Source organism: Streptomyces sp. NPDC004609 (assembly GCF_042873655.1).
GTDB lineage: Bacteria > Actinomycetota > Actinomycetes > Streptomycetales > Streptomycetaceae > Streptomyces.
The window spans coordinates 1-56,004 of record NZ_JBIALS010000030.1 but is presented as its reverse complement, the minus strand read 5'-3'; the positions used below and the strand labels follow the sequence as shown (position 1 = coordinate 56,004).

Annotated in this window: 50 protein-coding genes and 5 pseudogenes (1 of these 55 only partly in view); 34 read left to right on the top strand and 21 right to left on the bottom strand. The window is 71.0% G+C overall.

Annotation, left to right across the window (positions count from 1 at the left end; genetic code table 11):
- Positions 1–1,207, top strand: partial view of an NAD(P)/FAD-dependent oxidoreductase gene (locus tag ACFYT4_RS26400; protein WP_389273914.1) — the 3' portion only. Its footprint begins 59 nt before the window's first position; 1,207 of the gene's 1,266 nt are visible here — the last part of the coding sequence; the start codon falls outside the window, past its left edge; the stop codon is at positions 1,205–1,207.
- 457 nt (positions 1,208–1,664) lie between these two features.
- On the opposite strand, the gene ACFYT4_RS26395 is transcribed toward ACFYT4_RS26400, so the two are convergent.
- Positions 1,665–2,504 carry a hypothetical protein gene (locus ACFYT4_RS26395; protein WP_389273911.1) on the bottom strand — a complete coding sequence of 280 codons (840 nt, stop codon included), beginning with the start codon at positions 2,502–2,504 and terminating at the stop codon, positions 1,665–1,667.
- Between the two features lie 92 nt (positions 2,505–2,596).
- Here ACFYT4_RS26395 and ACFYT4_RS26390 point away from each other — a divergent pair, with 92 nt between their 5' ends.
- Entirely contained in the window at positions 2,597–3,427 is an 831-nt protein-coding gene (locus ACFYT4_RS26390; RefSeq protein WP_389273908.1) for an SDR family oxidoreductase, read from the top strand.
- Positions 3,428–3,552: 125 nt separating this feature from the next.
- Here ACFYT4_RS26390 and ACFYT4_RS26385 read toward each other — a convergent pair whose 3' ends face one another.
- From ACFYT4_RS26385 to ACFYT4_RS26375, 3 genes and pseudogenes are all read right to left on the bottom strand, one after another.
- Positions 3,553–4,497, bottom strand: a complete 945-nt coding sequence (locus tag ACFYT4_RS26385) for a PDR/VanB family oxidoreductase (RefSeq protein ID WP_389274027.1) — start codon at positions 4,495–4,497, stop codon at positions 3,553–3,555.
- Positions 4,498–4,662: 165 nt separating this feature from the next.
- Positions 4,663–5,190, bottom strand: a pseudogene (locus ACFYT4_RS26380) (cytochrome P450); the annotation flags it as partial.
- 702 nt (positions 5,191–5,892) lie between these two features.
- Entirely contained in the window at positions 5,893–6,975 is a 1,083-nt protein-coding gene (locus ACFYT4_RS26375; protein WP_389273905.1) for an NAD(P)-dependent alcohol dehydrogenase, read from the bottom strand.
- A 73-nt stretch (positions 6,976–7,048) separates the two neighbouring features.
- On the opposite strand from ACFYT4_RS26375, the gene ACFYT4_RS26370 reads away from it, so the two are divergent.
- From ACFYT4_RS26370 to ACFYT4_RS26335, 8 genes are all read left to right on the top strand, one after another.
- Positions 7,049–8,497 carry an aldehyde dehydrogenase family protein gene (locus ACFYT4_RS26370; protein WP_389273902.1) on the top strand — a complete coding sequence of 483 codons (1,449 nt, stop codon included), beginning with the start codon at positions 7,049–7,051 and terminating at the stop codon, positions 8,495–8,497.
- Positions 8,498–9,439: 942 nt separating this feature from the next.
- Positions 9,440–10,066 carry a helix-turn-helix domain-containing protein gene (locus ACFYT4_RS26365; protein ID WP_389273899.1) on the top strand — a complete coding sequence of 209 codons (627 nt, stop codon included), beginning with the start codon at positions 9,440–9,442 and terminating at the stop codon, positions 10,064–10,066.
- Entirely contained in the window at positions 9,958–10,386 is a 429-nt protein-coding gene (locus tag ACFYT4_RS26360; protein ID WP_389273896.1) for an alcohol dehydrogenase catalytic domain-containing protein, read from the top strand. Before ACFYT4_RS26365 ends, ACFYT4_RS26360 begins: the two co-directional genes overlap by 109 nt.
- Before the next feature lie 13 nt (positions 10,387–10,399).
- Positions 10,400–10,744, top strand: a complete 345-nt coding sequence (locus ACFYT4_RS26355) for a flavin reductase (RefSeq protein ID WP_389273893.1) — start codon at positions 10,400–10,402, stop codon at positions 10,742–10,744.
- Positions 10,745–11,067: 323 nt separating this feature from the next.
- Positions 11,068–12,156, top strand: a complete 1,089-nt coding sequence (locus tag ACFYT4_RS26350; RefSeq protein ID WP_389273890.1) for a BMP family ABC transporter substrate-binding protein — start codon at positions 11,068–11,070, stop codon at positions 12,154–12,156.
- Between the two features lie 30 nt (positions 12,157–12,186).
- Positions 12,187–13,743, top strand: coding sequence for an ABC transporter ATP-binding protein (locus ACFYT4_RS26345; protein WP_389273887.1), 1,557 nt, complete (start codon positions 12,187–12,189; stop codon positions 13,741–13,743).
- Positions 13,740–14,918 (top strand): ABC transporter permease, encoded by a 1,179-nt coding sequence (locus ACFYT4_RS26340; protein ID WP_389273884.1) that lies wholly within the window; start codon positions 13,740–13,742, stop codon positions 14,916–14,918. The genes ACFYT4_RS26345 and ACFYT4_RS26340 overlap by 4 nt, the downstream gene beginning before the upstream one ends.
- Positions 14,915–15,829, top strand: a complete 915-nt coding sequence (locus ACFYT4_RS26335; RefSeq protein ID WP_389273881.1) for an ABC transporter permease — start codon at positions 14,915–14,917, stop codon at positions 15,827–15,829. The genes ACFYT4_RS26340 and ACFYT4_RS26335 overlap by 4 nt, the downstream gene beginning before the upstream one ends.
- A 509-nt stretch (positions 15,830–16,338) precedes the next feature.
- Here ACFYT4_RS26335 and ACFYT4_RS26330 read toward each other — a convergent pair.
- From ACFYT4_RS26330 to ACFYT4_RS26305, 6 genes are all read right to left on the bottom strand, one after another.
- The gene (locus ACFYT4_RS26330; RefSeq protein WP_389273878.1) at positions 16,339–17,016 is read right to left on the bottom strand and encodes a GNAT family N-acetyltransferase; all 678 of its coding nucleotides are present in this window, start codon (positions 17,014–17,016) and stop codon (positions 16,339–16,341) included.
- A gap of 759 nt (positions 17,017–17,775) precedes the next feature.
- Positions 17,776–18,090 (bottom strand): ferredoxin, encoded by a 315-nt coding sequence (gene fdxA, locus ACFYT4_RS26325; protein WP_389274024.1) that lies wholly within the window; start codon positions 18,088–18,090, stop codon positions 17,776–17,778.
- Between the two features lie 299 nt (positions 18,091–18,389).
- On the bottom strand, positions 18,390–18,857 hold the full coding sequence (locus ACFYT4_RS26320; protein WP_389273875.1) for a VOC family protein: 468 nt from the start codon (positions 18,855–18,857) through the stop codon (positions 18,390–18,392).
- 71 nt (positions 18,858–18,928) lie between these two features.
- Positions 18,929–20,332 carry an amidohydrolase family protein gene (locus ACFYT4_RS26315; RefSeq protein WP_389273872.1) on the bottom strand — a complete coding sequence of 468 codons (1,404 nt, stop codon included), beginning with the start codon at positions 20,330–20,332 and terminating at the stop codon, positions 18,929–18,931.
- Positions 20,329–21,420: a class I SAM-dependent methyltransferase gene (locus tag ACFYT4_RS26310; RefSeq protein ID WP_389273869.1), complete on the bottom strand. Its 1,092-nt coding sequence runs from the start codon at positions 21,418–21,420 to the stop codon at positions 20,329–20,331. The genes ACFYT4_RS26315 and ACFYT4_RS26310 overlap by 4 nt, the downstream gene beginning before the upstream one ends.
- Positions 21,417–22,469, bottom strand: a complete 1,053-nt coding sequence (locus tag ACFYT4_RS26305) for a zinc-binding dehydrogenase (RefSeq protein ID WP_389273866.1) — start codon at positions 22,467–22,469, stop codon at positions 21,417–21,419. The genes ACFYT4_RS26310 and ACFYT4_RS26305 overlap by 4 nt, the downstream gene beginning before the upstream one ends.
- Before the next feature lie 178 nt (positions 22,470–22,647).
- Here ACFYT4_RS26305 and ACFYT4_RS26300 point away from each other — a divergent pair.
- From ACFYT4_RS26300 to ACFYT4_RS26280, 5 genes and pseudogenes are all read left to right on the top strand, one after another.
- Positions 22,648–23,185: pseudogene (locus ACFYT4_RS26300) on the top strand (transposase); the annotation flags it as partial.
- A gap of 264 nt (positions 23,186–23,449) precedes the next feature.
- Entirely contained in the window at positions 23,450–24,310 is an 861-nt protein-coding gene (locus tag ACFYT4_RS26295; RefSeq protein WP_389273863.1) for a fumarylacetoacetate hydrolase family protein, read from the top strand.
- Positions 24,311–24,337: 27 nt separating this feature from the next.
- The gene (locus ACFYT4_RS26290; protein ID WP_389273860.1) at positions 24,338–25,501 is read left to right on the top strand and encodes an amidohydrolase family protein; all 1,164 of its coding nucleotides are present in this window, start codon (positions 24,338–24,340) and stop codon (positions 25,499–25,501) included.
- A gap of 28 nt (positions 25,502–25,529) precedes the next feature.
- A complete protein-coding gene (locus tag ACFYT4_RS26285) occupies positions 25,530–26,303 on the top strand; it encodes an aldolase/citrate lyase family protein (RefSeq protein WP_389273857.1) in 774 nt (257 codons plus the stop codon).
- Positions 26,300–26,656, top strand: coding sequence for a cupin domain-containing protein (locus ACFYT4_RS26280; protein ID WP_389273854.1), 357 nt, complete (start codon positions 26,300–26,302; stop codon positions 26,654–26,656). The genes ACFYT4_RS26285 and ACFYT4_RS26280 overlap by 4 nt, the downstream gene beginning before the upstream one ends.
- 395 nt (positions 26,657–27,051) lie before the next feature.
- Here ACFYT4_RS26280 and ACFYT4_RS26275 read toward each other — a convergent pair whose 3' ends face one another.
- From ACFYT4_RS26275 to fdxA (ACFYT4_RS26265), 3 genes are all read right to left on the bottom strand, one after another.
- The gene (locus tag ACFYT4_RS26275; protein ID WP_389273851.1) at positions 27,052–27,849 is read right to left on the bottom strand and encodes an IclR family transcriptional regulator; all 798 of its coding nucleotides are present in this window, start codon (positions 27,847–27,849) and stop codon (positions 27,052–27,054) included.
- A 194-nt stretch (positions 27,850–28,043) separates the two neighbouring features.
- A complete protein-coding gene (locus ACFYT4_RS26270; protein ID WP_389273849.1) occupies positions 28,044–29,045 on the bottom strand; it encodes an NAD(P)/FAD-dependent oxidoreductase in 1,002 nt (333 codons plus the stop codon).
- Complete coding sequence (fdxA, locus tag ACFYT4_RS26265; protein ID WP_389273846.1) at positions 29,042–29,374, bottom strand: ferredoxin; 333 nt, start codon at positions 29,372–29,374, stop codon at positions 29,042–29,044. The genes ACFYT4_RS26270 and fdxA (ACFYT4_RS26265) overlap by 4 nt, the downstream gene beginning before the upstream one ends.
- A 188-nt stretch (positions 29,375–29,562) precedes the next feature.
- On the opposite strand from fdxA (ACFYT4_RS26265), the gene ACFYT4_RS26260 reads away from it, so the two are divergent.
- The 5 genes and pseudogenes from ACFYT4_RS26260 to ACFYT4_RS26240 all read left to right on the top strand — a co-directional run.
- A complete protein-coding gene (locus ACFYT4_RS26260) occupies positions 29,563–30,915 on the top strand; it encodes an SRPBCC family protein (RefSeq protein WP_389273843.1) in 1,353 nt (450 codons plus the stop codon).
- Positions 30,912–31,436: an aromatic-ring-hydroxylating dioxygenase subunit beta gene (locus ACFYT4_RS26255; protein ID WP_389273840.1), complete on the top strand. Its 525-nt coding sequence runs from the start codon at positions 30,912–30,914 to the stop codon at positions 31,434–31,436. Before ACFYT4_RS26260 ends, ACFYT4_RS26255 begins: the two co-directional genes overlap by 4 nt.
- A 21-nt stretch (positions 31,437–31,457) precedes the next feature.
- Positions 31,458–32,669: a Dabb family protein gene (locus ACFYT4_RS26250; protein ID WP_389273837.1), complete on the top strand. Its 1,212-nt coding sequence runs from the start codon at positions 31,458–31,460 to the stop codon at positions 32,667–32,669.
- Positions 32,666–33,829, top strand: coding sequence for a hypothetical protein (locus tag ACFYT4_RS26245; RefSeq protein ID WP_389273834.1), 1,164 nt, complete (start codon positions 32,666–32,668; stop codon positions 33,827–33,829). The genes ACFYT4_RS26250 and ACFYT4_RS26245 overlap by 4 nt, the downstream gene beginning before the upstream one ends.
- A 206-nt stretch (positions 33,830–34,035) precedes the next feature.
- Positions 34,036–34,137: pseudogene (locus tag ACFYT4_RS26240) on the top strand (IS5/IS1182 family transposase); the annotation flags it as partial.
- Positions 34,138–35,060: 923 nt separating this feature from the next.
- On the opposite strand, the gene ACFYT4_RS26235 reads toward ACFYT4_RS26240, so the two are convergent.
- The gene (locus ACFYT4_RS26235; RefSeq protein ID WP_389273831.1) at positions 35,061–36,335 is read right to left on the bottom strand and encodes a nitrous oxide reductase family maturation protein NosD; all 1,275 of its coding nucleotides are present in this window, start codon (positions 36,333–36,335) and stop codon (positions 35,061–35,063) included.
- A gap of 541 nt (positions 36,336–36,876) precedes the next feature.
- Between ACFYT4_RS26235 and ACFYT4_RS26230 the strand changes: the two genes are divergently transcribed.
- A complete protein-coding gene (locus ACFYT4_RS26230) occupies positions 36,877–37,728 on the top strand; it encodes a cation-translocating P-type ATPase C-terminal domain-containing protein (protein ID WP_389273828.1) in 852 nt (283 codons plus the stop codon).
- Here the strand turns inward: ACFYT4_RS26230 and ACFYT4_RS26225 are convergent.
- The 3 genes from ACFYT4_RS26225 to ACFYT4_RS26215 all read right to left on the bottom strand — a co-directional run bounded on the left by ACFYT4_RS26225 (position 37,662) and on the right by ACFYT4_RS26215 (position 40,996).
- On the bottom strand, positions 37,662–38,384 hold the full coding sequence (locus ACFYT4_RS26225) for a polysaccharide deacetylase family protein (RefSeq protein WP_389273825.1): 723 nt from the start codon (positions 38,382–38,384) through the stop codon (positions 37,662–37,664). The genes ACFYT4_RS26230 and ACFYT4_RS26225 overlap by 67 nt on opposite strands.
- A 560-nt stretch (positions 38,385–38,944) precedes the next feature.
- The gene (locus ACFYT4_RS26220) at positions 38,945–39,196 is read right to left on the bottom strand and encodes a hypothetical protein (protein WP_389273822.1); all 252 of its coding nucleotides are present in this window, start codon (positions 39,194–39,196) and stop codon (positions 38,945–38,947) included.
- 327 nt (positions 39,197–39,523) lie between these two features.
- Positions 39,524–40,996 (bottom strand): DHA2 family efflux MFS transporter permease subunit, encoded by a 1,473-nt coding sequence (locus tag ACFYT4_RS26215; protein WP_389273819.1) that lies wholly within the window; start codon positions 40,994–40,996, stop codon positions 39,524–39,526.
- Between the two features lie 77 nt (positions 40,997–41,073).
- On the opposite strand from ACFYT4_RS26215, the gene ACFYT4_RS26210 reads away from it, so the two are divergent.
- Positions 41,074–41,751, top strand: a complete 678-nt coding sequence (locus ACFYT4_RS26210; protein WP_389273816.1) for a TetR/AcrR family transcriptional regulator — start codon at positions 41,074–41,076, stop codon at positions 41,749–41,751.
- Between the two features lie 16 nt (positions 41,752–41,767).
- Here the strand turns inward: ACFYT4_RS26210 and ACFYT4_RS26205 are convergent, their stop codons facing one another.
- Together ACFYT4_RS26205 and ACFYT4_RS26200 are read right to left on the bottom strand one after the other, a co-directional pair.
- Positions 41,768–42,016, bottom strand: a complete 249-nt coding sequence (locus ACFYT4_RS26205; protein WP_389273813.1) for a helix-turn-helix transcriptional regulator — start codon at positions 42,014–42,016, stop codon at positions 41,768–41,770.
- 310 nt (positions 42,017–42,326) lie between these two features.
- Positions 42,327–42,938, bottom strand: a complete 612-nt coding sequence (locus ACFYT4_RS26200) for a hypothetical protein (RefSeq protein WP_389274032.1) — start codon at positions 42,936–42,938, stop codon at positions 42,327–42,329.
- An 18-nt stretch (positions 42,939–42,956) separates the two neighbouring features.
- On the opposite strand from ACFYT4_RS26200, the pseudogene ACFYT4_RS26195 reads away from it, so the two are divergent.
- Positions 42,957–43,115 (top strand): annotated as a pseudogene (locus tag ACFYT4_RS26195) (IS5/IS1182 family transposase); the annotation flags it as partial.
- A gap of 37 nt (positions 43,116–43,152) precedes the next feature.
- On the opposite strand, the gene ACFYT4_RS26190 reads toward ACFYT4_RS26195, so the two are convergent.
- Entirely contained in the window at positions 43,153–43,575 is a 423-nt protein-coding gene (locus ACFYT4_RS26190; protein ID WP_389273810.1) for a hypothetical protein, read from the bottom strand.
- Between the two features lie 703 nt (positions 43,576–44,278).
- Positions 44,279–44,946, bottom strand: a pseudogene (locus ACFYT4_RS26185) (ATP-binding cassette domain-containing protein); the annotation flags it as partial.
- 203 nt (positions 44,947–45,149) lie between these two features.
- Here ACFYT4_RS26185 and ACFYT4_RS26180 point away from each other — a divergent pair.
- The 11 genes from ACFYT4_RS26180 to ACFYT4_RS26130 all read left to right on the top strand — a co-directional run bounded on the left by ACFYT4_RS26180 (position 45,150) and on the right by ACFYT4_RS26130 (position 55,904).
- Positions 45,150–45,425, top strand: coding sequence for an IclR family transcriptional regulator C-terminal domain-containing protein (locus ACFYT4_RS26180; protein ID WP_389273807.1), 276 nt, complete (start codon positions 45,150–45,152; stop codon positions 45,423–45,425).
- 137 nt (positions 45,426–45,562) lie between these two features.
- Entirely contained in the window at positions 45,563–46,120 is a 558-nt protein-coding gene (locus tag ACFYT4_RS26175; RefSeq protein WP_389273804.1) for a thiamine pyrophosphate-dependent enzyme, read from the top strand.
- Positions 46,113–47,063, top strand: coding sequence for an alpha-ketoacid dehydrogenase subunit beta (locus tag ACFYT4_RS26170; protein WP_389273801.1), 951 nt, complete (start codon positions 46,113–46,115; stop codon positions 47,061–47,063). Before ACFYT4_RS26175 ends, ACFYT4_RS26170 begins: the two co-directional genes overlap by 8 nt.
- 65 nt (positions 47,064–47,128) lie before the next feature.
- Positions 47,129–48,127, top strand: a complete 999-nt coding sequence (locus ACFYT4_RS26165) for an acetoacetate decarboxylase family protein (RefSeq protein ID WP_389273798.1) — start codon at positions 47,129–47,131, stop codon at positions 48,125–48,127.
- Between the two features lie 50 nt (positions 48,128–48,177).
- The gene (locus ACFYT4_RS26160; RefSeq protein ID WP_389273795.1) at positions 48,178–48,510 is read left to right on the top strand and encodes a hypothetical protein; all 333 of its coding nucleotides are present in this window, start codon (positions 48,178–48,180) and stop codon (positions 48,508–48,510) included.
- A gap of 359 nt (positions 48,511–48,869) precedes the next feature.
- The gene (locus ACFYT4_RS26155; RefSeq protein ID WP_389273792.1) at positions 48,870–50,384 is read left to right on the top strand and encodes an aldehyde dehydrogenase family protein; all 1,515 of its coding nucleotides are present in this window, start codon (positions 48,870–48,872) and stop codon (positions 50,382–50,384) included.
- Between the two features lie 151 nt (positions 50,385–50,535).
- A complete protein-coding gene (locus tag ACFYT4_RS26150; RefSeq protein ID WP_389273789.1) occupies positions 50,536–52,209 on the top strand; it encodes an ABC transporter substrate-binding protein in 1,674 nt (557 codons plus the stop codon).
- A complete protein-coding gene (locus ACFYT4_RS26145) occupies positions 52,206–53,147 on the top strand; it encodes an ABC transporter permease (RefSeq protein WP_389273786.1) in 942 nt (313 codons plus the stop codon). The genes ACFYT4_RS26150 and ACFYT4_RS26145 overlap by 4 nt, the downstream gene beginning before the upstream one ends.
- Positions 53,132–54,052, top strand: coding sequence for an ABC transporter permease (locus tag ACFYT4_RS26140; protein ID WP_389273783.1), 921 nt, complete (start codon positions 53,132–53,134; stop codon positions 54,050–54,052). The genes ACFYT4_RS26145 and ACFYT4_RS26140 overlap by 16 nt, the downstream gene beginning before the upstream one ends.
- The gene (locus tag ACFYT4_RS26135) at positions 54,049–55,047 is read left to right on the top strand and encodes an ABC transporter ATP-binding protein (protein WP_389273780.1); all 999 of its coding nucleotides are present in this window, start codon (positions 54,049–54,051) and stop codon (positions 55,045–55,047) included. Before ACFYT4_RS26140 ends, ACFYT4_RS26135 begins: the two co-directional genes overlap by 4 nt.
- Positions 55,044–55,904, top strand: a complete 861-nt coding sequence (locus ACFYT4_RS26130; protein ID WP_389273777.1) for an ABC transporter ATP-binding protein — start codon at positions 55,044–55,046, stop codon at positions 55,902–55,904. The genes ACFYT4_RS26135 and ACFYT4_RS26130 overlap by 4 nt, the downstream gene beginning before the upstream one ends.
- Positions 55,905–56,004 lie beyond the last annotated feature (100 nt).

Sequence of the window (56,004 nt, the reverse complement as noted above, 5' to 3'; positions counted from 1 at the left end):
CCTCGCGGGCCTGCGGGCCGTCGAGTCCGCGCGGCGCGGCGGCTTCGGCGGCCGGATCGTCCTCATCGGGGCAGAACCCCACCTTCCGTACGACCGGCCGCCGCTGTCCAAGGCGTTCCTCGACGGCACCGGTGACATGCCGCCCTTCCGCACGGAGCGGACCCTCCGTCAGGAGCTCCGCGTCGACCTGCGGCTCGGCACGACGGCCGTCGGACTCGACACGGCGACGCGCACGGTCCGTACGACGGCGGGCGACGTGGGGTACGACGCTCTGGTCATCGCCACCGGCGCCACCGCCCGCCGGCTGCCCGGCACCGGACGGCTGCGCGGAGTCCACAGCCTGCGTACCCTCGACGACGCGCACGCCGTCCGTACGGCGCTGGACGCCGGCGCCCGTACGGTCGTGATCGGCGCGGGCTTCATCGGCTCCGAGGTCGCCTCGGCCGCCCACAAGCGCGGTCTGCGGGTCACGATCGTCGAGGCCCTTCCCGTACCGCTGGTCCGGGCCGTCGGCGAGGCGATGGGCGAGGCGTGCGCGGCACTTCACCGCCGCCATGGGACGGATCTGCGCTGCGGCAGCGGCGTGGCCGCGCTGGAGGGCGACGGGGCCGTCGAGTCCGTGCGCCTGACGGACGGTACGGAACTCCCGGCCGATCTGGTGGTCGTCGGCATCGGAGCCGCGCCGGCCACTGGCTGGCTCGAAGGCTCCGGGCTGACCCTGGACGACGGCATCGTCTGTGACGAGACCCTGTTCACGGGCGTCCCCGGTGTCTACGCCGCGGGTGATGCCGCCCGCTGGTACAACCCGCTCCTCCACCGTCCGATGCGGCTCGAACACTGGACGAGCGCCGCCGAACAGGGCGCGGTGGCCGCGCGCAACGCCCTCCATCCCGGCAGCCCCGAGCCGTACGGCTGTGTTCCCTACTTCTGGTCCGACTGGTACGACACCCGGATCCAGTTCGTCGGCGCGGTCGCCGCAGACGAGGTCCGGGTGACCGGCGGGGACCCTGCCGACGGGCGGTTCGTCGCCCTCTACCGCGACGGCGACCGGCTGGCCGGGGCTCTCACGATGAACGGTCAGACCGAGATCATGAAGTACCGGCGGCTGATCCTGGGCGGGGCCTCGTGGGACGAGGCGCTCGCGTTCGCCGCCGGGCGGCGGTTCGGCGCCAGGACCACCGGCAAGGTGCCCGTACGGGCCACGTGAGCCCGATCGGCCATCCGGGCTCGAAGGAAGCCCCCCTCTGAACGGTGGGACGGCCGCGGCAGGCGCCGCACCGCCTGTCACCTGCTCCGTCCCACCACGCGCCCCGGTTCCGTCACCCGTGAGGGAGGCGACGGAACCAGGGCGCGGTGCTGTACGGCGTCGGACATGGCAGACATGGCAGGCAGGACGGGTGAGGCGTCGGAGATACGGGTGCGGAGGCGCCACGGGCCCTCGGGGGCGGCAGTGGGGGGTTCGCCGCACCGGAGACGGCGGACCGGCTCTTGGCGCGGTGGGGGAGGCGGCCGTCCGCCCGGGAGAGGCCCGGCGGTTCAGGGATTCAGATGTTCAGGGTGGACAGGACCGGAGGCGCGGAGCCGGGGGCCGAACCCTCGGCGCTCTCCGCGGAGACCTCAGCAGCACACCTGATCGCGCGTCCGCCCGGCGCCCCGCCTGCCGGTCAGTCGGGCAGGCGCACGTTGTCCCACTGGGCGTTGCGCTCCGGCCGGACGCCGATCTGGATGAGAGGCCCCAAGCGCTCCCCGGAGCAGCCTTCGCTCTCCGCCCGGCTGCAGGCAAGCCGGTACTGAGGCCCCCAGACACCGTCCCCGTTCCACGTGACCATCCGCGCGCCGCACGTCGGGCACGGGTCGTACGGCCCGTCAGGGACCTTCCGCACCGGGTGCAGGAACACCTTCGGCTCGGTGAAGACCACGGGCAGGGAACGGGTTTCGAGGCTCTCGCGGGGGAGGGCGAGACCGTAGTGCTCCCCCAGGACCCGGTGGATGTCGGCATCGTCGGGGATGAACAGCTCCCCGTCGTCGGGGTCGTCCTCACCTTCGATGACCCGGCCGAGCCCCACCTCGGCAGCCAGGCGGCGCGTGAGCGGATGCTCCTCGGCTCCCTCGCCGACCTCGCCCTCGTGATAGGACCAGTCGTGCGTGCCGTCGACGCTCACCGCGATGGTGCCCGGGTCCATCATCGTGTCCTCGATCGCGACGACCGTGCAACTGGACCACATGTGACGCAGCGCCGCGTGCCTATACCACACGTGCTGGGCCCCTGGAGGCTCGATCGCGAACGCCCAGCCGTTGCCGGTCTCGCCGAGCATCGCGCTGTTCGGCAGCGCCCCGAACGGGGCGGTCGCGACCATGCGCTGGAACACTTCCGCCTCGACGATGCCGTCGGGGTCCCCACCGATCATCCACGCCAGCTCGCGATGGGTGACGCCGCGCACGAAGGTCAGGGCGAAGTCCTCGCCGAGCACACTGCCCAGCCACCCGATGTCATGTTCATCCACGACACAAACCGTATCCGGGCCGACTGACAACCGGCCGGACAGTGGGAACCGGGCCTCCGCCGGTGCCCACTGACCGGTCTACCGTGTCGCGCATGACAGTTCTCATCATCGGCGGCAGCGGCTTCCTGGGGGCCGAGCTGATCCGGCAGGCGCGAACTGCCGAGCACACCACGGCCGCGACGTACAACGCGACCAAGCCCGGCGACGCCTCCCAGACCGTGTGGCGCCACCTTGATCTGCGGGATGCAGAAAGCCTGGACGCCGTCATGGCCGAGGTGAGCCCCCGTGTCGTCGTCAACGCATCGAGTGGCAATGCCGACTGGGCGGTAACGGCGGACGGCTCCGTCCGGCTCGCGATGGCCGCGGCTCAGCGTGGAAGCCGTCTGGTCCACGTGTCCACCGATGCGGTGTTCTCCGGTGCCCGAGTCCACTACGACGAGACCTGCCTCCCTGACCCCATCACCCCATACGGAGCGGCGAAGGCGGCGGCGGAGACCGGGATTCTCGCCGTGCATCCGGAGGCCGTCGTCGCCCGTACGTCGCTGATTCTCGGCAACGGGCGTTCCGTACATGAGCGCGCCGTGCACGAACTCGCCGCCGGCACCCGCGACGGCGTCCTGTTCACCGACGACATCCGCTGCCCTGTGCACGTCGCCGACCTGGCCGCCGCCGTTCTGGAGCTGGCGTCGTGCGACGCGTCCGGTATCCACCATCTCGCAGGGCCCGACGCTCTGAGCCGTCACGAGCTCGGCATCCTCATCGCCAGGCGTGACGGTCTCGACGCCTCCCGGCTGCCCGAGGGCCTGCGGGCACGCAGCACACTGCCCGGCGCGCTCGACGTGCGCCTCGACAGCCGGGCCACCCAGCGGAAGCTGAGCACCACACTGCGCGGTGCCCGGCAGTTCTGCATGGCACCGATGTGATCGCCCGGCCCGACGGACGCCGGGCCGCAGCCGCGGCTGCATGTGCCGGTGGCCGCCAAGCGGCCACCGGCTGTGCCGGCTCGTTCCTCGCCGGTCCGAGGGCGGAGGTGGGGCTGCGCCCCGTCTCAGAGGTCCAGGACGAGTCGGTCGCTGCGGCAGCGCCCGACGCAGATCATCATCGTGCGCCCGGCAAGGCGTTCCTCGTCGCTGAGCACGGAATCCCGGTGCTCCGGTGTCCCGGCGAGGACACGGGTCTCGCAGGCTCCGCAGTATCCCTTCTCGCAGTCGTAGGACAGGCCGCTCACGGCATCGCGCAGGACCTCGATGAGGCGGCGGTCGGGCGGCACGGTGAGCGTGCCTCCGGTGCGCGCGAGCTGGACCTCGAAGGTCCGGTTCTTTGTGGCGTCGAACGCCGTTTCGAGATCGTCGCCGGCGGTGAAGCGCTCCACGTGCAGCCGGTCGGTGAGATCCAGGCGGGCGCACTCGCGCTCGACGGCCGCCAGCATCGGTGCCGGACCGCACGCGTACACGGCGGTGTCCGCGCCCAGGCCGCCCAGCAGCCGGGGGAGGTCCGGCAGCCCGGCCTCGTCCTGCGGGAGCAGGGTGAGCGCGTCGCCGGCGAGGGTGGCGAGTTCGTCGGCGAACGCCATCGTCGAGCGGGTGCGTCCGCCGTACACGACGGTGAAGGGCGTGCCGCGTCCGGCGGCCTCGCGGACCATGGCGAGGATCGGTGTGACGCCGATGCCGCCGGCGAGGAACAGGTAGGACGGCGCCTCGGCGAGCCGGAAGTGGTTGCGCGGCCCGCGTACCGCGAACGTGGCTCCGGGACTGGCGAGTTCGTGGAGTTCGGCCGAACCGCCCCGGCCCAGGGGCTCATGCAGGACCCCGATGCGCCACGTCGTGGCGTCGGCGGGGTCACCGCACAGCGAGTACTGACGCAGTCGGCCCGAGGGCAGACGCAGCTCGACGTGCGCGCCGGGCCGCCACGCGGGGAGTTCACCTCCGTCCGGCAGGCCGAGGCCGATGGCGACGACGCCCTCGGCCGCGGCGCGCACCGCGGTCACCCGCAGCGGGGTGGGCGTGCTGAGCGCGCGGACCGTGCCCGCCGCCGCTGTCGCCCGGGGGCCGGGTGTGAAGACCGCCGGGACCGCGTCCCAGCCGGACTGGTTGCCGCGCGTCGGGTAGGGAACGAGCCCCTCCTCGATCACCCGGTAGTCGGGCAGCCGGGTCAGGACCTGCGTCATCATCGCGCGGAACATGGCTCGGGCGAGGTGGGCGCCGGCGCACCGGTGCGATCCGATCCCGAAGCTGAGGTGCCGACTGGCGTCGCGGTCGAGCCGTACCTGCTCGGGCTCGGGGAATACGGCGGGGTCATGGTTCGCGGCGACCCACGGGATCAGCACCCGGTCGCCCGCGCCCATCGGGCAGCCGCCGACCTCGACGTCCCCGGTGACCGTGCGCGCCATCGACTGCGACGGGGCGAACGCGCGGAGGAACTCCTCGGTCGCGCTGTCCAGCAGATCGGGGGAGTCGATCAGCCGCCGGCGCTGCTCGAGGTGGCGGGCGAGGTGGACGAGCGTCGATCCGGTCAGGGAGGTGGTGGTGTCGACGCCGCCTGCGATGAGCAGGCCGATCACGGACACCAGTTCGTCCTCGCCGAACTCGCTGCCGTCGGCACGCCGGCCGGCCACCAGCGTGCTGACCGCGTCGGCCCGTGGTGCGGAGCGGCGTTCGGTGATCAACTCGCGGATACGCCGGTCCATGTAGGCCAGCCCCGCGGCTCCGCGCACGGCGCGCTCGCTGTCGGCCGGTGCGGCGAAGATGTCGTGGATCGGCCCGGCCAGCTTCGCCCAGTCCTCCTCGGGGAAACCCAGCCAGTCCAGGGTGACCGCGGCCGGCAGCGGGTTGGTGAGGTCGCGGACGACGTCGCATGAGCCGAGCTCGATGAAGTCGTCCACGACGCGGGCGGCGTGGCGCTCGATCATGGGGACCAGTTCCCCGACCGCCTCCGGGGTCAGCAGCGGGTTGATCAGTTTCCGGTACTCGGTCGCCCGCGGCGGGTCGAGCTCGATCGGATACTGCTCGAGTCCCGGTCCTTTGGGGATGACGATGCCGACCCCCTGCCCGCCGTGGTCGCTGCGGGAAGAGGAGAACGTCTCGTCGTCGCGGGCGATGCGGGCCACGTCGGCGTACCGCGTCGTGTAGTGGAAGCCGCCGTGGGCGGCCGAGCGGCCTACCGGACAGCGCTCACGGAAGCCCGCGTAGTAGGCGGCCGGATCGGCGTTGGCCTCGTCGGAGTGGTGGTCGAAGTCGATGGCGAAGTCGGCAGACATGGTGGGCACGCTCCACGTGCTCGGAACTGTGCGCGGTGTTGTCCGGCCGCGCCACCGGATGCCAGCAGCCTCATCGGCGTCGGGTCACCCTAAGGTGTGCCGCTGAGCTTGACAACGTCTCGTGGACGACGCTCAGAAGGTCAGCACGGCCTTGCCGACCGAACCGGACCGGACCGCCGCGACGGCCTCGTTGATCTGCTCGAACGGGAAGTAGGTGATCATCTTCTCGACCGGGAACCGGCCCTCGGCGTTGAGTTCGAGCAACTGCGGCAGGAACAGTTGCGGCAGGCTGGACCCGGCGATGATGCCGGTGACCGTGCGTCCGTTGAGGATGCTGCGCCAGTCGAAGCTCATCGACTCGCTCGGGCCGGCGCCGATGACACCGGCGCGACCGAGCGGCCCGAGAGCCTCCACCGCGGTGCGCAGGACGTCCTCTCGCCCGGTCGTGTCGATCACGAAGTCGAACCCCTCGGGGACCAGGGCGGCCAGCTGCTCGGCGGTCCCCCCGGCCGAGGAGTCGACGGAGTGTGTGGCTCCGAAGCCGCGGGCCGCGTCGAGCTTGGCCGGGTTCACGTCGACGGCCGCGACGACCTTGCAGCCGCTCAGCGCGGCGGCGATGACGGCGGCCGCGCCGACAGCGCCTGCCCCGAAGACCGCGATCGACGAGCCGGGGCGCGGCCGCAGCACGTTGAGCACGCCGCCGGCTCCGGTCTGGAAGCCGCAGCCGAAGGGTCCGGCACGCAGCAGGTCCCACGACGGGTCGATCCTGACGACCGCCCGCTCCGGTGCGACGACGTGACCGGCGAACGACGACTGGCCGAGGAAGTGGGCGTTGACCTCCCGCCCCCCGTGGGTCACCGCCGTGGAGCCGTCGGGCCGGCGGCCGGAGAAGTTCACCGCGTCGAAGCTGCGGCAGTAGGCGGGCGAGCCCGTGAGGCACAGGGCGCATGTGCCGCACGACGTGAAGGACATGGCGACGTGGTCGCCCGGGCGTACGGAGGTGACGTGCGCGCCGACCTTTTCGACGATGCCCGCCCCTTCGTGCCCGAGCAGCGCGGGTGTGGGGAAGAAGCCGGCGAACTCCAGGTCGGTACCGCAGACGCCGACGGCGGCGACGCGGACGAGCACCTCGTCCGGGCGGGGATCGTCCAGGTCCACTTCGGTCAGGACGAACGGCTGTCCGGGCTGCTCCAGCAGAGCGGCGGTGGCACGCACAGGGCCTCCTCAATGCCTCACCAAGCGAGACTGCATATTGACATGCGTGACAGGGCCGGTCAATGTTCCCCCTATGGCGGCTGTTGACTTCCCTCCTTCCCAACACTTCATCGACGGCGAGTGGGTTGCGGCCCGCGACGGCGGCACGCTGGACGTCCTCGATCCGGCCACCCGGCAGGTGATCACCGAGGTGGCGCAGGCGCGCGGCGCCGATGTCGACGACGCGGTCACCGCGGCGCGCCGCGCCTTCCCTGCGTGGGCCGCGACCAACCCGAGCGAGCGCGGGGCGCTGATCCGGCGCTGGGCCGACCTGATCATCGCCGAGGCCGAGGCGCTCGCGGCCGTGGAGGCACAGGACGTGGGCAAGCCATTGTCCGGGGGCCGGACGAACATCTACATCGCCCACGGCATCATCGACTACTTCGCCGGCGCGGCCGACAAGCTCACCGGAGTCACTCTGCCGACCCGCAGCCCCGACTACCTGGGCTACACGGTTCCCGAGCCGTACGGTGTGTGCGCGGTCGTCATCCCGTGGAACGTTCCCGCCGTGCTCACCGCCGCGAATGTCGCGCCGGCGCTCGCCGCGGGCAACACGGTCGTCCTCAAGCCGTCCGAGATCGCGCCGCTGGCCCCGTTCGCACTCGCCGAACTCGCCCGCCGCGCAGGATTCCCGCCGGGGGTGATCAACGCCGTGGCGGGCCTCGGCCCCGAGGCGGGCGCCGCACTCACCTCGCACCCGGGCGTCGACCACATCAGCTTCGTCGGCTCCACCGCCACCGGGCGGGCGATCATGGCGGCCGCGGCACGGAACCTCGTCCCGGTGAAGCTGGAACTCGGCGGCAAGTCGCCGAACGTGCTCTTCGCCGACGCCGACCTCGACACGGCGATCCCCGCGATCGTCACCTCCATCACCGAGAACGCGGGGCAGAACTGCTACGCCGGTTCCCGGCTGCTCGTGGAGGCCTCGGTGCACGACGAGGTCGTGGAGCGGGTCGCGGCCGCGATGGCCGTGGTCAGGAGCGGGCCCTGGGAAGCCGACCTGGACATGGGGCCGCTGGTCAGTGCCGCTCAGTTCGCCCGCGTCAGCGGCTTCCTCGAAGAAGCGCCTCGCGAGGGGGCCCGGCTGGTCACAGGCGGCTCACCCGCCGACGAGGGGTGGTTCGTCCGGCCGACGGTGTTCGACCGTGTGGAAGCGGGCATGCGCGTCGCCCGCGAGGAGGTTTTCGGCCCGGTTCTCGCCGTGCAGTCGTTCCGGGACACCGCCGAGGCGACCGAGCTGATGAACGCGACCGACTTCGGCCTGTTGGCCTGCATCTGGACCAACGACATCTCCCGGGCGCTGCGGCTGGCGAAGGACGTCCGCTCCGGGCAGGTGGCGGTCAACCAGTTCCACGACGCGGGAGTGATCGGCTTTCCGTTCAACATGCAGAAGGACAGCGGCTTCAGCCGGGGCGGTGGGTACGCGGCGCTGCGCGAGTACACCCAGGAGAAGGGCGTGGCGATCCGGCTGCTGGCCCGTTGAGACCGGACACCATCCGTACCACCGCCGGAGCGTGGCCCGGACAGGCCCTGGAGGGGCGGGTCCGGACGCCGGATCCGCCGTGCTGGAGCGGGAGCTGACCGAGGCCGTGCTCTCCGGCGCCGAGCGCTCGGACGTGCTCCGTGCGCTTCTCCGGGCGACGGGCCGAATGGTCGCCTGCTGTCCGCCGAGGGCGTGACGACGGCGACCACCGACGGCCGCGGTGCCGCAGCGTGCTCGCCGGCGTGGCCCGACCGGTGGTCGACACGCTCGACGGGCCGCGGGCCACGGCGCCGGCCGTGCGTGCGGGGACGACAGTGGCCGGTGTGCTGCTGACCATCGGTCCCGGTGATCCGCGCGGGCAGGCGCCGGCCGGTGCCACCGTCACCGCGCTGCTCCTCGACGCCGTGCGCGCCGGGGGTGACTCTGCCGAGGTCTCGCCGCGGCTCACACCGGCCGACGTCGTCACCGGGCCGCGTTCCGGGACGGTGAGCCCCTTGGTGTGCGCGGCGGCCGCGGGACCGGGGACCGACCTGCGGCGACCGCCGGCCGGTGCCGTACGGCACTCCAGCGGCTCCCGCCCGCGCCCGGTCCACGGCCCTCGCCCGGCTGGAGCACCCCGTGCAGCAGGAAGGTGGACGGTGGTGGCGCCGGGCGACGCCGACTCGCCCGCCTGCGGAACCGGTTGTGCCTCATGACCGGCGACGAGTCCGCCGGTGACCACGTCGTGGCGGCTGGCGGCTCCCGCCCCCACTCACCCTCAGGCCCTGGGCCGGTCCGTCACCGAGGCCGAAAGGCCGCTCGGCCTGACCCGGGCCCAGCGCGTTCCGCTGCTCACCTTCGGCGGCTGCGGGGGTCGTCCAGGTCCTGTTGGCCCCCGGTGCGCGGCTTCGAGGGGCGTACGCCGAGGCACACCTCGGGCCGATCCGGCAGCGTCCGGAGCTGATGGTGACTCCGCGTGCCTGGCCGGCCGAGAGGGGCAGTCAGCAGAGCGTCTGCGAACAACACCATCTGCACCGCGACTCGGCGGGCTACCGAGTGCGCCAGATCGGGAACCTCCTCGGCACGGACCCCCTGCGTCCCGCCACCTCGGCGCCACCGCACCTGGCGCACACGGCCCTGGACCTGCTCACCGCCGACGACCAGCAGCCGCGCGGCGATGACGAGCTTGTGCCGGCCGAGCGCGGAAACCGCATTCGCTCTTCACTCGTGAGCCGGACGCGGAACCGGCGTTTCGCTCTTCGACGAGCCCCCGCGCGGCCCGGCGACACCTGCCTGTGTAGCGGCCTCCCACGGCCGCCAACTGGGCTGTCGGCGTTGCGAGCAGGCGAAACGCCGACGAAACGAAGATGTCGCGCAGGAGCGTTGACAGCACCGGGCGGCGGAGGTCAGAGTACCTCGCAATACGTTCCACCGACTCGCAATGCGAGACGGCAAGGTGAGGAGGCTGCGCGGTGCGAGCCATGGTGCAGACCGATTTCGGCGGGCCCGAGGCCGCGTTCCCGCAGGATGTCCCGGAGCCGATGTGCGGACCGCGCGAGGTCGTCGTCGACGTCGCGTGCTGCGGGCTGAACCGCCGGGACCTGCTGCAGCTCAAGGGGCCGGGCCTGATCCCCGGCTTCTGCGTTCCGCACGTGCCGGGCATGGATTTCGCCGGAACGGTGGTGGCGACCGGGTCCGCGGTCAGCCCGGTCGCCTCCGGTGACCGGGTCATCGCCGAGCCCGCCCAGGGCTGCGGCCGTTGCCCGGTGGTCGTCCGCGACCGGCGACGGACGGGCGTCGGCCTCGCGGCGGGCGCCGCGGCAGCCATCGACCGCTCCGCCGCCCTCCGGTGGCACGCCGGCATCACGCCCCGCCCGACCCGGCCCACGGAGCCGGCGGCCGGCCGGTAAAGGAGACCCTCCGTTGAACGTCATCGACATCCCCGGGCTTCCGTCGGCGCAGAAGCAGGGCCTGCTGCCATCGGAACCGGTGCAACCGCGGCCGACCGCGATGATCACCACGCTCGTCCCGGGCAGATGGCTCAACGTCGCGCCGCACAGCTGCCACACGCCGATCAGCGGCGAATCACCGCTGATCGCGGTCACCGCCGGCGACCAGCGGCAGGGCACCCCGGAACCGAAGGACACCTGGCCCGGCATCGAGCGCACCGGCGAGTTCGTCGTGAACGTCACGACCGCCGAGACCACCGAGCACATCGAGGCGGTGGCCCGCGGGTTACCCGCGCGGCCGGCAGCCCCGTCCCTCTGAGTGTCGTCTGCACGAGGTGATCGACCGCGGCGACCACAGCACCTGCTTCCGGGCCGTACACATCGTGCGCGCCGAGACCGTCCGCGTGACCACCGACGACTCGATCACGTCCGCCCCGGCGGTATCGATCCCACCCGGGTCCGAGCGGCCGGGCGGACGGGATTCCCGTGGTGCGTCGCCGCGGGTGAGGAGTCCCTCTTCCACCGGAAGCGCGGCTCCGGCGCCGAACTCGACCGAAGCATCGAACCCGCCAACCGACCACCACCCCTGCCGCCACGACCGCCTCGACAGGGCGGTGCCACCCAGCGAATGGAACCACGCACATGACTACACACAGCATGCTCTGGCGTCGTGGGGCCGCGGCCGGCCTCGCCCTCGCGGGAGTCCTCGCACTGTCCGGCTGCAACAGCAACTCGGCGACGGCGCCCAAGACGACCCCCGCGGCGAGCGGCGGTAGCGGCTCTGGCCTCAAGCAGCCCGATGTCAACGGCGACGGCAAAGTCGTCATCGGCGTCCTCAGCCCCGGCGACATCAACGACCGCGGCTACTACCAGAGCTTCGTCGACTCGGCGGACGCCTTCGCCAAGGAGAAGGGCTGGACGGTCATCAAGCGCGGCAGTGTCCCCCCGAGCGACGCGCTCACCGCGGCACGCGCGCTCTGCCAGCAGAACGTCGACCTGGTCGCGATCGGCGCGACTGAGCTCAAGGCCGCCATCCCCGCCTCGGAGGAGCCGGTCTGCGGCAAGTCCGCCTGGTACGTGCCGGTGCAGGCGAACGTCGATCAGACCCCGCGGATCATGCTGTCCACCGACGATCCCAACCAGTCCATGCTCGTCGCCGGCTACGCCGCGGGCCTGAGGATGAAGACGGCCGGCCACACCAAGGCAGGGTTCATCACCGGCGTCAAGGCCGACTACAGCGTCGCCGCCTCCAAGGCCTTCCTGGCCGGGATCCGGGAGGTCGTGCCGAAGGCCACCCTGACGACCACCTACACCGGCGACTTCAACGACTCGGCGAAGGCCAAGGAGGCCACCCAGGCGCAGATCAGCCAGGGCGTCAAGGTCATCTACCCCTATCTCGGCGGCGCGACCGACGCCTCGGCGCAGCTGGCGAACGCCAGCGGCGCGCTGACCCTCACTCCGGGCACCGACCGGTGCGACTCGACCAGCCCGAAGTTCGACATCTCGGTGCTGTTCAGTCCGGGCGACTACTTCCGTGCCGCGCTGGAGGAGTTCGCCAAGGACAACCTGAAGATGGGCACGACGCGCGTGTGGCAGTTGGGCGTCGACCCCTACCCGACCGTCAAGATCTGCGACGGCCAGGGGACCGAGGACCAGCAACTGGCGGAATTCATCAAGAAGATCGGCAGCAAGGAGATCGACGCGGCGGCCGAGGTCAAGCGACTCGGCTGACGCGCCGACACCCCACGAGGAAGATCAGCAATGGAACGAACGACCTCAGCGGTTCCGATCCTTGAGCTGCGCGGCATCACGAAGTCCTACGGATCCGTCACGGCCTGCGACGCCGTGGACCTCAGGGTCGACGCCGGCGAGATCCACGGACTCCTGGGTGAGAACGGAGCGGGCAAGTCCAGCCTCATGAAAGTCCTGCTCGGGCTGGTCCGGCGCGACGCCGGCACCGTCCTGGTGCGCGGCGAGGAGCACGCGCTGGACAGCCCGCAGGAAGCGGCCGAACTCGGCATCGGCATGGTGCATCAGCATTTCAGCCTCATCAACGCGCTGACCGTGTGGGAGAACGTGGCGCTCGGCGACACCGGCAAGGTGAACAAGCAGGCCGTCTGCGCCGACATCGCCGAGGTCTCCGCGCGGTACGGACTGCCGATCGACCCCGAGGCGCGCGTCGACGCGCTCTCGGCCGGCGAGCGGCAGCGGGTCGAGGTGGTCAAGTGCCTGCGCCGCAACCCTCAGATCCTGATCCTGGACGAGCCCACCTCGGTGCTGACCCAGGCCGAGTCGCAGGAGCTGTTCGCCGTGCTCGGCCGCGTGGTGCAGGAGGAGGGGCGCGCTGTCATCCTCATCAGCCACAAGCTCGCCGAGATCGCCCAGGCGACGGACCGGGTGACGGTCCTGCGCAAGGGCCGTGTCGCCTTCCAGGCGGTCACGGCCGAGACCACCCCCCAACTCCTCGCCCGGCAGATGGTGGGCCGCGAGGTGTCGCTGGGCGAGGAAGGCGCGGCCCTCGGCCTGCTGCCCGTGCAGCAGGCACGGACCGGCGGGGGCGAGGCGCGGGACCGGCGGCAGCCCGTCCTGCGCCTCGCCGGACTCACCGTCGTGCAGGGCGGGGTCACGGTTCTCGACCACGTCGATCTGACCGTGGGCGCGGGCGAGATCGTCGCCCTCTACGGCGTCGAGGGCAACGGCCAGACGACGCTCGGCGATGTCCTCGCCGGGCTGGTCGCGCCGACCGACGGCACCATCGACGTCGCCGGGAGCCGGGTCGACATGACCCGGCCCGGTGCGCTGCCGAAGGCCGGACTCGGCATCGTGCCGGAGGACCGGCACCACAGCGGCGTCGTCCTCGACATGAGCGTCGCCGAGAACCTGACGATGAAATCGCTGAACGAGGTCAGCGGCCGGTTCCTGCTGCGGCGGCGCGCGATGCTCGACCGGGCCCGTCGCCTCGCGGACGAGTTCAACATCGTCACACCGTCGCTGGACGCGCCGGTGCGCAGCCTCTCCGGCGGCAACCAGCAGCGGGTCGTACTCGCACGGGAGCTGTCCGGTCACACCCGCGTCCTGGTGGCCGCACAGCCCACCCACGGGCTCGACGTCGGCGCCATCGAGGACATGTACGCCCGACTGCGCAGGGCGGCCGCCGAAGGCGTCGGAGTGCTGCTCGTCTCCACCGAACTCGAGGAAGTCATGGCCCTAGCAACCTGGATCGCAGTGATCTCCTCGGGGCGGATCACCGGAGCACTCCCCGTCTCCGAGGCGACCCCCGAGCGGCTCGGCATGCTGGTGGGCGGTGAGGCCGCATGACCGCCGCCTCGCCGATGGATCCGGACGACCTCGGCCGGCGCTTCCTCGCCCGGCTCCGGCCGGGGCGCGACGGCCGGCTGACAGCGGGTGTCACCGTCGTACTCGTCACTGTCGCCCTGGGCGCGTCCGCCCTGCTGCTCACGCTGACCGGAGCCTCGCCGAGTGCTTCGCTGTCCGCCATCTGGACCGGGAGTCTGGCCGGCACCACCGGATGGACGACGACGCTGCTCCACGCCGCGCCTCTGCTGCTGGTGGCGGTCGGTGCGTCCATCTGCGCGTCCGCCGGCACGTTCAACATCGGCCAGGAGGGGCAGGTGCTCATCGGCGGCCTGTTCGGAGCCTGGGTCGGGCTGCGGCTGGCCCTGCCCGGCCCGATGCTGGTCGTCGTGGTGATGGCCGCCGCGGCGGTCGGCGGTGGCGCCTGGGCCGCGCTCAGCGCGCTGATGTCCCGCTTCCGCGGAGTCAACGTCGTCGTGAGTACCCTGCTGATGACGTTCCTCGCCATCCAACTCGTCACGTTCGCGGTCAGCACCCCGTGGCTGCAGGAGAGCGCGCAGGGCTCGTCGGGCATCGCCGACGCGCAGTCCAACCCCCTGCCGACGAACGCCCTGCTCGCCGACCTCGGGCAGTACCCGTCGCTGCAGCTGAGCGCGGGACTGTTCATCGCGCTCGTCGCCGCGGTCGGCGTCACACTCGTCCTGAGCCGCAGCCGGTGGGGCTTCCGGGTGCGCATGGTCGGACTGAATCCGCTGACGGCCAAGCACACCGGTGTCCGGGTGGCCGCGCTCGGCGGCTTCACCCTGGCGTTGTCGGGCGCCTTCGCGGGGCTGGCGGGAGGGCTGCTGCTGGCCAGCCCGGTCAGCCCCAACCGGCTGCAGGCCGGGCTCTCGGACAACGTCGGCTGGGACGGTCTGCTCGTCGCCCTCGTCGCGCGCAACCGGCCTCTGATCGCGATCCCGGTGGCGTTCGGGTTCGCCGTGCTGCGTGCGGGCGGCGATTTCCTCACCGCCACCGGGGTGCCGTACTTCCTCATCGACATCGTCAAGGCGCTGCTCGTCATCGCGTTCGTCGCGCCGCCCGTCCTCGTCGACCTCTTCCGCGGGCGGCGCGGCGCCAAGCCGTCGACGGCGCCCTCCCTGTCCGTTGTCCCGACCGAGACGAAGGCGGCCGCGTGAGCGTTCTGGATAGCACCGAGACCATTCTGGCGAGCGGTGTCCGGCTGACCGTGCCGCTGGCGTTCGCCGCCTGTGGCGAGTACCTGGCCCAGCGCGCCGGAGCGATGAACATCTCCGTCGAGGCGATGATGCTCGGCGCCGCGTTCACCTCGGTCGCCACCGCGAGTGCGACCGGCAGTGCCACGGTCGGCCTCGCGGTCGGCGTCGTGACCGGCCTCGTCCTCGGCCTCGTGCACGGCAACCTCTCCCACCGGGCGCAGATCAACACCTTCGTCGTCGGCCTGGTGCTGAACGCGCTGGTGCTCGGGCTGACGAGCTACCTGATCACGACGGACCAGTTCGCCTCGCACCAGGTCGGGATGCTGTCGATCCCGCTGCTGCGGGACATCCCGCTCATCGGCGAGCCGCTGTTCTCCGGACGCTGGCCCGCCTACCTTCTGATCCTGCTGGTGCCGCTCACCTGGTGGCTGGTGCAGCGCAGCCGCTGGGGCCTGGAACTGCGGGCGGTGGGGGAGAACCCGCAGTCCGCCGACGTCGCGGGCATCAAGGTCAACGTACGGCGCCGGCAGGCCCTGCTGTGGTGCGGCGCACTGGCCGGTCTCGGCGGCGCCTACCTCGCGGTCGGCGAGGTCGGATCGTTCAACCAGAACATGACCGCCGGACGCGGTTACATCGTCATCGCCGCGGTCATCTTCGGGGCGTGGCGGCTCGGCCGTACCCTGCTCGGCTGCATGGTGTTCGGTCTCTCCGACGCGATGCGCCTGGCGCTCCCCGCGCTCGGCGTCACCCTCAACCCCCAACTGCTCGTCGCGGCCCCGTATCTCCTCGCGCTCCTCGCCATGCTGCTGTTCTCCACCCAGCACCGGGAACCCGCCGCGCTCGGCCGGCCCTTCCAGCGCGGGTCGACCTGACGGCACGGATCCGGCAAGGACGGACGCCGACTCCGCGACCGCGCGGAGCCGGCGTCCTCGTGCGGTACCGGCGCAGCGCCGCGGTCTCCCGAGCGGACGGTGCAGCCGACATGGCGCGGTCGAGCACGCTGCCCGGCGAGACGAGTTCGTCGACCCGGTGCAGCGCCTCGGCCGACAGCGGTCGGTCCACCGCGCGGAGATGCGAGAGGAAGGGGTGGTCGAGGTGTTCGCCGCCGGTCCGGGCGCGGTCCGCCCCCGGTTCGGCGCAGATCCGGCAACTGCCCGTGAGTCGAACGCCGTTCAGCGGGCGCCAGGCCATGACGCGTCCTCACGGTTGTGCTGCGCGGTGGGCAGGGCGGCGGCCTCCGCGTGCCGGGCGGCCAGGACCGGGTACGAGGTCGGCTCTGCCAGGGAGAGGGCTGCCAGCGGGTCTCGGACAACGGCCGGGAGTTCCGCGACCGTCACCTTGGCCGGCGCGTCCCCCAGGCCGCATGCAGCAGGCTTGTCGATCAGTTCCGCGGTGGCGGGTCGATCCCGAGGACAGGCAGACAGTCGGCAACAGCGACGAGTTCGATGTCGTCACGCCGCTGCTTGATCCACTGCTCGCGAGTCAGCCTCCAGCGTTTGATCTCCGCCGGCTCGCCCCGCCGGGTGTCCCAGGTGACGCCGTTCGGTACGTATCCCACGGCCTCGGAGACACGGTTCGAGGCATGGTTGTCGACGAACGCATCGCTGTTGGCCTCGCGGGCCCCCAGCCCGTCGAAGGCCAGATGCAGCACTGCCTGCCGCATCTCCTTCCCGAAGCCGCCGCCCCGCACGCCGGGGCTGAGCCAGGAGAAGGTGGAGACCGTTCCGAACGCGGCGAAGTCGGTGCCGATCAGATCCTGCATGCCCACCGGCTCGCCGTCGATCACCACGACGAAGTAGAGGCGCCAGAAGCCGGCACTGACACGGCCTCGGCCGGCCCACACCCCCCGCAGCCAGCCCCACACGCGTTCCGGCCCCTCCTCATAGAGGGACATCGGATCGTCGAAGGGCCACGGAGGCCCCGTGGCCACCCCCTTGCGAACCGTCGGGACCAGGCGTTGCAGGAGTTCGTCTGTCGCCCCCAGCAGGGACAGCCAGGGTGTGTGCACCCGCACGTTCAACGGGGGATACGCGGACAGGATCGAGGCAGTCGTCGTCACGGGCGCGACCCTAACGGTGAGCCAACGCGGCGTGCATCACGTATTCGGCCTGGGCTGGGCCAGGGCGGGGCTCACGGGACTGAACCTGCGGGTCGGCGGGACGCGCGAGGATCGCAGCCAGGACAAGCGAACCGTCGTGTCACGGACATCTACGTGACACGACGCCCCAGCTCAGGCCCCACGCGGACAGTTTGGCGTTCGGAGAACAGGACAAGTGGGCCGGGACACCGTTCGTACGCGTCCTGTTGTTGCTCAACAAGGACAAGCGCACGGACAAGGGCGACCAGCCGGGCCTGCTGTCCCCATTCGCGTGTATCGGCATCGAGGTGCCGGCGTGTGAGGACGTCGACGCCCCGGCGGGATCACGAACCCGGCTGCCCGCACGGGGAGTCCCGGCAGATGCCCGATGCCATCGGCTGCGTCCGCGACACCGAAGGATTCCGACGGCGACCTCGTCGAGATCTCCCACGATCAGCAGGTGTCCGACACCGTCCGGGCGAAGCGAGGGGGTTCGCTCCGAACACCCGCGCCGCGGTCGAGGCGTACCCGGCGACACCGAACGCGCACGACGCCGACGCTGTGGCGGCCTGTGCGGCCGTGGATTCGCCGACGAACACACGTCGTCGATGGGCAACGGCCGCGCCGAGTACCGCGCGGCGCCGACCGGCTGCCGCACGACCTTCCCAGACCTGCGCCACGTGCCCGAGGGCGTCCTGGACGGCGAGGAGGCCGGTGGTTACTTCGGGGTGGTGTGGGTGGTCATGTTCCCGCCTCGGGGTGGTCGTGGCCGGTTCTGCCGACTTTGCGGGCTCCGCCGGGTGATCCGAGGGGTGGGGTGCCGAGGGCGAAGAACTCGGCGTTGATGTGCTCGAAGCGCTTGCTCTCTTCCGGCAGGTCTTCGTGGTGGAAGATGGAGACCTGGGGGCAGACGGGTTCGCAGCGCCCGCATTCGACGCATTCGTCGGGCTGGACGTAGAGCATCCGGTCGCCTTCGTAGATGCAGTCGACCGGGCACTCCTCCATGCACGACTTGTCCATGACGTCGAGGCATGCCTGGGTGATGACGTACGGCACGAGCTTGTTGCCCTTCACACGGTGGCACGGAATGCGGGACGGTGTTTCAGTACGGGACAGGGTGATGGCCGCGCCGACCCCCGACGTCAACCACGCGGTCGACCACGGCAAGGGCCGGCGACAGGTGGCGCCGCCGCAGGCTCCCGACCGGCCCGGATCGACCCGACCGGCTCGACCCGATCAGGCCGCCGCCGGGCCGATCCCGGCGCCGGTGACGACCTGTCGGCTCGCGTCCACGGCCCCGGCCTCACCGCCGGTGACCAGCAGATCGGCCGAGGAGCGTGCGGTCGGCTCCATGCTCAGCCCCAGAGCTCCTGGATGGTCGAGAACACCTTCTGGTTGTGCGAGAACTCGATCGTGTTGCCGTCGGGGTCGTTCACGGCGCAGATGTACCCGATGTGGGCGGCCATCTCCATCGGCTCCCACCGCAGGTTGCCCGTCTCGCGCGCCTTGGCCGCGACCGCGTCGACGTCCTCGCGGTTGGGCAGCTCGATGCCGATGTGCGCGAACGGCGCCAGCGTCGTCACCTTCTTGCCCGGCTCGATGCCGAAGCGCGCCCCGACCTCGGGAATGAACTCCGCCAGGACGAGGACGAGCGGCGAGTCGACCTGGCCCTTGTTCGACAGCCAGGCGCCGCGCCCGTTGCTGTCCGTGTTCTTGGTGACCAGCACCAGCGGGGTGATGCGCTCGTAGAACTCGATCGATCGGTCCAGGTCGCTGACCGGGATGGCGACATGGGTCCAGCGGGGTTCGGTCAGTTCTGCCATGGTTCGGCTCTCCTCAGTCGTTCGCTGTTCATTCGTTTCGTTCGGACCGACCGCGACGCGCGGCCGTGCGGTCAGACGGTGAGCCACTTGGCCCGGTCGGGCAGGCCGGAGCGGGCCACGATGCCCTCGCCGGCGGTCTGGGCGCGGCGCAGCAGGTCGTCCTCGTCGATCGTCGTGCAGCGGTAGTCGTCGACGACGCGCCGCCCGTCGACGAACACCGTGTGCACGCCCCGCCCGTCGGCCGACCACACGAGTTGGTTGGCGACGTTGTGCAGCGGCCGCCACTCCGGCCGGTTCGTGTCGTGCAGGACCAGGTCGGCTTTCTTGCCCGTCTCGATCGAGCCGATCTCGTGCTCGGCCTGCAGCGCGCGGGCGCCGTTGCGGGTGGCCATCGCGAACGCGTCCTCGGCCGGGAAGATCGTGGCGTCGCGCCGGGCGTCCTTGAACAGGCCGGCGACCAGATAGGTCGCACGCATCAGGTCGTGGTAGTTCGAGGCGTTGTTGCCGTCGGTGCCGATCGCCACGTTCACACCGGCGTCCACCATCTCGGGGAACTTGCCGATCTGGGTCACGCCGTAGGACACCTTGAGCGCCGTGGTCGGGCAGTGCGACACGCTCGTACCGGTCCTGGCGAGCACCGCGATCTCGTCGTCGTCCACGTGGACGGCATGGGTCAGGGTCACATTCCGGCCCAGTACGCCGATTTCGTCGAGGTGCACCATCGGCCGTTGTCCGAACGCCGCGAGGAACCCCTCGGGATCCATCGCCGCCGGCGACATATGGGCGCTGAACCCGGTGCCGTACTCGGCCGCCAGTCCCTTCGCGGCCCGCCAGAGCTCGTCGCTGCAGCAGGTGTGACCGATGATGATCGGCCATGCCTGGACGCGGCCGCCTGCCACCGAGGCGTATGTGCCCATCGTGTCCTTGAGGCGCGCGATCGCCTGCGCGGTCGACATGCGCAGCACCTCCGGCTCAGGCACGAGATCCCACGCCCACGGTCCGACGCGGCCGCGGATGCCGATGTCGGTGAGGGCCTCGACGACGGGGTCGATGAACCGGATCGTGCCGGCCTCCAGGAACGACGTCGTTCCGCTCTTGAGCATCTCCAGCGCCGCGAGCTGGGCCGAGATGTGCTCGTCTTCCTCGGTGTAGTGCGTGTGGATCGGCGTGAGCCACTCGAAGACGTTCTCCAGGAACGGCGTGTCGTCCGGGACGAAGCCGCGTGTGAGCGGTTCGCCGGTGATGTGCACGTGTGTGTTGATCAGCCCCGGGGTGACGACGAACCGCTCGCCGGCGATGACGGTGTCGCTGTGCCACTGGGCGGTCACGTCGGCGGTCTTGCCGACGGCCACGATCAGGTCGTCCCGGATGGCGACCGCGCCGTCGGTGATCACCTGGCGGGAGTCGTCCATCGTCACGACGAGGGTGTTGACGATCAGGGTGTCGGCGGGTGCCGTGGCGTTCGGGGAATTCACGAGGTGGCCTCCGGGGTGCGGGAGCGGATCAGGCGGACGTGCTGGCGCGGCACCGGCTCGAACGAGTCGACCAACTCGGCTCCGGCCGCTTCGGCCCACGCGCGCAGGTCCGCGACCGTGACACCGAGTCCCGCTGTCGAGGCCAGCATCGTCAGTGACAGCAGCAGTTCGTGGCGCGCGGCGATACAGGCGGCGCCGCGGTCTTCGCCGTCGCCGTCGTGTCGGGCGCGGGCCGGGTCGGGACGCGTGTAGTCGACGACCACGACGACCCCGCCCGCACCGGCCAGCTCAACCGCGCGGGCGAGCAGTTGCCGGGCCCGCTCGGCCGGCTCGGCCCGCAGCACGTGCGCCAGGACGACGACGTCGGCCTCGGCGACCGGGAGCTCGACCCCGAGGTAGTCGCCGGCAACGGCGATCACCTGCTCACGCAGGCCGGCGTCCGTAGCCGCCTGCTCGGCGATCGGCAGCACGTTCGGCAGGTCGACCGCGATCACCGTGCCCTTCGGCCGGGTGCGCAGCAGCGCGGTCAGCCACGCCCCCGAGCCGCAGCCGAGGTCGACGATCGTCGGCTGCTCGGGCCACCACCCGCGGCGCTGCAGCTCGGCGGCGACAGCCGTCGCCACGCCGGCCTGGGTCGGGCCGGTCGCGCGCACGAGCGCCGGGTACAGCTCGGTCAGGGCGGCTGTCACGGTCGGCTCGGGTGCGCCGGTGCGGACGGTGTCGGCGAGGCCGGGCCAGGCCCCCGGCGGCCCGGGCGAGTACCGCACGAGTGCGGCCATCGAGGCCGGCGCCGTCGACACCAGGTAGCGCTCGGCCGCGGGCGTGAGCCGGAAGCGGTCCTCGACGGCGGCGAGCAGGTCGAGCGCTACCAGGGTCTCGGCCAGCACGCTCACCGGGCCCGGCCCGGCCGCGCCGATCGCGGCCGCCAGCTGCGAGGCGTCCAGTCCGGTCCCGGAATCGTCGTCCTGAGCCAGGGCGTCGAACAGGCCGAGGTCGAGTGCGGCCGAGAGCGCCCAGTAGGACGTGAAGCCGTTGATGACGTCCCACACCGGCGCCGGGGTGACCGGGGTGGCGGTCTCCGTACTCATGGGCGCAGTACGATCTTGCCGGTAGCCCGCCGCGACTCCATCCGCTCCTGCGCCGCCGCGGCCTCGGCCAGCGGGAACTCGCTGTCGATCGGCGTGCGGAACGTCGAGGCCCAGTAGGCGTCGAGCATCGCGGCGAACTCGCGGCGGTCGTACGGGTCGGAGCCGAGCAGCTGCAGGCCGAAGTGGTAGGCGTACACCAGGTCGAACTCGGCCCGGTTTCCCGTCGTGTTGCCGAAGAACACCAGTCGCCCGCGCTGCGCGAGGCTGTAGATGCCGGTGTTCCACGTGGCCGGGCCGACGTGATCGAGCACGAGGTCGGCGCCCCGCCCCCCGGTGACCTCGCGTACGGTCGCCACGACGTCACCGGTCGTCGAGTTGACCACGACGTCGGCGCCCAGGCCGCGCGCGTACTCGGCCTTCGCGTCCGAGCCGACCGTGGTGATCACACGGGCACCGCTGGCCTTGGCCAGCTGGATCAACGCGGTGCTGACGCCGCTGCCGGCCGCGTGGATCAGCACCGTCTCGCCGAGGCGGACCCTGCCGATCTCGATGAGCGCGTGCCAGGCCGTCATCCAGATCGTCGGCACGACGGCCGCGTCGACCAGGTCGACCTCGTCCGGCACGGGGTGCACGTTGGCCGCCGGGACGAGGACGTACTCGGCGTAGCCGCCGGCCAGGGTGGCGCCGATGACACCCGCGCTCGCGCACCCGCCGTCGGCTCCTGCGGCGCAGCTCTCGCAGTGATCGCACGGCACGGCCGGATTCACGACGACGCGCGCGCCCTCGGCGAGCGCGGTTCCGTTGACCGCTTGCCCGGTGCCCGCCGGGCCGACCGCCGCGATGGTGCCCGCGATGTCCATGCCGGCCACGTGCGGCAGGGCGAACCCGGGGATCAGCCCGGGCCCGCGCCGCTGCAGGACGTCGAGGTGGTTGAGGCCGCAGGCCTCGACGCGGACGAGTACCTCGTCCGGTCCCGGCTCGGGCACCGGGACGTCGGCGACCTGGAGCACATCCGGACCGCCGTGCGTTCGATGGAGTACAACCTTCATGGGAGAGACCTCCGCTGGCTGTGGGACTCGGTCACCGGCCAGCTCGTTGCACGCCTGGTCGGCATGCAACGGTCTCCGTGGAGCGCCGAAAGCGCTCCCTCCGATCGATTTGTTGCCCACCGATCGGATCGGCCCGAACGTATTGGTGACTGTCGACGTTGTCAATGTCCTCTGCTCAATCGCCTCGAACTCGGCCAGCCCGGGGTGGAGTTGGATCGCTCCGGACGGCTTGTGGGAGCTCGCCGGGCCGTTGATTCCCGAGGACCGGGTGCGGCCGCAGGGTGGTGGAACGCCGAACACCCCTGATGAGACGCTGTTCGCGGCGATCATCTACGTGCTGGTCGGCGGGTGCGCTGCCGACCTCCACGACAGCGAAGGCCCGAAGCCCGTGGCCGAGGGTCACCCAACGAGACACGCACCCCACCACGGCCGCTGCTTCAAGCCCCAACATCTGCGTGCCGACAAGGCCGACGACATCCCCCACCAGCGGAAAGGGTGACGCGGCAAGCGTATCGGCGTGCTCACCGCCCGCCATGGCATCGAGTCCCGCGAAACGGTTGGGCCGTCGTCGTCGGGTGGTCGAGCGCACGATCTCCTGGCTGTCCGGCTACTGCGGAATCAGCCCCCGCTGCGAACGCCGGCCCCGCAACCACCTGGCCCTTCTCGGCCTCGCCGCGGCCCTGTGGTGCTGTAAACGCCTCCTCCGCCTCACCACAGCGGACACCGTTCCAACCGACCACCACCCCCGACGTCGATCAGGCTGGGTTCGGCGGGTGACCGGCCCGTGCGCGTCCGCGGGGTCACCGTGTTCACCGTCGCCCGCGGTCTCGTCACGCGCCTCACGGACTGCGGGGCAGCGGCGAGGTGCCGGCCCTCTGACACCCCGTCCGCCTCTGGTCCGGACGGGGTGTCCGCGCGTCCCCGGCCCGGGCTTTCGTATCGCTTGACATGATGCCGTCTCGCATTGAAAGATGCTCGCCATGCACGTAGTGACGACGCAGGCCGGCCTGGGCCGGATCGAGGACGGGGCCGCCGCCCTGCTGGACACTGCTTTTCCGCACGTCGGCGCGGTCCTCGAACAGGAGGGCTCGCTGCAGTGCCTGGCGTCCTGCGCGGTACGCCGGCGCATCCCGCTCGACGAGGCCACGCTCACCGCGCCGCTGGGCCGTCCTCGCGCGGTGTGGGGTGTCGGGCTCAACTACGTGTCGAAGGCGGCCCGGACCGGCCGGGGACTGCCCGAGCGGCCGATCCTGTACCTGGCCGCGTCGTCCTGCGTGTCGGCACCCGGCGCGCAGGTGGTGATCCCGCAGGCCGCGACCGAACCCGACTACGAGGGGGAGATCGCGGTCGTCGTCGGGCGCCCGCTGTACCAGGCGACCGAGTCGGAGGTCTGGCCCGCGATCGCCGGCATCACCGCCGCCAACGACATGACCGCGCGTGATGTCATGCGCACCACAGGCGTCCCCGCCCTCGCCAAGAGCTACCCGGGGTTCACTCCGCTCGGCCCGTCGCTCCGTACTCCCGACGACCTCGCCGACCGCGACGCGATCCGGGTACGGACCCGGGTCAACGGCACACTCGTGCAGGACGACACGAGCGACGGGATGATCTTCCCGATCCCCGAACTGCTCAGCAGGTTGTCGTGGTTCGCCGCGCTCGAACCCGGCGACGTCGTCCTCACCGGAACCCCGGCCGGCACCGGCCAGGACCGCGCCTGCTTCCTCGCCGACGGCGACGAGGTGCGAGTCGAGGTGGACGGTGTGCTGCCCCTCGTCACCCGCATCGTGCGTCCTTCGGACGCCTCACCGCGCGACCACCGGCTGACCGAACCGGTCGGCTGACCGCCCCTCACCCTGGAGCCCACACCGATGTCCAACTCCTCCGTGCCGTCCTACGACCTCGTCCTGGCCGGCGGCACCGTCATCGACCCGGCATCGGCCACGAACGCCCGGCTCGACGTGGCGGTCACCGGTGACCGCATCGCCGCGATCGGCGAGGGTCTGGCGGCCGACGCGGCCCGCACGATCGACGTCACCGGCTCCACCGTGCTACCGGGCCTCGTCGAGGGCCACACCCACATCTTCCCGTACGTCTCCGCCGTCGGGGCCCCTGCCGAGGAAGCCCATCTGCGCCGCGGTGTGGTCGCCGCGGCCGATGCCGGCACGGCCGGCGCCTCGACGTTCGCGGCCTTCCGCAAGCTGGTGGTCGAGGCGAACCCGCTGCGCATCGTCAACTTCCTCAACGTCTCGGTGCTCGGCCTGATCGACTTCAGGTTCGGCGAGCTGCTGAACCCGGACACGCTGGTCCCCGAGGACGCGCTCGCGACCGCCGAGGCCCACCCCGGCATCGTGCGCGGCTTCAAGATCCGCCTCTCCGAGGACGTCGTCGGCGCGAACTGGGAGCCGTTGCTGAAGAAGTCCGTGTCGCTGGCCGAACAGGCCGGTCTGCCGCTGATGCTGCACATCGGCGAGACCGCGGAGCCGTTGCCCGTCGTCCTGGACTACCTGCGACCCGGCGACATCGTGGCGCACTGCTACACCGGCAAGCCGCACGGGATCCTCGACGGTGACCACGTGCAGCCCGCCGTGACCGCGGCCCGTGAGCGCGGCGTGCTGTTCGACTCCGCCCACGGCAAGAGCAACCTCAGCTTCGAGGTGGCGCGCCGGGCGATCGCCGACGGATTCCTGCCCGATGTCCTCAGCTCCGACACCAGTGCGCGCAACTGGCGCGGCCCGGTGTTCGACCTGCTCACCAGCATCTCCAAGATGGTCGCGCTCGGCGCGCCGCTGGAGGAGTGCGTCCGGAGGGCCACCGTCGCGCCGGCGCAGCTGCTCGGGCTCGACGCCGAAGGGTACGGGCGCCTGGAGGCCGGTGGGCGGGCCGACGTCACGGTCGTCACCGAGACCGAAGAGGTCACACTGCCCGATGCCGCGGGCAACACGATTCTCGCGCCGCGCCTGGAGCCGACCGTCGTGCTGCACGGTGGCGCCGAGGTCGACATCGTGCCGTGGCGGGGTCTGCAGTCGGCCTGACACACCCGCACTCCCAGGGGAGGACCTGATGACCGCCGGTGACGTCCATCTGCTGCGGCGCCGACTGCGAGCGGCCCTGACGGCGGGGAAGCCCGCCGTCGGCACGTTCGTCAAGCTGGCGTCGCCCGACGTGGTGGAACTGGCCGCGGCGGCCGGGTTCGCGTTCGTGGTCGTCGACCTTGAACACTCCACCCTCACCGAGCGGAACGCCGTCGACCTGGTGCGCCACGCGGACGCCTGCGGCCTGTCGGCCCTGGTCCGCGTGCCCGAGGTGGACGCCGCCGCCATCAACCGGTTTCTGGAGGCCGGGGCGGCTGGAATCCAGCTGTCCATGCTCACCCGCGTCGACCAGGCCGAGGCACTCGTGGCGGCCACCCGATTCGCTCCCGCCGGCCGCCGGTCGGTGAGCATGGCCAACAGGGCCGCCCGGTTCGGTGCGGCCCCGCTGGCAGGGTTCCTGCGCGCCGAGCAGGACGACCCGCCGGTGCTCGTGGGTCAGATCGAGACGGCGCGGACCGCCCCTCTGCCGGATCTGGTCGCTGCTCTCGACGTGTGTTTCCTCGGCAGCACCGACCTCGCGGTCGACCTGGGCCTGCCGGCGGACCCGGCGGTGCTGCGCGCCGCGGTGGATCGGGTGAGAGTCGCCGCCCGTTCCGCAGTGCTCGCGTTCGGCGGCTGGGCGCCGACCCGGGGCGCCGCGGCGGACCTGGGCCTCGGTGACGCCGACTACCTCGTGGTCGGTTCGGACCTGCAGATGTTGGCGGCCGGCCTGAGGACGGCCGCCGGAGAGGGAAAACAGTGAGCACACGCAACGCAGCGCTGTTCAACACCGTCGTCGACTGGGAGGAGCTGCCGGTGACCCAGGTGCGGCCGGGGGTCCGGCGCCGCGTCTACGCGACGGACGAGGTGATGATCTGCCACCACGAGCTGGAGGTCGGCATGACGCTCAACCCGCACCGGCACGAGGACTTCGACCAGCTGGTGCACATCGCCGAGGGGCGTGCGAACTACTACGTGGACGGTGTCGCCCACGACATGCGCGCCGGATCGTTCCTGCTCGTTCCCCGCGGCAGCGAGCACTACGTGGAGCCGACGGAGGCCCCCTGCGTGAACATCGACTTCTTCGTCCCGCCGCGGGCCGACCTGCTTCCCTGAGCGGCGGACGGCCCACTATGGTGCGCGATGCTGCTGACAAGGCGGTCAGCGGGCGGCGCGATGCTGCGACGCTCCGGGTTCCGGGCGTACGCGTCCGCCACCCACGTGGCACCGCAGGTGGCGGACCAGGTCGTGGCGCGGTGGGTGAATCCCCGCACAGATGGCGTCGCGCGCTCGTCCCGCAAGCTGCGTCGCCTCTCTCGCGGGAGCGGGGAAGGGGCTCGAAGCGCCGTCGCCCACGAGACACCGGGGCGGCCCGGACGCTTGCTCCGGAGACGGCTACGGGGCACCGTCACTCCGCCGGGAGACTTCTGCCCCACCCCCAACAAACGCGCAGGCCACGGCAGAAGGCCCACCGCCTCCGCGGTGGGCCGTCCACTGCCACCGCAAGCGGGTCAGCCGCCGTTGGGTGCGCCGTCGGAGGGGCCCAGCCGCTGCGACAACGCGCGGGCGGTCTCCAGCAGTGCCTGCGCCATCGGCGACGTGACGTCGTCAGGTACGGTCGTCGTCGTGCCGACGATCGCGAGTGTCCCGCTGATCTTGTCCCCCTCGAAGATCGGCGCCGCGATGGTGCGGACTCCGTTGACCGTGGGGGAGTTGACCGACAGCCCGTGCTGCCGGATGGCGTCGAGCTCTTCGGTGAGCTCGGCCGATGTGCGGACCGAGCGCGGCAGTGTCGGTACCTGCTCCGGGGGCAGGAGCGCGAGGAAGACACGTCCCTGCGCCGAGGACGTGACGTTCAGGCGCGAGCCGACCCGGACGCTGATGCGCACCATGTGGTCGGTGTTGTCCACCGAGCGCACCACGGTCGCCGACTCGCCGTCCCAGACCGACAGCACGATCGTCTCGTCGATGCGCCGGACCAGCTCCTCCATGTACGGCTCGGCGGCGGCGACGATCGGCAGGCCGGCCCGTGCCGCCGCAGCGAGGGTGAGCACCTGGGGGCCGAGGGAGTACAGCGAGGTGCGCTCGTCGTACCGCAGCAGGTTCGCCGCCCGCAGTGCCTTCGTGTAGCGGTGCGCGGTCGCCTTGCTCGCCCCGAGACGCGCGGTGATCTCGTTGAGGCTCATGTGCGGCTTGCCGACCGTGAACGAGCCGAGGATCAGCGCCGCACGCTGCACCGTCTGGATAGTGGGGGCGGTCCTGTCGGGACCGTCCTGCTCGCCGGTGCCGCGCTGCACCTTCGTGGCCATGGATTCCACGCTCCTGTCCATGCTCAGTCAAATTGGTAAGGGCATCAAATGAAACGCTGTCTTGTATAACGTCATGGTAAGGGTGTGTGAAGAGTGCTGAGGCGCGCATCCGCGGAGAGCCACGGCGGTGAACGGGAGCCGAGCGGTCGGCAGCCGCGGAAGCTCCTGTCCACCGCGCCGCCGGTGCGGAGAGTTCACGCGTCGGAGGAGTGCCCCGGCGTGATGGAGCGTGCCGGGTCGAGCACGGTGGCGATGTGGTTGACGGCGAGGGCGGCTTCGCCGAAGCCGATCGCGATGAGGCCGACCTTGCCGTCGTAGTCGGCGATGTCGCCGGCCGCGAAGACGCGTTCCCGGCTGGTGCGCATCGTGGGGTCGACGAGGATGCGCCGGCGGCGCAGCCGGAGTCCCCATTGCTCGATGGGGCCGAGGTCGGCGATGAAGCCGAGCGCGGCCACGACGGTCTGGGCGGGCAGGGTGATCCGGTTGCCGTCGGAGCCGGCGACCACGACTTCCGACATCGGCCCGTCGCCGGAGATCTTCTCGACCTCGTAGGGCGTCAGGACCCGCACCGAGGAGGTGTGCACCTGCTCGACGGTGCGTTCGTGGGCCCGGAAGCGCGTACGCCGGTGCACCAGCGTCACCGAGGAGGCGATCGGCTCCAGCGACAGTGCCCAGTCCAGTGCGGAGTCTCCACCGCCGACCACCACGACGTCCTGTCCTGCGAGGTCGTTCAGGCGTGGCACGAAGTACCGCAGGCCCCGGCCCAGGTACTCGGAGCCCGCCGGGAGCTCGCGGGGGATGAAGTTGCCGATCCCGCCGCAGACGAGGACCGCACCCGCGGTGATCCGCGTGCCGGCGTCGGTGGTGGCGACGATGCCCTCGCCGGTGTCGTCCAGCCGGGTGACCCCGTGCCCGAGCAGGTAGGCGGGGTTCCAGCGGGCGGCCTGCTCGGCAAGCCGGTCCACCAGCTCCTGGCCGCGGACGGCGGGGAAGCCGGCCACGTCGAAGATGAACTTCTCGGGGTACAGCGCGGCGATCTGGCCGCCCACCTCGGGCAGAGCGTCGGCGACCACGACGCTCATGCCGCGGAAGCCGGCGTAGTAAGCGCCGTACAGCCCGGTCGGGCCGGCGCCGATGATGAGCAGGTCGGCGGAGACCTCGGGGTCTGTGGGGTCTGTGGTCGGGTGGGTGGTCATGTTCCCACCTCGGGGTGGTCGTGGCCGGTCGGGCTGGTTTTGCGGGCTCCGCCGGGTGATCCGAGTGGTGGGGTGCCGAGGGTGAAGAATTCGGCGTTGACGCGTTCGAAGTGTTTGCTTTCCTCGGGCAGGTCTTCGTGGTGGAAGATGGAGATCTGGGGGCAGGCGGGTTCGCAGCGCCCGCACTCGACGCATTCGTCGGGCTGGATGTAGAGCATCCGGTCGCCCTCGTAGATGCAGTCGGCCGGGCACTCCTCCATGCAGGACTTGTCCATGACGTCGACGCAGGCGTCAGTGATGACGTACGGCACGAGCTTGTTGCCCTTCACACGGTCGCACAGAATGCGAGACGGTGTATCTCAATGTGGAATTGGATGATGGCGGTGCGGGACCGGGGTGTCAACAGCGCGACGCATGCTTGACACCGTCGAGTTCACTGGGGGAGGCTAATGCGACATACGAGACGGCGTCTCACGAGATGCCACTCGGGTCGGGACTTGTGAGAGGCAAACTCCCCATGGGAAGCAACCCCCGGACCGCACCAGCACCGTTGATCGTCGAGGACTGGGACCAGCTCACCTTCCGGGTCAACCGCGAGGCGTACCGCAGCCCGGAAATCTTCGCCCGGGAACGCGGCTGGGTGTGGATGCACACCTGGCTCTATCTCGGGCACGAGACCGAGATCCCCAACCCCAACGACTTCAAGGTCCGCACTCTGGGCGGTCGACCGCTCATCTTCTGCCGGGACAGTGCCGGCGAGCTGCACGCGTTCCTCAACTCCTGCCCACACCGCGGCACCGTGCTGTGCCGCGAGAACGAGGGCTCGACCAGGCTCTTCCAGTGCTTCTACCATGCCTGGACGTTCCGCAACAACGGTGAGGTCGCCGCGATCCCCGACGCCGGCGCTTACGAGTCGAGCGACGAGTTCCGGGCCTCGATGGGACTGCGCAGCGTGCCGCGCCTGGAGATCCACGAGGGGTTCGTCTTCGTCTCCTTCGACCCCGACGTGCCGCCGCTGCGAGAGCACCTCGGCGACGCCGCCGACTACATGACGATGATCGAGCAGCAGCACGTCGGCGGCATGACCACACTGCCCGGTACACAGCTCTACAGCGTGCGGGGCAACTGGAAACTCGCCGTCGAGAACGCGATGGACGGGTACCACTTCGCGCCGACGCACAACACGTTCGTGGGCTACCTGCGGGAGAGCGGCTACGCCGTCACCGACGACAACCAGTACGCGTACAACCTCGGCAACGGCCATGGTCTGCTGGTCCTGACCGGACACGGCGGACGGATCAGCATGATCTGGGAACCGCGCTTCGGCGAGGACGAGCGTGTCCGCACCGACGCCCACCGAGCGGAGATGACGCAGCGGCTGGGGGAGAAGCGGGCGCACTACGTGGCGGACGAGAGCCACATCCTGTTCGTGTTCCCGAACCTGCTGCTGTTCGACATCGAGGGCCTGTCGATCCGGCAACTGGAGCCCGTGGCGCCCGACCAGACCGACGTGCGCGCCTGGCAACTGGTCCCGCGCGCCGAGGACCCGGACACGCGCGCCCTGCGTATGAAGACGGTCGTCAGCTTCGTCGGCCCGGGCGGGCTCGCCACGCCGGACGACATCGAGGCGTACGAGGCGGTCCAGCGCGGCATCCAGGCCACGGCGGGCACCGGTGCGCCCGAGCTGGACTTCAGTGACATGTCGCGCGGCATGGCCGACGAGGTCAAGGGCGTGCAGGGCCGGTCGGTCGACGAAGGCGCGATGCGGGGCTTCTGGCGGCACTGGGTCGACGCCATAGGGTTCGATGACGGCATCGAGACCAACGGCGAGCGTCCGGCGTCCTTCCTGGTGGGGAGGGACGTGCGATGACCACGGTCGGCAATCGCGGCTCCGTGCGGTGTGCGGGACGCACCGTCGTCCGGCAGGAGGTGGAGGACTTCCTCTACGCCGAGGCCGACATCCTCGATCACTGGGACTACGACGGCTGGCTCGCCCTCTTCGAGCCCGGCGCCCGCTACGAGATCCCGACGACCGACCACCGCCCCGGCTGGTCGCCGCACGAGACCGGTTCCTTCGTCGACGACGACTGGGACCTGCTCCTCGCCCGGGTCAAGCGCCTGAAGTCCCGCAAGGCGCACGCCGAGAACCCGCACTCGCGCACGCACCGGCTGGTGTCCAATGTGCGGCTGTCCGAGAATACGGAGGACTCCTTCCGGGTGGCGGCCTCCTTCGTGGTGCACCGCGCCCGCGACGGGCACTTCGACGCCTACGTCGGGTGGTACGACCATCTGCTGGTACCGACCGAGGACGGGCTCCGTTTCCGGTTGCGGCGCTCCGTCCTCGGCCACGAGTCGCTGGCGGCAGGCGCCCGGCTCAGCTTCATCCTCTAGCCGGCGACGGATGGTGACCCGATGATCAGACACACCCTGTCCTTCCGTTTCGCCGGCGGAGTCGACCAGGCGACGCGCGAGTCCGTGCTGGGCGAGCTGCGTACCTTCCCGGACCGGTACCCGGCCATGCGCGGCTTCGTCCTCGGCGAGAACATCAGCACCCGCGACCAGACCTTCACCCACACGATGGCCGTCGACTTCGACAGTCAGGACGACCTGCTCGCCTATCTCGGCAGCGAGTCCCACGAGAACTTCGTGCGCACCCGCTGGCGACCGGTCATCGCCCAGCAGGCCATCACCTCGTTCGAGTGCGCCGAGCGTGCGTCGCTCGCCGCAGGAAGGACATCGCCGGTGAGCACCCGTCCGCACGGCCCGTACGGCATGGAGTACGCCCGGATCGAGGTTCCGGACATGCAGGCCACGATCGACTTCCTCGAATACCACGTCGGTCTGCAGCGGGAACAGCGTACGGACGAGTACGCCTATCTGCGCGCCGGCATCGAGCACCACGCGATCGAGCTGATCCACGCGCCCGAGCGCACCGACGGGTGGACGACCGCGGTCGGCTACAGCGTGGAGAGCGAGGAGGTCCTGGAGCAGCTGCACAAGAGCGTGTCCGACGCCGGCCTCGAAGTCCTCGAACTGCAGGAGCGGCAGAAAGCCCTGTGCGACAACGGCTTCGCGGTGAAGGACCCGAACGGCCTGATCATCGAGCTGTTCACCGAGTTCCAGGAGTACGCCGAGCCGCCGCACATCGAGATCCGGCCGCTCGACCTGGTGCACCCCTTCATCGCCACCGCGAAGTTCGAGGAGACGCTTGACTTCTACCGGCACGTCCTGAAGTTCCTGCCCTCGGACCACGTCGTCGGCTCGACCACGTTCTTCCGCTGCGAGGACCGCTACCACCACAGCCTCGCGGTGCAGAAGAACAAGGAGCACTACGTCGCGCACCTGTGCTTCGCGATGAAGAGCCTCGACCATGTCATGCGGATGCGCGCCCGTGCACTGTACAAGGGTGCCCCGATCGCCTCCGACATCGTCAACCACTCGGCGTCGACGTCGATCGCGTTCTACCTGCACGACACCCGCTTCGGCCCGCGGTACGAGCTGTGCGACGCGCACCGGGTGTTCACCCCGGAGGAGCACGAGACCCACCGGCCCCGCAGGATGCCCGCCGACCCGCGCAACATCGACGTGTGGCGTCCGGCCTCCGACGACTGGGGACGCTTTTGAGGCGGGACCTGCTCGACGTGCTGCACCTGCTCGACGCGACCACCGCGCCACGCGGGAAGGAGCGGACGGCGGCCCACCGGTTGCGCGCCTGGTGCGCGGACCGGTGGCCGCACATCGAGTGGCAGGTGCAGGAGTACGCCCCCGAGGGCGGCAGCCTGATCGCCACCCACGGGGCCGGCCCGCTGCTCTACTCTCACCTCGACACATCCCTGGACGACGGCAGCGAGGGCCTCCGGCTCATCACCGGCAACGCCGCGCCGGCCGGTCCGCTCCGTGTGGCCGGTGACGTGGTGGCCGGCTTCGGCCTGGGGGTCGCCCGCGGGCCGGCCGCCACCGCGCTGGTCGCCTTCGCCGAGGCGGGTGCCGGGCGGCTGCTGCTCGCGGGCTCTGGGACGCACCGCCGCACCGCCGGGATCACCGGCCTGGAGGCCTATGCCGACGCGTACCCGCTGCCACGGTCGGCGATCGTGGCGAAATGCGGCCCGCCCATGCTGCTGTGGCACGAGCCGGGCGCGCTCTACCTGACGGTCCGGGTGACCGGCCGCTCCGGGCTCGCGATGATGGCGGAGTCGGCCACGCCACCCGGCGGAGTCGTCGCCTCGGCCGGCGTCGTCCTGGACGAGCTGGCCCGCTGGCGCACGGCCTACCTGGCCGCCGACCCGCGGGCCGGGCAGACCGGCCGGGCCTGCGGCATCGGTGCGATCAGCGGGGGCTGGCCGGACAAGCCGGACCTGTTGCCGGCCCAGCTGCGGATCGTTCTGTACGTCGTCGCCGGCGACCCGGTGGAGCCGAAGGCGCTGGCGGCCGAGCTGGCCGACCGGCTGCGGGCGCGGTGCGCGGATTCGGGGCTGCGGAACTGCGCGGTCGAGGTGGAGGCCGAGCCGGTGGCGGCGGCCGCGGCCACGCCTGCCGACGCCCCGGTGGTGACGGCCGCCCGGGCGGCCTGGCTCGACGAGTTCGGCGCGCAGCCGCCGCCGGTCACCGGCTGGACGGGATCGACCGACGGCGTCGTACTGCGCGCCTGCGGCGTCGACACCGTGCGCCTCGGCCCGCAGGCGAAGCCGGCCGCCGACGATCCGCGTTGCGATGAACTGTCGTTGGCGCAGCTGACCGCCTACGCGCGTATCTATCGCCGGCTGTTGGCCGAGCTGTCGGCGTAGCCCGGAGATCCCGGTACAGGCGGCGGTTGTCAGGGCGGAGAATTCCCGCGGAAACGGTAACGGCTCACAACGCTGACACGGTCCGAGTGCCGTGCGACCCGAGGGGCGGGCCGAAGATGAGATCAACGGCATCGGCGTCGACGTGCACGAGGAGATCGAGGTCCTCCGCCGCTACTGGATGACCGTCCCCCTGCGCCCGTCAACACCAGCGGGCCAACCACCGGCGCCGCGGCAGCGCAGGCGGCCGGCCCACCGGCTTCGACAAGACGATCTACAAGCACCGCGATGAAGTCGGGCGTACGATCAACGCGCGGCGCGACCGCGAAGGGCGCGTCGGTCGGTGCCGGGCGAGCTCGTCCACCACTCCGACGCGGACAGTCAGTACACCTCGTTCCGCCTCGCCCAACACCTCGACACAGCCGGCATCGCGGCTCGATCGGCTCGGTGGGCGACGCCTACGACAACGCGCTGATGCCAGTGAGGGTGGGGTATCCGGGAGCGGTTCGGACGTGAGGCCGATGCCCTGAGCCGTCACACGCGCCCGTCCGGTTGTGGTGCCGTGTTACCCGAGCGCGTCGAACGCGACGACCGCGAGGTGAAGCAGGCACGGGGTCCGGGCACTTCGAGGCCGCACCTGGCGCGGCCGGCACCACCGCGTCACCCTCGGCTCCGTCGCACTTGTCTTCCGCACCCTCCAGCGCATCACCCAGTCCTCACAAGAGACGGCGTCGGTGTGAATCTCTGCCGGGTCGCCCGCGACTGCAGTTACTCCTCGCGGTCTGGGCCGGCGCCTGCCGCTCCGGCCGGACCCGCGTGCCGCCGACCGCGGGGTGAAGGGCTCCGACGCCAGAGCGGGTTCGATTGCGGGGGATCGATGACGACGAGGGCGGGGCGGCTGCGGATCGTTCGGCCGGGGCGCAGTCCCTGTTCCGCGACGGTACGGATCGCGATCGTTCGCGACACCACTCTCCGTACCGCCGTTGAACGGTGCCGTAGGGCCGGGGCGAACAGCGCGGAGATGGCCTTCACCTCGGCCAACAGCTTCAAGGCTCAACCGGACCGGGGCCAGTGCATCGCCCTGCGCTGTGTCGCCCTGGACGGCACCGGCCCCCCGAGCTGCGAGGAGCAGGGCGGCGTGGTCCGCCGCGGCCTCGTCCGACGGGCCGGTCGGTGGGGCTCATCACCTGCTTGTTGTCGGCAGATTCCGTCCGACCGGCGTGGTCACCAGATCTCAGGGGGTACAGACGACGCCCGTGCACTGGGCGGGTTTGGCGTTGTTGCTGGCCAAGTTGCCCCCGCCGTCGACATTGCCCGGGCTGGCGAAGATGCCCCAGCTGCGGTTGTCGCGGGCGGTGTTGCCCTGGATGGTGTGAACGGGCTTCGCGACGACGATGCCATCGCTCAGGTTGGCGTTGGTGGTGTTGCGAACCAGCTGGTTGCCGGCCCCGGGCGCTGCGTCCCCGGCGACGTAGATGCCCCGTGAGCCGTTGCGGTTGGCCTGATTGAGTTCCAGGTTGTTGTTGTTGGAGTGCGCCAGACTGATCCCGTCTCCGGTGGTGTCGTTCGCGATGTTGGACTGGATCAGGTTGTTGCCGGAGTAGCTCAACTCGATGCCGCCGGTGTTCGCGCTGACATCGTTGCCGGTGACCGTGCTGCTGTGGGACGAATCGAGGACGATTCCGCTGTCGCCGCTGCCCCGGAACGTGTTGGACAGGATGCGGTTGCCGGTGGAACCGGAAACCGTCAGTCCGGCGTCCGCGTTCTGGGCGGAGGAGTTGCTCTGGACGAGGTTGTTGTTCGAGCTGAGCCGCAGGATGATCGCGGCGTCGCTGCTGCCGCCGACGGTGTTCGTCAGCAAGGTGTTGCCGCTGGAGCCTTCCAGGACCAGTCCGGCGTCTCCGCTGCCGGTGATCTGATTGCCTTCGAGGCGGTTGCCGGCGGAGTTCTGAACGAAGACGCCCCCGCCCTGGTTGGCACTGATCGTGTTGTCGGCGAGCACGTTGTCGCTCGACCCGCCGGTGATCGCGACACCTCTCTGAGCCTGCTGGTCGATGAGGTTGTTGCGTACACGGTTGTTGCTGTCGGCGTTGTTGAGTTCGACGCCGGAGAGTTCGTTGTTGTGGATGGTGAGTTTTTCGACGATGTTGCCCGACGTGCCAGGGTTGAGCTTGACCCCGTGGTCGAACTCCTTCACACGGGCCGGGGTACCGGCGCTGTTGGTGATGGTGACGTTGCCGAACCCGTCGTTGCGGATACCGGCGCCCAGGCCGACGCCGTCGACGGTGCGTCCGTTGAGGTCGATGGTGATGCCACTGCTGCCGACGACCAGACCGTCGCCGGGGCAGTTGAGCAGGTCGGTATCGAGAACGACGCTGGTCGTGACTGTCTGACCGCAGGAGAGATGCGCCGCGTGTGCCGTCGGCGCGGTCACTAACACGCTGATCAGTGCGGTGGCCCCCACCGCTGCGAACCACGCTGAAGACAGCGTCCTGGAATGGCGGATCATGCCGAGACTCCTTCTGTCATGGCGTTGTGGAGCAGCCTCGCGGGCCAGGAACGGACCCTTGAGGGCTACGACGAGGCGGACGACCGCCCCCGCACAGCGTCAAGGGAAGGCATGCCGAAGGCTATGAAGTGGCAAAGAATGACCTAAGACGGGTGAAGGTTGACCGAATTGTTCATTCGCCACGTGGCCGTCGCGCCCGATAGCGAAACGATTCTTCTCTGCTTTGGCATGGGCGGAACCCTGCTGGGGACCCTAAATCTCCGTCTCTGGCGCCGCCCACCGGCTCCGCTCGTGCCCTCGGGGAGAACAACTCAGCCACCTGGGCTCGAACCAGCGGAATGAGTCCGATGTTTGTGCCGACCGCGACTGCGACCGATGCCGTCATGACGCCCACCCTCGCGGCCGCCCGGCGATGACCGGTCGGTACCGCATGATGGCCGACGCCATGGGTACGCCACGTCCCGGTCTTCCGGTCATCGCGGGCGGCGCCGGGGCATGAGTGCCAGTCGCGGACCAGGACGGAAGGGTCGAGTCCGCCGCGATGGAGCGGCCGCCGGGCGGCATCCGGTACGGCCACGGCGGGTCCTGGGGCGTCGTGAGCCCGGAAGCGGAAGGCCGGCCCCCAAAGCGCGTCGCGGTCTGTCAGTCGAACGGCCGCCGTGCGTTTGACGCGCGGTGCGACCCGGTGATATGTGGCGATATCTCCCCATCTCGGCGCGGCGCGGCAGGAAGGCTGGGCGCCGTCATCCTGCTCGGGTTGATCAAGCTCGGTGAGGCGCGCTTCGGCAGTGTGGAGGCGGGCAGTTCCATGGCCTTCACGGCCTTCGCGCTCTGTCTGATCGTGGCCGCGTTCGAGTGCCGCAGTGAAACCGCTTCGGTTGTGACGACCGGCACGTTCGACAGCAGGCAGATGAACCGGGCTGCTCTTTCGGAGTTCGTGCTCGCCGTGCTCGTGACCCAGATGGATGCCTTCCGCCGCGTTCTGGGTACCACTCGGATCGATCTGCGGCAGTTCGGCTGGGCGCTGCTGTCCGCGCTGGTGCTGTTGGTGGTGTGGGAGCTGGCCAAGTTCCTCGCCCGCCGGGCGGCAGCGGGCGAGGAGACCCGTCCGGACGGCAGCGGGACCGGCACCGCCGTCGGGGCCGCCGAGGGCCACCGTCGATACGGGCACGGACGGCGCCGCTCCGGCGGGCGCGGGCGGCATCCCGGTCGGAACCGGGGCGGGCAGGGGAGGCGGCGCCGGAGGAGGGGAGGGCCGTACCCGTACCCGTATCCGTCAAGGAACGCACGGCGGCACACGGTCCACCAGCCGCCGGGGTTGCTACCTCACCAGCGCGCGGCCTTGGCGTGGAAGGTCAGGCCCGGCCATGCCTGGACCGGTGCGGCCGAGTAGACGATCCGGCCCGCGCACAGGCCGCGTTCGGCGAGTCCTTCGACGATCTCGGGGATGGCCGCGAGTGTCGTCCGCAGGCCGTCGTGGAGGAGGATGATGCCGCCCGGCCGTACCGTGAGCGCGTTCGCCACGATGGTGTCGGCGGAGATACCGCTCCAGTCGACCGTGTCGGCCGTCCAGATCACCTCGGTCATCCCGAGCCTGGCCGCGTCCTGCCGGGTCCGTGCGTCGGTGCTCCCGAACGGCGGCCGGAAGAGCTGTGGTGCCCGGCCCGTCTGGGCCCGGATGACGCGGCTGGTGTCGCGCAGTTCCGCGAAGGCGGCGGGCGCGTCGAGTGCGACGAGGTTCGGGTGGGTGTACGAGTGGTTGCCGATCTGATGGCCTTCGGCGGCGATCCGCCGGGTCCCCTCCGGGCGGGCCTGGGCTAACGTGCCGGTCACGAAGAACGTGGCCCTGATCCGTCCGGCATCACGCAGCGCCTTCAGGTACGCGGCCGTGGTGTCCGTGGGGCCGTCGTCGAATGTGATGGCTACATACCCCCCGGAGCAGCGGCCCCCGGAGTCGGCCTCCGCGCTTCCCGGCGCCAGCGCGAACGACGACATCAAGACCGCCAGGGCCGCGCCGAGCCATCTCCGCGACCTGCCTCGTTCCTTCATTCCGAGTCTCCTCTCGATCGACGAATCGTCGTGGCGGGGGGAGACGGTGGAGCGGCTCGACGTGTCGGTCCGGGCAACCCGTGGCGCCCGGGCGGTGCTCCGACTTCGGTTCGCCGTTCCCCGGCCGCCCCTTCCACGTGAGGCCTGGTTCTCTCGCACGTGTGCGCGAACTTCTGGCCGGACACCATTGAACGCGAGCGGTGGTGCCGCGGAGCGGCAATCCCGGATTTCCCTTCAACCGGTTCCGTCAGGCATCCCGCCAGCCAGCCGGCAGGCGGAAAGGACTCCGTGCGAGGCGCGTCACTCTCGCCATCGTGGTGCCGGCCGTCGTCACCGCCGTGGCGGCGACGGTCGCCGCCGCATGAAGCCCCGGCACGTCGCGCCCAGCGCCGACGCCCGGACGGCCCGTCGGCCATGAGTGAGGAGCAGATCCGTCAGTCCGGGGCCTGCCGGCCGACCCGTCCGGGCAGCACCGTCACGTCCCTCGCGTAACTTCTCGGCGTCAGCGGGAACACGATCGGCTTGTTGTGGCGGGTGTGTCGTCTGTCGGGGTTTCGTGGTTACGTGACGGTTGTGCCGCCGAGCCAGACCCGGGTGGGTCGCAGGCCTGCGTCCAGCTCGACCATGTCGGCGCGCAGTCCGGGCTGCCGTGCACCGCGGTCGTTCAGTCCGATGAGGCGGGCAGCGGTGCGGGACGTCATTTGTACGGCGTCGGGCAGCGGGATCCCTGTGGTGGACACGGCCCTGCGGAAGGCATCCGCCATGAACAGTGTTGTCCCGGCGAGTGTGGTGGTGCCGCGCAGCGTGGCCATCCCGTCGGTGACGGGCCCCTCCTTAGGACCCGGGCCTGGAGGCCAGGAGCCGATGGGCGGGCCCATGTTCCCGCGCGCCCTGCCGACGGCCGACGACCCGGACACCTGGGCCGCCCAAGAGCCGGACCCCGAGCGCCTGGACGAGTTCCTCCGCCGCATCGGCAAGGTCTGACCATGAGCTGTGGGTAGGGCCTGCGTCCGTAGAGGGTGCGGGTAGGCGCGCGACCGGCCGCAGACGGTCCGCGGCCAGCGCGCGAGCCGAACGCCTTCCGGCGGGTGTATGCCCACTGGGAGGCGTTCGGTGTTCCGATCCATCCTGATGCGGCATCAACTCGCTGTAGCAGGAGCTGCTTTCCGGGGTCGTGGCAACAACAGCGCCGGCACAAGGGTCAGCGCCGTGAACCCGAGAATCCACCAGAACGTGGCGCCGAAGGCCGAGGTCAGATTCTCCGCGGTTCGCCCCCCGTCCGCGGTGTGGGTGGTGATCTCGCGCTGCAGGATCACCGCGAGAATGGCGGTGCCGAACGAGCCGCCGAGCCGCTGGATGACCGAGATCGCGCTGGTCGCCCGGGGGATCGAGGCGGGCGCCAGCCCCTGGTAGGCGGCGCTCATGATCGGCACCATCGAGGCCGCGATACCGATGCCCCAGATCAGCAGCGACCCGCTGAGCAGCCACACGCTGGTGTCGGCCTGGACCTGGGTGTACGCGAGGGTGCCGACCACTCCGATCCCGACACCGGTGAGCACGATGGGCCGGGCGCCGATTCTGTCGGTGAGCCTGCCGACGTACAACAAGGCGATGATCGTGCCGACCGACTGGGGGGCGAGCAGCATGCCGGCCGAGAACGCGGTCTCGCCCCGCACCTGTTGGTAGTACAGCGGCAGCAGCAGCATCGCTCCGAAGACCGACATCCCGCCGAGGAACATCAGCATGGTGGCGATGGAGAACGACCGGTTCCTGAACAGTCGCAGGTCGATGATCGGCGTGATCTTGGTGCGCAGCGCGTGCCATGCGAAGGCGAGCAGCAGGAGCACGCCCAAGGTGAGGGCGATGACGACCGGGGTCGCCGCGAACCCGTCGGCGGTGCCGGTCTGCGACAGGCCGTAGATGATGGCCGCGAGACCGGGGGAGAGCAGGGTCAGGCCGAGGACGTCAAGGCGGGCCCGTTCGCCCTTGCCCGTGGCGTCCTTGGGCACGGTGCGCCAGGCCAGCAGCAGGGCGATGAGGCAGATCGGGACGTTGACGTAGAAGATCCAACGCCAGCTGATGCTGTCGATGATCAAGCCGCCGGCGAGCGGGCCGATGATGGGCGCGAGGTGTCCTGGCACGGCCACGATGCTCATGATCCGGCCGATCCGCCGGGGACCGGCGGCGCGGACCAGGATGGTCTGCATCACCGGGGCGATCATGCCGCCGCCGATGCCCTGGAGTACGCGGAAGCCGATGAGGCTGTCCACGGACCAGGCCATGCCGCAGAGCACCGACCCGAGCAGGAACGCGCTCAGGGAAAAGATCCACATCGTCCTGGCGCCGAACCGCTCGACTGCCCAGCCGGTGAGGGGGATGACCATCGACAGGGCGAGCAGATAGCCGGTGGTCGCCCATTGGATCGTGACGATGTCCGTATGGAACTCACGGGAGAGACGGACGATCGCGACGCTCACGATCGTGGCGTCCAGCATCGACGCGATGGCGCCGATGACGAGGACCACTCCGAGTCGGATCAGTGCGGGGTCCAGCCGTTCTGGGGCTGCGGGCGCTTCTGTGACCGGGGAAGCTCCGGCGGGCGAGCTCGTCATGAGAATGACACTACACGGTGCAGTGTAGTGATGTACGCTTATTTTCAGTGCCGCCGAAAGACCTGAGGAGCCATCCAGTGACGAGCCCGCCCACAACAGATCCGCGGCGGAGTGAGGCCAGCGGTCGGCTGCGCCAGGGGTCCGCGGAGAAGCGGGCGTCGATCGTCGAAGCCGCGCTGGAACTCTTCCTGCGTGACGGGGTCGCACGGACCAGCATGGACGCCGTGGCCCTGGAGGCCGGCGTCTCCAAGCGGACGGTGTACGACTACTACGGCGACAAGGAGCGGCTGTTCCTCTCGGTCATCGAAGAGGCCGAGACCGCGCTGATGGAACGGTTCGTTGACATCCTGGACCGCACGCTCGGCGACGATGTCACCGACATCGAGGCGGCCATGATCGCCTTCGGCCGCGAACTGGGCTCCAGTGTGGCGCGCTCCCAGGACCGCGCCTCCGCGATCCGCCTGGTGATCGCCGAGGCCGCGCACTTCCCCGCGCTGCTCGACCGCCGGGGCGCCCCGGGGAACGAACAGGTCGCGCTGGCCGGGCGACTGGCCGCGCTGGCCGAACGCAGCCGCCTTGACGTGCCCGACCCGATGCAGGCCGCGGCGCACTTCGGCGCGCTGGTCACCAGCAGCGTGAACAACCGCTCGCTGTTCGGTGTGCTCCCCGTCGAGGACGCCGATATCGAGCGGATCGTCGTCAGTGGTGTCCGCGTCTTCCTGCGCGCCTACCAGCGGCCGTCTGCCACCTCCTGACTCCGTGCGGCGGTTATCAGGCCGGGGTGACGGTGCTCGGCTGGAGGCGGATCGGCAGATCCGCGCGGTTGCGTACGTCCAGCTTCCGGTATGCCCTGGTCGTATCCTGCTCCACGGTGCTGACCGTGCCGGAGAGCTTGCGGGCCATCTCCCGGTTGGTGTGTCCCTTGACGGCGAGCGCGGCCACCCGCCGCTCGGCGTCGCTCAAGGAGGTCAGGCCCGCGGTGGCGGCCGGTGGCTCCGGCAGGGCCACCGCCTGGTTCAACGACCGCCGTTGGAGCAGCGACCCCGCTTTGCAGTCGGTGGCCACCTGTCAGGCGCGCCGCGCCATCATCCGCGCCCGGTCGGACTCGCCCAGGGCGTGGTGCGCATCGCTGAGGTCGGCCAGCGCGCCGGTCAACTCGAAGCGGGCGCCGCATTCTTGGAGCTCCTCGGCGGCCTGCGCAAGAGCTGCGGCCGCTGCTTGGGCTCGCCGCACGAAGCCGGCGTGCGCAGGGCGATGCCGTGGGAAAGCAGCGGCCACCACCCAGAAGCCGGTGGGGATCCCACGAGGGGCGTCCCCACCGGCCGGTGGGTCAGACCACCGGCACGGGGAGAATGACCAGCGGGAGCAGTCCGGCCTCGACCGTGGCGCGGTCGATCGTGAGGCCGCAGTAGCGGCCGACGCCGGTGACTACACGTGCCGGGATCTCGTGCGTATGCTCCTCGTAGTACAGCTCCACCGCCGCCTCGGTGGACACGCCGTCGTACAGGGACGGGAACACAGCCCCCGCCGCCCGCAGCGCTGCGTCCAGTTCCGACGACCAATCCACGCTCCCGCGGAACTCGGCCTCCCACGTCCGCCCGTCGTCTCCGGGAGCATGGAGGATCAGGGAGGGGGCGTCGTGGTGGTTCAGGGTGAGGCAGATGATCTCCTCACCCACGAGTGGCGCCATCTCCGGCACGGCCCGGTAGCCGAAAAACCAGGTAGCGGCGAAGCCGTCCTCCAGGACGTACACCCACTCCCCGCAGGTGCCGTACATCGCGCGGCTGACCTGCGCCATGTCCACGCCGGAAGGGGCAGCCAGCTCATCCCGGTCCCTGTACAGATCCTGGCACCGAAGCTGTTCGCGGTCCGCTCCGAGACGGACCAGGAACTCCTCCGCCTCCACACCGCGGGCTGCTGTGAGCGAGATGCCGCCACGCATCCCGTTTACGCCGCGCTTCGCCACCTCGTCGCTGTGCTCACCGATCCATCCGATTCCGTCAGGCATCCCGCCACCCGCAAGGGGATCGAGTCCTCGAAGCTGCTCGGCCCCGAGCACTTCCTCGCCTTCGTCGGCATAGCCGCAACCCTCATCCGCCACCGCCGCCTCACCAACTGAAACAACGTCTTGCTACCGCAGACGTTGCCGATCTGCTTCAGCAAACGAGCCGGACTGTGTCGTTGTAGATGTCGGTGATCTTGTACCAGTAGCCGCCGGGGTAGTCGGGAGCCCAGGCTCGTACACCTGTACACCCAGACGGAATCAAGAACCCGTCGGTGTCCTTGAAGTACTGGCGGGATGATTGTCCGGGTTTCACGTAGGCCGTAGATCCGCTTCCCGGCGGCCAGTTGTTGGTGATCCGCAGATCGGCGTTGGCCGCGCTGTGGTTCCCGACGGTTCCGCAGAACACCCAGGTGCATTCGCCCAGGGCACCCACGGTGCTCTGCAGCTTCTCACCGGCTTGCGGGCGGCTGGCGACGGGAGCGTCGGATGCGGCGGCCGTTCCCGACAGGGCGGTCGGGACCATGAGCGCTGCGACGGCTGCGGCCGCCGGTCCGGTCCTTCTCAGTATCGGCATGGGTGTTGCCCTCCCTTGGCTTACCAGGGGCCCGGAAGGCCCATATGCAAGGCAGAGTGTGGGAGGTGGGAGCCTCTGACAACCACGCGCTGCGGGCTCCGCACAATGATGGCCAAAACAATCCGCCGCAGGATCCTGGTTCCCGGCCCCGCGCCCGCGAAGCTGACGCGGACCGCGCCGGGGGACCGCTGCACCGGCCGGTCCGACGACATCCGTACCCGCGGTGACCGCGCACACGAGCGGACTGCCTGGTCGGCGACGCAGCAGGCGGGGCGCCGTCCTTCCCCGGCTTCTTCACCGGCCGTGTCTCGGTCCTGCCGTCCGGCCATCGGACCGATACATCGGACGGGGGGCCACGTCGAACGAGAAAGGGCAGGGCGAGACGGTGCAAGTCTGGCCGGTACGGCTACGGCGCTCGGTCAAGGGCCTTCCTTGCCAGGCGGGAGCACGGCACTGCCCGCTCGCTCGGGAGCTGACCGATACCTGGCGCCCGGTCAGCGCCGCCGCCCCCACCGCGGTCACCCGCGCCGTGCACCTCACCATCGCCGCCGTCGGCTCCAGCGCCCGCTTCGGCCAGGAGCGCCGTTCGTACCCCACGGTGAAGAACCTCGGCTGCCGCTGTACAGGCTCAGAGCTCGGGCCGGCACGAAACGCACCGCGGTCGGAGCCGGAACTCACGGCCCGGCCAGCGGGAGCGCAACCACCGGTCGTGGCTGGCGATCACCACGGCACAAGACTGGTGCCCAGAGCCTCCTGCAGTTCGTCGCAGAGCAGAGGCGAGAGGTGGTTGGTGGGCTCGTCGAGCAGGAGCGCGGCGGGCCGCCTGGTCAGCAACGCGGCGAGCGCGAGCCGGCTGCGCTGCCCGCCGGAAAGGGTCCCGAGAGTCCGGTCGTACGGGATGGCGCCCAGGCCGAGTCCGGCGAGGACGATCGCAGCGCGCCGGTCAGCGTCCCAGGCCCCGTTCTCCTGCGCCCGGTCCAGCCGCACGCCGTACTCGACCAACAGGGCGGCGTAGCCGGGTGAGTCCTGTGTTGTCCCGGCGATCCGGTCGAGTCCGGCGATCCGGTCGAGTCCGACGAGTTCCTCGCGGGCTTCCCGCAGAGCGTGATCGAGCACATCGGAGATGGTCGAGGCGGCGTCGAACGGTATCTCCTGCGGCAGAAAGCCGAGGCTCGCCGGGCGGACCACGGTGCCGGCATCGGGTGTGTCCTCGTCGGCGAGCAGCCGCAGCAGGGTGGACTTTCCAGCGCCGTTCTCGCCGGCCGATCCGATCCGGCGGCCGGGCGCCGCGGTGAGGGAGAAGCCGTCGAGAACCCGGCGGCTGCCGAGCGTGCGGACGAGATCGTGGGCGAGCAGAGCAGCTTGAGGCATACGAGCACCAAACAGGGTGTGTGGTCGCGCCCGGGGCCGGAGCCGCGCACGCGAGTGGCGAAGCCCGGGCGGACGCGGCCCGCCCGAGCGTGCGGGGCGAGGTCGGTCCACCCGGGTGAGGGACGGGGGTTGCCTGCCCGGGCAGCAAGCGGTCTCCGTCCGCTGCCCGGGGCGGGTCCGCCCTACCGGCCTGAGCCGTCCTGATGTCCGGAAGCCATCTCCGGCGCCGCCGACAGGGATACGCCCTGGATCTGGAGGAGTTCACCGACGACGTCTGCTGCGTCTCGGCCCCCTTCTTCGGCAGCACCGGCTCCCCGACCGGAGCGTTCACCGTCTCCGTCCCCACGAGCCGCTTCCAGGAACGGCAGTCCTGGCTCACCACGGAGGTACGCGCCGCCGCGTCCATGGCGACCGGCCTTCTGCGCACCGGCAGGCTGACCGTACCCTCTGCCCAGCCGACGGATCCGCCCAGCGGCTGACCCCCGGCCGCCCCACCGGCCCGCCCCACCACCGGCCCCTGTTGCCATCAGCCCCTGCCAACGGCCGCGTAGCCCTGTCGCGCACGCTCCGGTGGCGACAGCAGAATCCCTGTAAGGAAAGGACAGTGGGTACCCCCATGCCTGAAACAGCCACGCTGCTCGGCTTTCTGGAGTCGATGCAGCGCATCCGGTACTTCGAGGAGGAGGTCGCCCGGCTGCGGGCGACCGACGACATCGTCGGCTCCGTCCATCTGTGCAACGGCCAGGAAGCGATCTACGCCGGAGCCTGCGCCGCACTCGACCTGAGCCGTGACGCGGTGTTCCCCACCTACCGGGGACACGGCTGGACGCTCGCCTGCGGCACACCGCCGTACCCGCTCATCGCCGAACTGCTGGGCCGCGAGAGCGGCATGAACGGCGGACGCGGCGGCTCCGCCTATCTGACCGCCCCCGACCACGGGATGTACGGCGAGAACTCCATCGTCGGCGCGGGCGCGCCGATCGCCGCCGGCGCCGCGCTGGCCGCCGAACCGATCGGCCGGCTCCTCGCCGTACTGAGGGAGTCGGGCGTCACCGAGGCGGAGCTGGACGAGACCGCCGAGCGGGTGCGTACGGAGATCACCGACGCCTCCCGCCGCGCGCTCTCCGACCAACTCGCCGATCCCGCGACCGTATGGGAGCACCTCTATGCCTGAGCAGACCAAGCGCCTCTCCTACGCCGAAGCCGTCAACGCGGCTTTGCGGCGCGCCCTTGAGGAGCGGCCGGAAACCCTCCTGTTCGGCGAGGACGTGTCCGCGCCGGGAGGCGTCTTCGGAGTGACCAAGGGGCTGCGCAAACAGTTCGGCGAGCGGGTCTTCGACACCCCCATCTCCGAGTCCGCGATCCTCGGCGGAGCCGTCGGCGCGGCCATGTTCGGGCGGCGGCCGATCGCCGAGATCATGTGGGCGGACTTCTCGCTGGTCGCGCTCGACCAACTCGTCAACCAGGCGGCGAACGTCCGTTACATCTCGCGCGGCAGGCTGAGCGCGCCGATCACCGTCCGCACCCAGCAGGGCAGTGCGCCGGGGGCCTGCGCCCAGCACTCGCAGAGCCTGGAAGCGTTCTTCGCGCATGTGCCGGGGCTGCGCGTCTGTATGCCGACGACCCATCAGGACGCGTACGACCTGCTGCTCTCCGCGATCTGGTGCGACGACCCGGTGGTCGTGATCGAGAACGGCACGCTCTACCACGCGGGCAAGCAGGAGGTACGGCTCGGCGGGGACGTGGCCTCCGTCGGCGGGAGCGCCGTCCGCCGGCCCGGCTCCGATGTGACGGTGCTGACCTGGGGCTCGATGCAGCACCGGGTGCTGGAGGCGGCGGAGGCGCTCGCCGGCCGGGGCATCGAGGCCGAAGTGATCGACGCCCGCTGGATCCGGCCGCTCGACCTGGATGCGGTGCTGGCGAGCGTCGAGCGCACCGGGCGCCTCGCCGTCGTCCACGAGGCGCACACGACCGGGGGAGCGGGCGGCGAGATCGTCGCCGCCGTCGCCGAGTCCGGGGTGGCCCTGCGCTGCCCGCCGGTTCGCGTGGGCACTCCGCCCGTCCGCATCCCGGCGGCACCGGTACTCGCAGAGGCCGTCATTCCGTCGTCGGCGTGATCACCTCCGCGATCGCCGCGTCCGTACGCGCCCCGGCGCCGGTCGGCTGAAGAGGAGACCAGGAGATGTCCGCTGCGCAGCACCAGGACGCAACCCCCGGCCGGCCGCCGGTGTCCATGCCGGCGTTCGCGCCGCCGTACGGGGTCGGCAGCGAGTCGGTGAGCCTGCGCTGGCTCACCGTGGAGTACCGCACCCGGCCGGAGACCATCGCCGCACTTCTTCCCGAGCCCCTGCGGCCGACCGGGGATCCACGGGTCGCGATCTGGGTCGCCGAGTTCATGGGGGCGGCCTTCCGGCTGCCGGACGGCAGCGTGGAACAGCGTCCGCCGTACATGCAGGCCGGGGTGTCCGTGCGCTGCCGCCGAGGGGACGAGATCGGGGCGTACCCGCTCATCTTCTTCATCGAGGGCCTCAATCACGGCACGCTCGGGAGGGAGATCTTCGGGCTGCCGAAGAAGCAGGCGCGCTCGGTGACGCTGGAGCAGCACGCCGGCGCGGTGACCGGGAGGATCGTCACCGCCAACGGCATCGAGGTGGTGACCGTCACCGGCCACGCCCCGGCTGTCGCTGCCGGCGCCGCCCCTGCCTCCACCACCGTTCATGCCCCGGTCACCGGCGGCGCTTCGGCCGCCGTCTCCGGTCACGCCCCGGCTCCCACCCCGAGCGGCGACACCCCCGCTGCCGTCACCGGTCACGCCCCCACCACCGGCGACCGCCCCGGCGACCCGATTCCCGCGTGGTTCGCCCACCACTTCACGCTCAAGCTCATCCCCAGCGCCGAAGGGCGCGGCTGGGACGTGAACCGCATCGTCCGGGTGCCCTTCCGCACCTCGGACGCCCATGACGGCTGGACGGGCACGGGCGAGGTCTCCCTCGCTCCCTCGGCCGCCGATCCGCTCCACCTCGTCGCCTGCGAGGATCCGGACCTGGACGAGCGAACCCAGGAGTCGATGACGGAGCTGGCCGCCTTGCCGGGCTGCTTGTCGGCCTGCCCGCCGCCGAGCGTGCCCGACTCGACAAGGATGGCCTCCCGCTGGCCATTGACCCGCTGCACCGCCGCCTGACCGCCCAGCTTCCCGACGGTCTGAAGTGGGAGATCGCGCCGGACCGTGAGTTGACGTACGACCACGCCGACAGCGTGGCCATGCGGGCCGCCTGCGATGATGTGATCGTCCCGTTCGAACGGGCGCTGATGCCGCTGCGCCGGGACAGGGGCCGCCGTGCTCGATCCGCGGGCGAAAGTCTGGATCTGCCGCGCCGCCTGGCGCTGCGCTACGTCCCCGCTGGGCTGCGCAGCGATGTCACGGCCGAGGACCTGGACTCGGCCGTCACCTGTCGAAAACCCATCCACCGGGGTCTTCGCCTGTCTGCCAGCCCAACTGGCCAGCTCGTCCATCAGTTGGGAAGGGGCTCAGCGACGGTGGGAGACCGTTGGTTGCGGGAGTGACGGCGTCGACGGCCGCCAGGGCACGGCACCGGTCGAGCGGAGCCGGTACGGCGGGCATCAGCAGTGCTGCTTCGTGAGGGGTCATGCCTGCGATGAGAACCTGCCGGTACGACACCCCCTCCCGCCGGCACAGCGCCTGACCAGCCGGGACGTACCCGTACGACGGCCCGTGCACCTGCCTTTCCCGGCAGCCGCCTCCGCTGCGGGTTATTGATTCGGGAGTCAGCGATTGCGCGGTCTCTATTGACTCACAAATCAGTAGCGACCTACCGTTCGGAATCAGCCAAGCGCGCGGCCGCCTTCCGGCCCCACCGCGCCGTTGTCCACCGAACCCGCAGTCGCCCTTGAGGAGTACGACCATGGGTCAGCCGGTCACCCACACCACCACCAGGAGCCGCCCCGGTGCGGAGCGCCGGCACTTCTGGATCGGCGGCACGTGGCAGTCCCCGGCCGGTGGGCCGGACGGACCGCACTCCGTCGTCGCCGATCCCACCGGGCGCGAAGCGGTGGGCCGGGTCCCCAAGGGCACGGCGGAGGACGTGTCCGCGGCCGTGACCGCCGCCCGGACCGCCTTCCCGGTGTGGGCCGCGGCGGATGTCGGCCTCCGCCGGGCACTGCTGGCCATGGTCGCCGAGGGCATCCGGGGGCGCGAGACGGAGTTCGCCGAGCTCATCAGCGCCGAGATGGGCGCCCCGCTCGACAACGCCCTGTACGTACAGACGCGGCTCGCGGCCGAGGTGTTCGAGTCCTACGCGGGCATCCTCGCCGACCACGCCTGGGAGGAGCGCATCGGCACCTCCCAGGTCGTCCAGGAGCCGGTGGGCGTCGTCGCCGCCATCACGCCGTGGAACTATCCGCTGTATCTCATCGCGGCCAAGGTCGCCGCGGCGCTCGCCGCCGGCTGCACGGTCGTCCTCAAGCCGAGCTGCGACGCCCCGCTGAACGCCTACCTGCTCGCCGAGGTCTTCGCCGACGTGTGCCCCGCGATCGGGGCGCCCGGCGGCGTGTTCAACCTGGTCACCGGCTCCGGCACGGTCGTGGGAGAGGCGCTCTCGTCCCACCCCGGCGTCGACGCGGTGTCCTTCACCGGGTCCACCGGGGCGGGCAGGTCCGTCGCCGCGGCCGCCGCCGGAACCGTCACACGCGTCGGTCTGGAGCTCGGCGGCAAGTCCGCCCGGGTGATCCTCGCCGACGAACCGGACGGCACGACGGTCAAGGACCTCGGCGAGGCGGTACGGCTGGCGCTCTCCGACGCCTTCTACAACTCGGGGCAGACCTGCACCGCCTGCACCCGCGTCCTGCTCCCCGACTCGGTGTACCAGGAGGCGGTCGACCTCGCCGAAGAGGAGGCCGGGCGCTGGACGCTCGGCGACCCGGCCCTCAGCGGCGAGCGCATCGGCCCCGTCGCCACCGCCCGGCAGTACGCCGCCGTGCCGGCCCACATCGACCGGGGAGTGGCGGAAGGCGCGCGCCTGGTCGCCGGCGGCAGGGTCCCGCAGGACCGGGTGCCCGAGGGCCTGGACGCCGGCCACTGGGTGCTGCCCACCGTCTTCGCCGATGTCACCAACGACATGGTGATCGCCCGGGAAGAGATCTTCGGCCCGGTGGTGTGCTTCCTGCGCTACCGGGACGAGCGGGAGGCCGTCCGCATCGCCAACGATTCGATCTACGGACTCGCGGGAGCGGTGTGGTGCGCCGATCCGCTCCGCGCCGAGCGGTTCGCCCGGCAGATCCGGGCCGGACTGGTCACCGTGAACAACGCCGACTTCAGCGTGTACGCCCCCACCGGCGGATACAAGCAGTCCGGAACAGGACGGGAACGTGGCGTACACGGCCTGCACGAATATATGGAAATAAAAACCATTCAATGGTGATGGAACCGCCTCGGTGCGGCGGGATGAGCCGAGTACTCCGGGCCCCGGCGCTCCTGCGTGAACCACCGTGCGCCGTCCCTTCGCTCCCGACGCCAGGGGCCGCCCTGCCGTCCGGTCATCCCGCGCAGCGGCAGCTCCACGAGAGGACATCATGACCGGACCACATCACAAACCGACCCGACGGCAGGCCCTGGGCGCCGGAGCCGCGGGCGCCGCCGCCGTCCTGTTGAGCGGCTGCGGTGGTGATCCGCCCCCGGCCCGCCCCGGCGCCCCGGCCGACGTGACGCGGTGGGCGCCCGGGCCGGGCGACCCGGCCGGCGCACGGCGCGACGGCAAGGTGATCACCGTCTGGTCCAACGAGGCGCAGTCCTACGATCCGGCGGTCGGCTGGGACCTGCACAGCTGGGAGGCCATCTCCACGGTCCTGTACGCGCCGCTCTACCAGTACGCCGGCCAGTACGACGGCCCCGTCCCGAACGCCGCTGCCGCCATGCCGCAGATCTCCGCGGACGGCAGGGTGTACACCATCCCGGTCAGACCGGACGTGCGCTTCCACAACGGCCGGCCGGTGACCGCCCAGGACTACGTCTACACCTGGACGCGCCTGATGGATCCAGAGCTCGCGTCCTGGGCGTCGAGCTTCCTCTTCGGGATCGAGGGTGCCGAGGCGGTCTACGAGCAGAAGGCCAAGAGCATCCGCGGCCTGCGGGCCCTGGACCCCCACACCCTGCGCGTCCGGCTCACCGAGCCCGATGTCCTCTTCTCCGCACTGCTGTGCATGCCGTACACCGCCGCCCTGCCCGGCGAGGAGATCCGCCGCCTCGGCGCCGAATTCGGCCGGACCCCGGTCGGCAACGGCCCGATGCGCATCACCCGCTACGACAGCAAGGGCCGGCGGGCGGTCTTCGAGCCGTTCGACCAGTACTTCTGGCGCGGCACCCCGCTCATCGACACCTTGGAGTACCGCTGGGGCATCGACTACCCCCTCCAGACGCTCCAGCTCAGCGGAGGCCGGGTCGACGTGCTCGGCGAGGGCCTGGTGGCCAGCCAGGCGGCCCGCTTCACCGCCGACGCGTCCTCGCGCGAGCGCTTCGTACAGCCCATTCCGGTCCGCGGCACGCAGTGGCTCTCGGTCAACCAGAAGCGCAAGGAACTGCGCGACCCCCGCGTCCGGCAGGCCCTGAACTGGGCGGTCGACCGGGAGCAGCTCATGCGCCTCAACTTCGGCCTGTCGGACCCGTGGGGCTGTCCCTTCCCCAAGAGCCTCGACCGCTACCGGCGCACCGCGAAGCCCTACACCCACGACCCGGACCGGGCCCGCGCCCTCCTCAAGGAGGCGGGCGTGCACCGGCTCCGCCTGGACTTCCTGCACGGCACCCAGGACCCCTGGCCGCTGCTCGGACAGGTCCTCCAGCAGCAGTTCGACGCGGTGGGAGTGGAGATCGAGCTGAACGCCATGAGCCAGTCCGCCTTCGAGCTGGCCACCTCCAAGGGCGAGGGCGACCTCTACGGGTCGCACCTCTACATCACCCTGAACAGCGCCCTCGAACTCGTCTCCTCCAACTTCACCTCGTCCGCCCCGTACAACTACGCCGGATACCGCAACGCCCGCGTCGACGCACTCACCGTCAAGGCCCGCAAGGCCCGCACCGCGGAGGCCGCCAACTCGCTCCTCGCCGAGGCCGAGGACGAACTCGTCCGCGACGCCGCCGGGGTCTTCGTCGGCAGCATGAACTTCCTCGCCGCACGTGCACCGCAGATCCGCAACTACCAGATGCGCGGAGAGACGGGCACCTACTACGACCGGTTGTGGGTGAAACGATGAGTGCTCTTCCCGTCTCCGCGCAGACGCCCGCGCCCGCCGCGGCGCCGTCCCCCGGGCAGATGGGCCCCCCGGCGGCCGCCGCCGCGGCCCGGTCCGTCCGGAAGGGAGGGAGCCGGCTGTGGATCGCCGGGCTCTGTCTGTTCGGCGTACTGGGCCTGCTGGCGCTGCTCGCCCCGCTGGCCGGATCGCCGTACACGATCTACACCGACAGCCTCACCGCCAACGGCCTGCCCAGCGGGATCGGGGCGCCGGGCCATCCGCTGGGGACCGACGCCATCGGCCGCGACATGCTCGCCCGCTCGCTCCACGGGCTGCGGGCCACCCTGGTCATCGCCCTCGTCGCCAACGTCACCTCCGTCGGCCTGGGCGCCCTGGTGGGACTCGTCGCCGGTTTCTACCGGGGCTGGATCGAGCAGGGCCTGATGCGCCTGGTCGACGTCTTCCTGTCCATCCCCACCGTGCTGTCCGGCCTGGCGCTGGCGAGCATCGTGGGCCGCGGCACCACCGGCATCATCATCGTCGTCACCGCCCTGTACTGGGCCTGGACCGCACGGCTGGTGCACGGCGAGACCGCGCGGCTGCGCAGCCGCGGGTACGTCGAAGCCGCCCTCGCGCACGGCGTGAGCCGGCACACGGCGCTGCGCCGCCACGTGCTGCCCCACCTGTCCACCATCCTGCTGAACGTCGCGGCGCTCAACGGCGCGGCCGTCGTGGTCGTCGGCGCCGGCCTGTCGTACCTGGGAGCGGGTATCCAGCCGCCGGTCCCGGAGATCGGCAACATGCTCGCCGACGGCTCCGACAGCATGACCTACGCCCCGCACACCCTCGTCATCCCCCTCGTCCTCGTCATCGCGACCGTCCTGGCCTTCGTCCTGATCGCCGAAGGGCTCAACCGCCGCAACCCCCTCTCGGAGCGACGCTCATGGCTCGACGCATAGGCATACGCATCCTGCTGGGCCTGTTCACCGTCCTGGCGGTGGTCCTGCTCACCTTCGTCCTGCAGTACGTCGTCCCGGGCGATCCGGCACGCAGCATCGCCGGACCGAAGGCGAGCCCGGAGGTCCTCGCCGAGATCCGCGGACGGCTCTACCTCGACGACCCCCTCTGGTCCCAGCTCGGCCACTACCTCAGCTCGGTGGCGACCGGAGACCTGGGAACCTCCTACTCCAACGACCGCCCCGTCCTCTCGCTGATCCTCGAACGGCTCCCCGCCACCGCCGTCCTCGCCGCCGCCGCCCTCCTGGTCGAGCTCGTCCTCGGCGGCCTGTGGGGACTGTGGGAGGCGTTGCGGCCCAAGCGCAGCTGGCTGCTGGCCACCGCCAACGTCGGCCTGCTGTCGATGCCCGTCTTCTCCCTGGGCTTCCTGCTGCTACTCCTGTTCGGGTACCAGCTGCCGATCTTCCCGATCGACGGCGGCACCGGCCCGGCCCAGATCGTGCTCCCGGCGCTGACCCTCGGCATCCTGGGCGCCCCCTACTACGCGAACGTCGTCCGCGACAGCACGCGCGAGGCCCTCTCCTCGGCCTATGTGCGCACCGCGGTCGCCAAGGGCCTCAGCCGCCGGCGGATCGTCTTGCGGCACGTGCTGCGCAACACGGCGTCCCCGGTGACGACCCTGCTCGGCATGGACGTGGCGGTGTTCCTCTCCGGTGTCGTCTTCGTCGAGACGATCTTCGGCTGGCCCGGCATCGGCCAGATGCAGACCTCGGCGTTCGCAGCCCTCGACCGGCCGCTGCTCACCGGCACGGTGATCGTCGCTGCGACGCTCGTCGTGACGGCCAACCTGCTGGTGGACCTCATCAGGACCGCCATCGACCCTCGTGCCGCATCGGAGACGCCATGACCATCAACCGTGAGGCACCCGCTGTCCGCCGTCTCGGCAGCGACGTCACCATCGACGGCCTCAGCGTGGCCTACGGAGACTTCCACGCCCTGCGGGACGTCTCGCTCCACGTGCCCGCCGGCACCACCACGGCCCTCGTCGGCGAGTCCGGCTCCGGCAAGTCCACGCTCGCCCTGGCGGCGGGCCGGATCCTCCCGGCGGGCGCGCGGATCACCGCCGGGTCGGTACGGGTCGGGGAGGTCGAACTGACCGCCCTGGACGGCAAGGACCTGCGCGAGGCACGCGGCCGTACCGCCGCCTACCTGGCGCAGGACGCCTCCGCCGCCCTCAACCCGGTGATCCGCGTGGGCCGGCAGATCGCGGAGGTCCACCGGGTGCGCAACGGCGCGAGCCGGGCCGAGGCCGATCTGCTGGCCCGTCAGGCCCTCGCGGACGTGGGCATCCCGGACCCCGACCGCGTGGCCCGGCTCTACCCCCACGCGCTGTCCGGCGGCATGCGCCAGCGCGTGATCATCGCGATGGCACTGGCCTTCCACCCCCGGCTGCTCATCGCCGACGAGCCGACCACCGCGCTGGACGTGACGGTGCAGGCCGAGATCCTCGGACTGGTCAGCCGGCTTCAGCAGGAGTACGGACTCACCGTCGTCTGGATCACCCACGACATGTCGGTCGTGGCCGAGACAGCCGACCACGTGGCCGTGCTGTACGGCGGCCGGCTGGTCGAGCACACCGATGTGCTCAGCCTGTTCGAGGGTGCCCGCCACCCGTATACCCAGGCGCTGCTCACGTGCTTCCAGAGCGGCCGCAACGCCGGCCCCAAGGAGCCCTTCACCACCATCTCGGGAAGCCCGCCGGTCGGCGTGGTCCCGGACGGCTGCCCCTTCTACACCAGGTGCCCGCACGCGGAGGACCGCTGCCGCACCGACCTGCCCGAGCCGCGGCAGCTGGCGGAGGACCACGTCGCGGCCTGCCACCGGCTGGAGGTCGTCCGATGAACGAGGAGGCAGCACCGGACGGGGCGCCCGCGCAGCCGCCCCTGCTGGAGGCGACCGGCATCACCAAGCGGTACGGCCGCTACACCGCCCTCGACGCGGTCGACCTGCGCATCGAGACGGGCCGTACCGTCAGCATCGTGGGGGAGTCGGGCTCCGGGAAGTCCACCCTGGCGCGTGTCGTCGTCGGCCTGGAGCGCGCGGACAGCGGCACCGTCCGCTTCCGCGGCGAGCCGGTCCGCGGCCGGCGGGCCCGGCACGCCTTCCGCCGCAGCGTCGGCATGGTCTTCCAGGACCCGTACGAGTCGATCGACCCGCGGCTGACGATCGGCGAGGTCGTCGCGGAGCCGCTGCGCGCCCACGGGCTGTACCGCAAGGACGGCGCCGCGCGGGTCCGCGAACTGCTGGACTCCGTCGGTATGGAAGGGGTCGAGCCCGGCGCCTACCCGCACCGGTTCTCCGGCGGCCAGCGGCAGCGCATCTGCATCGCGCGGGCCCTGGCCACCGGCCCCGAACTGGTCATCTGCGACGAGCCCACGTCCGCGCTCGACGTGTCCGTCCAGGCACAGATCCTCAATCTGCTGCTGGACCTCCAACAGCGGCGCGGGCTGTCGTACTTGTTCATCACGCACGATCTCGACGTGGTCCGTCGGATCAGCGACGAGGTCGAGGTGCTGCTGCGCGGCACGGTCGTGGAACGCGGCAGCGCCGAGCAGGTCACCGGCGACCCCCGGCACGAGTACACCCGGCGGCTGCTGGGCGCCGTGCCGGCCATCTCGCCCCGGGAGCGGCGCATCGGGGCACCGCTGGCGGCCGCGACCCCGTCCGGGCCGGCGAGTACGGAGCAGGCCCCGGCGTGACCGGGCGGGGGGGGGGGGGGGGGGGGGGGGGGGGGGGGGGGGGGGGGGGGGGGGGGGGGGGGGGGGGGGGGGGGGGGGGGGGGGGGGGGGGGGGGGGGGG

What these genes read in the sequence shown, in the direction of transcription:
- ACFYT4_RS26390 (WP_389273908.1), top strand. Translation starts at nt 2,597, where the DNA reads ATGACAGTTCTCATCATCGGCGGCAGCGGCTTCCTGGGGGCCGAGCTG.
- ACFYT4_RS26370 (WP_389273902.1), top strand. Translation starts at nt 7,049, where the DNA reads ATGGCGGCTGTTGACTTCCCTCCTTCCCAACACTTCATCGACGGCGAG.
- ACFYT4_RS26365 (WP_389273899.1), top strand. Translation starts at nt 9,440, where the DNA reads ATGGTGACTCCGCGTGCCTGGCCGGCCGAGAGGGGCAGTCAGCAGAGC.
- ACFYT4_RS26360 (WP_389273896.1), top strand. Translation starts at nt 9,958, where the DNA reads ATGGTGCAGACCGATTTCGGCGGGCCCGAGGCCGCGTTCCCGCAGGAT.
- ACFYT4_RS26350 (WP_389273890.1), top strand. Translation starts at nt 11,068, where the DNA reads ATGACTACACACAGCATGCTCTGGCGTCGTGGGGCCGCGGCCGGCCTC.
- ACFYT4_RS26345 (WP_389273887.1), top strand. Translation starts at nt 12,187, where the DNA reads ATGGAACGAACGACCTCAGCGGTTCCGATCCTTGAGCTGCGCGGCATC.
- ACFYT4_RS26340 (WP_389273884.1), top strand. Translation starts at nt 13,740, where the DNA reads ATGACCGCCGCCTCGCCGATGGATCCGGACGACCTCGGCCGGCGCTTC.
- ACFYT4_RS26320 (WP_389273875.1), bottom strand. Translation starts at nt 18,857, where the DNA reads ATGGCAGAACTGACCGAACCCCGCTGGACCCATGTCGCCATCCCGGTC.
- ACFYT4_RS26310 (WP_389273869.1), bottom strand. Translation starts at nt 21,420, where the DNA reads ATGAGTACGGAGACCGCCACCCCGGTCACCCCGGCGCCGGTGTGGGAC.
- ACFYT4_RS26305 (WP_389273866.1), bottom strand. Translation starts at nt 22,469, where the DNA reads ATGAAGGTTGTACTCCATCGAACGCACGGCGGTCCGGATGTGCTCCAG.
- ACFYT4_RS26295 (WP_389273863.1), top strand. Translation starts at nt 23,450, where the DNA reads ATGCACGTAGTGACGACGCAGGCCGGCCTGGGCCGGATCGAGGACGGG.
- ACFYT4_RS26290 (WP_389273860.1), top strand. Translation starts at nt 24,338, where the DNA reads ATGTCCAACTCCTCCGTGCCGTCCTACGACCTCGTCCTGGCCGGCGGC.
- ACFYT4_RS26285 (WP_389273857.1), top strand. Translation starts at nt 25,530, where the DNA reads ATGACCGCCGGTGACGTCCATCTGCTGCGGCGCCGACTGCGAGCGGCC.
- ACFYT4_RS26275 (WP_389273851.1), bottom strand. Translation starts at nt 27,849, where the DNA reads ATGGCCACGAAGGTGCAGCGCGGCACCGGCGAGCAGGACGGTCCCGAC.
- ACFYT4_RS26270 (WP_389273849.1), bottom strand. Translation starts at nt 29,045, where the DNA reads ATGACCACCCACCCGACCACAGACCCCACAGACCCCGAGGTCTCCGCC.
- ACFYT4_RS26260 (WP_389273843.1), top strand. Translation starts at nt 29,563, where the DNA reads ATGGGAAGCAACCCCCGGACCGCACCAGCACCGTTGATCGTCGAGGAC.
- ACFYT4_RS26255 (WP_389273840.1), top strand. Translation starts at nt 30,912, where the DNA reads ATGACCACGGTCGGCAATCGCGGCTCCGTGCGGTGTGCGGGACGCACC.
- ACFYT4_RS26250 (WP_389273837.1), top strand. Translation starts at nt 31,458, where the DNA reads ATGATCAGACACACCCTGTCCTTCCGTTTCGCCGGCGGAGTCGACCAG.
- ACFYT4_RS26235 (WP_389273831.1), bottom strand. Translation starts at nt 36,335, where the DNA reads ATGATCCGCCATTCCAGGACGCTGTCTTCAGCGTGGTTCGCAGCGGTG.
- ACFYT4_RS26230 (WP_389273828.1), top strand. Translation starts at nt 36,877, where the DNA reads ATGGAGCGGCCGCCGGGCGGCATCCGGTACGGCCACGGCGGGTCCTGG.
- ACFYT4_RS26225 (WP_389273825.1), bottom strand. Translation starts at nt 38,384, where the DNA reads ATGAAGGAACGAGGCAGGTCGCGGAGATGGCTCGGCGCGGCCCTGGCG.
- ACFYT4_RS26220 (WP_389273822.1), bottom strand. Translation starts at nt 39,196, where the DNA reads ATGGCCACGCTGCGCGGCACCACCACACTCGCCGGGACAACACTGTTC.
- ACFYT4_RS26215 (WP_389273819.1), bottom strand. Translation starts at nt 40,996, where the DNA reads ATGACGAGCTCGCCCGCCGGAGCTTCCCCGGTCACAGAAGCGCCCGCA.
- ACFYT4_RS26200 (WP_389274032.1), bottom strand. Translation starts at nt 42,938, where the DNA reads ATGCGTGGCGGCATCTCGCTCACAGCAGCCCGCGGTGTGGAGGCGGAG.
- ACFYT4_RS26190 (WP_389273810.1), bottom strand. Translation starts at nt 43,575, where the DNA reads ATGCCGATACTGAGAAGGACCGGACCGGCGGCCGCAGCCGTCGCAGCG.
- ACFYT4_RS26180 (WP_389273807.1), top strand. Translation starts at nt 45,150, where the DNA reads ATGTCCGGAAGCCATCTCCGGCGCCGCCGACAGGGATACGCCCTGGAT.
- ACFYT4_RS26175 (WP_389273804.1), top strand. Translation starts at nt 45,563, where the DNA reads ATGCCTGAAACAGCCACGCTGCTCGGCTTTCTGGAGTCGATGCAGCGC.
- ACFYT4_RS26170 (WP_389273801.1), top strand. Translation starts at nt 46,113, where the DNA reads ATGCCTGAGCAGACCAAGCGCCTCTCCTACGCCGAAGCCGTCAACGCG.
- ACFYT4_RS26165 (WP_389273798.1), top strand. Translation starts at nt 47,129, where the DNA reads ATGTCCGCTGCGCAGCACCAGGACGCAACCCCCGGCCGGCCGCCGGTG.
- ACFYT4_RS26155 (WP_389273792.1), top strand. Translation starts at nt 48,870, where the DNA reads ATGGGTCAGCCGGTCACCCACACCACCACCAGGAGCCGCCCCGGTGCG.
- ACFYT4_RS26150 (WP_389273789.1), top strand. Translation starts at nt 50,536, where the DNA reads ATGACCGGACCACATCACAAACCGACCCGACGGCAGGCCCTGGGCGCC.
- ACFYT4_RS26145 (WP_389273786.1), top strand. Translation starts at nt 52,206, where the DNA reads ATGAGTGCTCTTCCCGTCTCCGCGCAGACGCCCGCGCCCGCCGCGGCG.
- ACFYT4_RS26140 (WP_389273783.1), top strand. Translation starts at nt 53,132, where the DNA reads ATGGCTCGACGCATAGGCATACGCATCCTGCTGGGCCTGTTCACCGTC.
- ACFYT4_RS26135 (WP_389273780.1), top strand. Translation starts at nt 54,049, where the DNA reads ATGACCATCAACCGTGAGGCACCCGCTGTCCGCCGTCTCGGCAGCGAC.
- ACFYT4_RS26130 (WP_389273777.1), top strand. Translation starts at nt 55,044, where the DNA reads ATGAACGAGGAGGCAGCACCGGACGGGGCGCCCGCGCAGCCGCCCCTG.